Annotated in this window: 57 protein-coding genes, 2 tRNA genes and 2 riboswitches; of the genes, 52 read left to right on the forward strand and 7 right to left on the reverse strand. The window is 37.9% G+C overall.

Annotated features, from left to right (window positions below):
• The first annotated feature begins 243 nt into the window (after positions 1-243).
• The 10 genes from IHV12_RS21815 to tsaD all read left to right on the forward strand — a co-directional run bounded on the left by IHV12_RS21815 (position 244) and on the right by tsaD (position 7,769).
• A complete protein-coding gene (locus IHV12_RS21815) occupies positions 244-420 on the forward strand; it encodes a hypothetical protein (protein ID WP_197192212.1) in 177 nt (58 codons plus the stop codon).
• 305 nt (positions 421-725) lie between these two features.
• Positions 726-1,874 (forward strand): trans-sulfuration enzyme family protein, encoded by a 1,149-nt coding sequence (locus IHV12_RS21820; protein ID WP_197192213.1) that lies wholly within the window; start codon positions 726-728, stop codon positions 1,872-1,874.
• 109 nt (positions 1,875-1,983) lie between these two features.
• On the forward strand, positions 1,984-3,363 hold the full coding sequence (locus IHV12_RS21825) for an amino acid permease (protein WP_197192214.1): 1,380 nt from the start codon (positions 1,984-1,986) through the stop codon (positions 3,361-3,363).
• A 141-nt stretch (positions 3,364-3,504) separates the two neighbouring features.
• Positions 3,505-3,581 (forward strand) — tRNA-Met (locus IHV12_RS21830).
• A gap of 114 nt (positions 3,582-3,695) precedes the next feature.
• Positions 3,696-3,771, forward strand: a tRNA-Asp gene (locus IHV12_RS21835).
• Positions 3,772-4,140: 369 nt separating this feature from the next.
• The gene (gene thiL, locus IHV12_RS21840) at positions 4,141-5,139 is read left to right on the forward strand and encodes a thiamine-phosphate kinase (protein ID WP_197192215.1); all 999 of its coding nucleotides are present in this window, start codon (positions 4,141-4,143) and stop codon (positions 5,137-5,139) included.
• Between the two features lie 9 nt (positions 5,140-5,148).
• Positions 5,149-5,601 carry a tRNA (adenosine(37)-N6)-threonylcarbamoyltransferase complex ATPase subunit type 1 TsaE gene (gene tsaE / locus IHV12_RS21845; RefSeq protein ID WP_197192216.1) on the forward strand — a complete coding sequence of 151 codons (453 nt, stop codon included), beginning with the start codon at positions 5,149-5,151 and terminating at the stop codon, positions 5,599-5,601.
• Positions 5,601-6,296, forward strand: coding sequence for a tRNA (adenosine(37)-N6)-threonylcarbamoyltransferase complex dimerization subunit type 1 TsaB (gene tsaB, locus IHV12_RS21850; protein ID WP_197192217.1), 696 nt, complete (start codon positions 5,601-5,603; stop codon positions 6,294-6,296). The genes tsaE and tsaB overlap by 1 nt, the downstream gene beginning before the upstream one ends.
• Positions 6,297-6,306: 10 nt before the next feature.
• Entirely contained in the window at positions 6,307-6,756 is a 450-nt protein-coding gene (rimI, locus tag IHV12_RS21855) for a ribosomal protein S18-alanine N-acetyltransferase (RefSeq protein WP_066399684.1), read from the forward strand.
• Positions 6,753-7,769, forward strand: coding sequence for a tRNA (adenosine(37)-N6)-threonylcarbamoyltransferase complex transferase subunit TsaD (gene tsaD, locus IHV12_RS21860; RefSeq protein ID WP_197192218.1), 1,017 nt, complete (start codon positions 6,753-6,755; stop codon positions 7,767-7,769). The genes rimI and tsaD overlap by 4 nt, the downstream gene beginning before the upstream one ends.
• A gap of 404 nt (positions 7,770-8,173) precedes the next feature.
• On the opposite strand, the gene IHV12_RS21865 is transcribed toward tsaD, so the two are convergent.
• Positions 8,174-10,114 carry an ABC-F family ATP-binding cassette domain-containing protein gene (locus IHV12_RS21865; RefSeq protein WP_197192219.1) on the reverse strand — a complete coding sequence of 647 codons (1,941 nt, stop codon included), beginning with the start codon at positions 10,112-10,114 and terminating at the stop codon, positions 8,174-8,176.
• A 383-nt stretch (positions 10,115-10,497) separates the two neighbouring features.
• Here IHV12_RS21865 and moaC point away from each other — a divergent pair, with 383 nt between their 5' ends.
• The 4 genes from moaC to tatC are packed head-to-tail and all read left to right on the forward strand — an operon-like array spanning position 10,498 to position 12,678.
• A complete protein-coding gene (gene moaC, locus IHV12_RS21870; protein ID WP_197192220.1) occupies positions 10,498-11,001 on the forward strand; it encodes a cyclic pyranopterin monophosphate synthase MoaC in 504 nt (167 codons plus the stop codon).
• Between the two features lie 45 nt (positions 11,002-11,046).
• On the forward strand, positions 11,047-11,682 hold the full coding sequence (locus IHV12_RS21875) for a redox-sensing transcriptional repressor Rex (protein ID WP_197134605.1): 636 nt from the start codon (positions 11,047-11,049) through the stop codon (positions 11,680-11,682).
• An 18-nt stretch (positions 11,683-11,700) separates the two neighbouring features.
• Positions 11,701-11,883 carry a twin-arginine translocase TatA/TatE family subunit gene (locus tag IHV12_RS21880; RefSeq protein ID WP_191755387.1) on the forward strand — a complete coding sequence of 61 codons (183 nt, stop codon included), beginning with the start codon at positions 11,701-11,703 and terminating at the stop codon, positions 11,881-11,883.
• A 12-nt stretch (positions 11,884-11,895) separates the two neighbouring features.
• The gene (tatC, locus tag IHV12_RS21885; protein ID WP_197192221.1) at positions 11,896-12,678 is read left to right on the forward strand and encodes a twin-arginine translocase subunit TatC; all 783 of its coding nucleotides are present in this window, start codon (positions 11,896-11,898) and stop codon (positions 12,676-12,678) included.
• A gap of 281 nt (positions 12,679-12,959) precedes the next feature.
• Here the strand turns inward: tatC and IHV12_RS22970 are convergent, their stop codons facing one another.
• From IHV12_RS22970 to IHV12_RS21895, 3 genes are read right to left on the reverse strand one after another with little or no spacing between them, the layout of a single operon-like run.
• On the reverse strand, positions 12,960-13,094 hold the full coding sequence (locus tag IHV12_RS22970) for a hypothetical protein (RefSeq protein ID WP_255552672.1): 135 nt from the start codon (positions 13,092-13,094) through the stop codon (positions 12,960-12,962).
• A gap of 33 nt (positions 13,095-13,127) precedes the next feature.
• Complete coding sequence (locus IHV12_RS21890; protein ID WP_197192222.1) at positions 13,128-13,331, reverse strand: YdiK family protein; 204 nt, start codon at positions 13,329-13,331, stop codon at positions 13,128-13,130.
• Positions 13,328-14,041, reverse strand: a complete 714-nt coding sequence (locus IHV12_RS21895; RefSeq protein ID WP_197192223.1) for a CPBP family intramembrane glutamic endopeptidase — start codon at positions 14,039-14,041, stop codon at positions 13,328-13,330. The genes IHV12_RS21890 and IHV12_RS21895 overlap by 4 nt, the downstream gene beginning before the upstream one ends.
• 246 nt (positions 14,042-14,287) lie before the next feature.
• Between IHV12_RS21895 and groES the strand changes: the two genes are divergently transcribed.
• The 6 genes from groES (at position 14,288) to IHV12_RS21925 (ending at position 20,395) form a co-directional block, all read left to right on the forward strand.
• The gene (gene groES, locus IHV12_RS21900) at positions 14,288-14,572 is read left to right on the forward strand and encodes a co-chaperone GroES (RefSeq protein WP_137792218.1); all 285 of its coding nucleotides are present in this window, start codon (positions 14,288-14,290) and stop codon (positions 14,570-14,572) included.
• 101 nt (positions 14,573-14,673) lie between these two features.
• A complete protein-coding gene (groL, locus tag IHV12_RS21905; RefSeq protein ID WP_066242575.1) occupies positions 14,674-16,311 on the forward strand; it encodes a chaperonin GroEL in 1,638 nt (545 codons plus the stop codon).
• A 285-nt stretch (positions 16,312-16,596) separates the two neighbouring features.
• Positions 16,597-18,105, forward strand: a complete 1,509-nt coding sequence (locus tag IHV12_RS21910; RefSeq protein ID WP_197192224.1) for a hypothetical protein — start codon at positions 16,597-16,599, stop codon at positions 18,103-18,105.
• Between the two features lie 242 nt (positions 18,106-18,347).
• Positions 18,348-19,163: a ParA family protein gene (locus tag IHV12_RS21915; RefSeq protein ID WP_197192225.1), complete on the forward strand. Its 816-nt coding sequence runs from the start codon at positions 18,348-18,350 to the stop codon at positions 19,161-19,163.
• Between the two features lie 15 nt (positions 19,164-19,178).
• Positions 19,179-19,604, forward strand: coding sequence for a hypothetical protein (locus tag IHV12_RS21920; protein ID WP_197192226.1), 426 nt, complete (start codon positions 19,179-19,181; stop codon positions 19,602-19,604).
• 5 nt (positions 19,605-19,609) lie between these two features.
• Positions 19,610-20,395, forward strand: coding sequence for a hypothetical protein (locus IHV12_RS21925; RefSeq protein WP_197192227.1), 786 nt, complete (start codon positions 19,610-19,612; stop codon positions 20,393-20,395).
• 109 nt (positions 20,396-20,504) lie between these two features.
• On the opposite strand, the gene IHV12_RS21930 is transcribed toward IHV12_RS21925, so the two are convergent.
• The 3 genes from IHV12_RS21930 to IHV12_RS21940 all read right to left on the reverse strand — a co-directional run bounded on the left by IHV12_RS21930 (position 20,505) and on the right by IHV12_RS21940 (position 22,887).
• Positions 20,505-21,686 carry a DUF4317 domain-containing protein gene (locus IHV12_RS21930; RefSeq protein ID WP_197192228.1) on the reverse strand — a complete coding sequence of 394 codons (1,182 nt, stop codon included), beginning with the start codon at positions 21,684-21,686 and terminating at the stop codon, positions 20,505-20,507.
• A gap of 138 nt (positions 21,687-21,824) precedes the next feature.
• Positions 21,825-22,232 carry a hypothetical protein gene (locus IHV12_RS21935; RefSeq protein WP_197192229.1) on the reverse strand — a complete coding sequence of 136 codons (408 nt, stop codon included), beginning with the start codon at positions 22,230-22,232 and terminating at the stop codon, positions 21,825-21,827.
• Positions 22,233-22,362: 130 nt separating this feature from the next.
• Positions 22,363-22,887, reverse strand: coding sequence for an ECF transporter S component (locus tag IHV12_RS21940; protein WP_197192230.1), 525 nt, complete (start codon positions 22,885-22,887; stop codon positions 22,363-22,365).
• Positions 22,888-23,191: 304 nt separating this feature from the next.
• On the opposite strand from IHV12_RS21940, the gene IHV12_RS21945 reads away from it, so the two are divergent.
• From IHV12_RS21945 to IHV12_RS22100, 32 genes are all read left to right on the forward strand, one after another.
• The gene (locus IHV12_RS21945) at positions 23,192-23,902 is read left to right on the forward strand and encodes a hypothetical protein (RefSeq protein ID WP_197192231.1); all 711 of its coding nucleotides are present in this window, start codon (positions 23,192-23,194) and stop codon (positions 23,900-23,902) included.
• Positions 23,903-24,285: 383 nt separating this feature from the next.
• The gene (locus tag IHV12_RS21950) at positions 24,286-25,260 is read left to right on the forward strand and encodes an AAA family ATPase (RefSeq protein WP_197134580.1); all 975 of its coding nucleotides are present in this window, start codon (positions 24,286-24,288) and stop codon (positions 25,258-25,260) included.
• Entirely contained in the window at positions 25,260-26,531 is a 1,272-nt protein-coding gene (locus IHV12_RS21955; RefSeq protein ID WP_197192232.1) for a DUF58 domain-containing protein, read from the forward strand. The genes IHV12_RS21950 and IHV12_RS21955 overlap by 1 nt, the downstream gene beginning before the upstream one ends.
• A complete protein-coding gene (locus IHV12_RS21960; RefSeq protein WP_197192233.1) occupies positions 26,518-28,716 on the forward strand; it encodes a transglutaminase domain-containing protein in 2,199 nt (732 codons plus the stop codon). Before IHV12_RS21955 ends, IHV12_RS21960 begins: the two co-directional genes overlap by 14 nt.
• A 40-nt stretch (positions 28,717-28,756) precedes the next feature.
• A riboswitch (purine riboswitch) is annotated at positions 28,757-28,858 on the forward strand.
• A gap of 136 nt (positions 28,859-28,994) precedes the next feature.
• Positions 28,995-30,551 carry a glutamine-hydrolyzing GMP synthase gene (guaA, locus tag IHV12_RS21965; RefSeq protein ID WP_305069396.1) on the forward strand — a complete coding sequence of 519 codons (1,557 nt, stop codon included), beginning with the start codon at positions 28,995-28,997 and terminating at the stop codon, positions 30,549-30,551.
• Positions 30,552-30,653: 102 nt separating this feature from the next.
• A riboswitch (purine riboswitch) is annotated at positions 30,654-30,755 on the forward strand.
• A gap of 328 nt (positions 30,756-31,083) precedes the next feature.
• Complete coding sequence (locus tag IHV12_RS21970) at positions 31,084-32,382, forward strand: NCS2 family permease (protein WP_137792202.1); 1,299 nt, start codon at positions 31,084-31,086, stop codon at positions 32,380-32,382.
• A 162-nt stretch (positions 32,383-32,544) separates the two neighbouring features.
• Complete coding sequence (locus IHV12_RS21975) at positions 32,545-33,291, forward strand: prepilin peptidase (protein WP_197192234.1); 747 nt, start codon at positions 32,545-32,547, stop codon at positions 33,289-33,291.
• Between the two features lie 103 nt (positions 33,292-33,394).
• Positions 33,395-33,919 carry a hypothetical protein gene (locus tag IHV12_RS21980; protein ID WP_197192235.1) on the forward strand — a complete coding sequence of 175 codons (525 nt, stop codon included), beginning with the start codon at positions 33,395-33,397 and terminating at the stop codon, positions 33,917-33,919.
• Positions 33,920-34,399: 480 nt separating this feature from the next.
• Complete coding sequence (cpaB, locus tag IHV12_RS21985) at positions 34,400-35,167, forward strand: Flp pilus assembly protein CpaB (RefSeq protein WP_197192236.1); 768 nt, start codon at positions 34,400-34,402, stop codon at positions 35,165-35,167.
• 30 nt (positions 35,168-35,197) lie between these two features.
• Complete coding sequence (locus IHV12_RS21990; protein ID WP_197192237.1) at positions 35,198-36,346, forward strand: AAA family ATPase; 1,149 nt, start codon at positions 35,198-35,200, stop codon at positions 36,344-36,346.
• A gap of 28 nt (positions 36,347-36,374) precedes the next feature.
• Entirely contained in the window at positions 36,375-37,739 is a 1,365-nt protein-coding gene (locus tag IHV12_RS21995) for a CpaF family protein (protein WP_197192238.1), read from the forward strand.
• Positions 37,717-38,640 carry a type II secretion system F family protein gene (locus IHV12_RS22000; RefSeq protein ID WP_197192239.1) on the forward strand — a complete coding sequence of 308 codons (924 nt, stop codon included), beginning with the start codon at positions 37,717-37,719 and terminating at the stop codon, positions 38,638-38,640. The genes IHV12_RS21995 and IHV12_RS22000 overlap by 23 nt, the downstream gene beginning before the upstream one ends.
• A 2-nt stretch (positions 38,641-38,642) precedes the next feature.
• The gene (locus IHV12_RS22005) at positions 38,643-39,581 is read left to right on the forward strand and encodes a type II secretion system F family protein (RefSeq protein ID WP_197192240.1); all 939 of its coding nucleotides are present in this window, start codon (positions 38,643-38,645) and stop codon (positions 39,579-39,581) included.
• Positions 39,582-39,648: 67 nt separating this feature from the next.
• Complete coding sequence (locus IHV12_RS22010; RefSeq protein ID WP_197192241.1) at positions 39,649-39,864, forward strand: hypothetical protein; 216 nt, start codon at positions 39,649-39,651, stop codon at positions 39,862-39,864.
• Between the two features lie 72 nt (positions 39,865-39,936).
• Positions 39,937-41,328 carry a VWA domain-containing protein gene (locus IHV12_RS22015; RefSeq protein ID WP_197192242.1) on the forward strand — a complete coding sequence of 464 codons (1,392 nt, stop codon included), beginning with the start codon at positions 39,937-39,939 and terminating at the stop codon, positions 41,326-41,328.
• Positions 41,329-41,353: 25 nt separating this feature from the next.
• Positions 41,354-41,770 (forward strand): TadE/TadG family type IV pilus assembly protein, encoded by a 417-nt coding sequence (locus IHV12_RS22020; protein ID WP_197192243.1) that lies wholly within the window; start codon positions 41,354-41,356, stop codon positions 41,768-41,770.
• Positions 41,763-42,434, forward strand: coding sequence for a Tad domain-containing protein (locus IHV12_RS22025; protein ID WP_197192244.1), 672 nt, complete (start codon positions 41,763-41,765; stop codon positions 42,432-42,434). The genes IHV12_RS22020 and IHV12_RS22025 overlap by 8 nt, the downstream gene beginning before the upstream one ends.
• Before the next feature lie 19 nt (positions 42,435-42,453).
• The gene (locus IHV12_RS22030; RefSeq protein ID WP_197192245.1) at positions 42,454-43,686 is read left to right on the forward strand and encodes a hypothetical protein; all 1,233 of its coding nucleotides are present in this window, start codon (positions 42,454-42,456) and stop codon (positions 43,684-43,686) included.
• A gap of 8 nt (positions 43,687-43,694) precedes the next feature.
• The gene (locus IHV12_RS22035; RefSeq protein WP_197192246.1) at positions 43,695-44,501 is read left to right on the forward strand and encodes a hypothetical protein; all 807 of its coding nucleotides are present in this window, start codon (positions 43,695-43,697) and stop codon (positions 44,499-44,501) included.
• Positions 44,502-44,509: 8 nt separating this feature from the next.
• On the forward strand, positions 44,510-45,241 hold the full coding sequence (locus IHV12_RS22040) for a hypothetical protein (protein WP_197192247.1): 732 nt from the start codon (positions 44,510-44,512) through the stop codon (positions 45,239-45,241).
• 21 nt (positions 45,242-45,262) lie between these two features.
• Entirely contained in the window at positions 45,263-45,469 is a 207-nt protein-coding gene (locus tag IHV12_RS22045) for a hypothetical protein (protein WP_197192248.1), read from the forward strand.
• Positions 45,470-45,522: 53 nt separating this feature from the next.
• Positions 45,523-46,899, forward strand: a complete 1,377-nt coding sequence (locus IHV12_RS22050; protein ID WP_197192249.1) for a VWA domain-containing protein — start codon at positions 45,523-45,525, stop codon at positions 46,897-46,899.
• 22 nt (positions 46,900-46,921) lie between these two features.
• Positions 46,922-47,134, forward strand: a complete 213-nt coding sequence (locus IHV12_RS22055) for a hypothetical protein (RefSeq protein ID WP_197192250.1) — start codon at positions 46,922-46,924, stop codon at positions 47,132-47,134.
• A 39-nt stretch (positions 47,135-47,173) separates the two neighbouring features.
• The gene (locus tag IHV12_RS22060) at positions 47,174-47,986 is read left to right on the forward strand and encodes a hypothetical protein (RefSeq protein WP_197192251.1); all 813 of its coding nucleotides are present in this window, start codon (positions 47,174-47,176) and stop codon (positions 47,984-47,986) included.
• 394 nt (positions 47,987-48,380) lie between these two features.
• Positions 48,381-50,054, forward strand: coding sequence for a transglutaminase-like domain-containing protein (locus IHV12_RS22065; RefSeq protein ID WP_197192252.1), 1,674 nt, complete (start codon positions 48,381-48,383; stop codon positions 50,052-50,054).
• Positions 50,055-50,060: 6 nt separating this feature from the next.
• On the forward strand, positions 50,061-50,564 hold the full coding sequence (locus IHV12_RS22070) for a hypothetical protein (RefSeq protein ID WP_197192253.1): 504 nt from the start codon (positions 50,061-50,063) through the stop codon (positions 50,562-50,564).
• Positions 50,565-50,867 (forward strand): hypothetical protein, encoded by a 303-nt coding sequence (locus IHV12_RS22075; RefSeq protein ID WP_197192254.1) that lies wholly within the window; start codon positions 50,565-50,567, stop codon positions 50,865-50,867. It begins immediately after the preceding gene.
• 195 nt (positions 50,868-51,062) lie between these two features.
• Positions 51,063-51,884, forward strand: a complete 822-nt coding sequence (locus IHV12_RS22080) for a hypothetical protein (protein ID WP_197192255.1) — start codon at positions 51,063-51,065, stop codon at positions 51,882-51,884.
• Positions 51,885-52,011: 127 nt separating this feature from the next.
• Positions 52,012-52,836 carry a hypothetical protein gene (locus tag IHV12_RS22085; RefSeq protein WP_197192256.1) on the forward strand — a complete coding sequence of 275 codons (825 nt, stop codon included), beginning with the start codon at positions 52,012-52,014 and terminating at the stop codon, positions 52,834-52,836.
• A gap of 141 nt (positions 52,837-52,977) precedes the next feature.
• On the forward strand, positions 52,978-54,321 hold the full coding sequence (locus IHV12_RS22090; RefSeq protein ID WP_197192257.1) for a VWA domain-containing protein: 1,344 nt from the start codon (positions 52,978-52,980) through the stop codon (positions 54,319-54,321).
• A gap of 11 nt (positions 54,322-54,332) precedes the next feature.
• Complete coding sequence (locus tag IHV12_RS22095; protein WP_197192258.1) at positions 54,333-55,319, forward strand: hypothetical protein; 987 nt, start codon at positions 54,333-54,335, stop codon at positions 55,317-55,319.
• Between the two features lie 99 nt (positions 55,320-55,418).
• Positions 55,419-56,852, forward strand: coding sequence for a nicotinate phosphoribosyltransferase (locus tag IHV12_RS22100; protein ID WP_197192259.1), 1,434 nt, complete (start codon positions 55,419-55,421; stop codon positions 56,850-56,852).
• Positions 56,853-57,139 lie beyond the last annotated feature (287 nt).

Below are 57,139 nucleotides of genomic sequence, written 5' to 3' on the forward strand. Positions count from 1 at the left end.
GAAAGATAGAAAAGAAGAAAGGTGGTTTGGCGAGTGCCAAACTTCTGATGATGGGGGCTGGGGATGGAAGGCTCGAGCTCGGGGGTATAGCGCTTGGATCAGGCTGAGAGCGGTTGTCGAGAATTAGCGAACGGCCTTTATTTTTGCTTTTAGACTTAATTGTGGTCTGTTCCGACTAAATTCGCTCTCATTTTGACTTAATTTTTCATATTTAGACTTAATTAGGGCCAGGAGATACCCAGCATGGTATTCGCAGAAGGCAAGCTTACGCTTCAAACCCCCTCAAAAACCTCAAAATACGAAGAAGATGGCCAAAGCCATCTTCCACCTCCCGATATTCTTAAAGCAAAAGCTCCAAAATCTATCCAAAAACCCCTCAAGCAGCTCCCACAACCAACACCCAAGCCAAAAACTCACTAAAACACCTAAGATGCCACACACAAATCCCCTAATCAGCTCTCCCTATCAACTCCACTGCACATAATTTCACGGTAATCGTGATTTTATTCACGGTAATTCTCCATATATTCACGGATAAGCTTCATAATTTCACGGATAAAACTTTTTATCGAATTTTCGACAACTACACCCACTAGCTAATACTTAAAACTACGCCAGCAACTAACTAACACACAACACACACACTAACCAACATTTCTCTACACAATATCCCACCAATTTTATGCTAAACTAAAAGATAAAAAACAATGGGGAGGCCATATATCATGAAGAATGTTCATTTTGATACATCCAGCGTACATGCAAGTGGTCATAATAGTGTGAAGTCTGTAAGTAAGATCAATCCGATCTATCAGACATCAGCTTTTTCTTTTAACGATCTAGACGACCTAGAGGATTATTTTAGAGGAAAGAACGATTACTTATATACACGTATGAACAACCCCAACCAAAACGATTTTGCGAGTGGTGTCGCAAACCTCGAACAAGCTCCTGCCGGTGTTGTGACATCATCCGGTATGTCAGCCATTTTAGTGGGTATCTTAGCGGTCGCACAAGTTGGTGATCATATACTAGCATGTGATGATTTGTATGGCGGCACCTATCAGCTTCTTTCTGATGACCTCAAAAGCTTTGGAATCGAAACGACGTTCGTTTCATTCAAGGACCTAGATGAGGTTAAACGAAACATCCGTAACAACACAAAACTCATTTATTCAGAATCCATAACAAATCCTTTATTGCGTGTAGAGAATCTAGAGGGACTTGTTGCTCTTGCAGAAGAACATAATCTTACTTCGATGATTGATAATACATTCGCCACACCTTATGTACTTCAGCCGTATACGAAAGGTGTCGATCTTGTTGTTCATAGTGCGACGAAATATTTAAATGGACATAGCGACGTGACAGCAGGTGTAGTAGTAGGAAAAGAGGAGTTAATCGAAAAAGCTCAAGCGAAAATGATTCACCTGGGCTGTAATCTAGGACCGTTTGATGCGTGGTTAGCATCCAGAGGATTGAAGACGTTAAGCGTGCGTATGGAGCGTCATATCTCGAACGCCACAGAATTAGCGAACCAGCTTAAACAGACAGAGGGAATTAAAACCGTCTACTATCCAGAATACGTGAGTGAAAACGGAAATTCATCAATTGTTACGATCGAACTCGACGAGAAAAGCAGCGTGCATACGTTCTTTAAGTCATTGGATTGGGTTCATATCGTTCCAACGCTTGCTGGTGTAGAAACTACGGTCTCGTATCCACTCGGAACTTCTCACCGTTCACTACCAGCTGAAACATGTGAAAAATTGGGGATCAATAAGAATGTAATCCGAATATCTGTGGGTATTGAAAATATTGAGGATATCGTAACTGTCTTTAAAGAAGCTGCCAAAAAAGCCCTGTTACAATAGGGCTTTTGGGCTTTTTACTGTAATAAAAACGAATTGTTTCTTTTTGTCGAAATGTGATATGATACCTGAGTGAAAGCGCTTCATCATATACATCAAGGGAGGCATAAAAATGAAGCCAAAACAAGAATTACATCGTGGGCTCGAAGAACGACATATTACACTTATGTCACTCGGGGCCGCTATTGGAGTGGGCTTATTTTTAGGGTCAGCTTCAGCAATTGAAATGGCGGGGCCAGCAATTTTATTAGCATATGCATTAGGCGGATCTGTAATGTTCATCATTATGCGAGCGTTAGGTGAGATGGCGATTCATCAACCTGTTGCCGGATCTTTTAGCCGTTATGCTAAAAACTATATTGGACCACTAGCCGGTTATTTAACAGGCTGGAACTATTGGTTCTTATGGATCGTAACATGTATGGCTGAGATCACAGCCGTAGGTATTTATATGAAGATGTGGTATCCAGATGTACCTGTGTGGATCTGGGCACTATCAGCACTCGTGATTATGGCGAGCATCAACTTGCTTGCGATAAAAGCGTATGGAGAGTTTGAATTCTGGTTTGCACTTATCAAGATCGTTGCCATCGTATTGATGATTATTACTGGTTTAGGCATGATACTATTTGGTTTTGGTAACGGTGGAGTTGCAACAGGAATCAGTAACCTTTGGGAAAATGGTGGTTTTGCACCAAACGGCATACAGGGAATCCTCATGTCTATGCAGATGGTTATGTTTGCATTCTTAGGAATCGAGATGATCGGTGTTACAGCAGGTGAGGTTAAGAATCCTGAAAAATCTTTAGCAAGAGCTGTAAACTCTGTGTTCTGGCGTATCTTGATTTTCTACGTAGGGGCATTATTTGTTATCATGTCCATTTATCCGTGGGATCAGATCGGAACGCAAGGGAGTCCGTTCGTTCTTACTTTTGAAAAAATCGGTATCGGACAAGCTGCTGGTATCATTAACTTTGTCGTACTAACTGCGGCATTATCCAGCTGTAACAGTGGAATATTTAGCACAGGACGCATGCTTTTCAACCTGGCTGAACAAAAACAAGCACCAGCTAAACTTCATAAAGTAAGTAAGACGGGTGTACCATCTGTAGCTGTATTAGTTTCAGCCGGAGCACTTCTGATTGGAGTCGTTTTAAACTATCTTGTTCCTGAAAAAGTATTCGTGTGGGTAACAAGTATTTCAACATTCGGAGCGATCTGGACATGGTCGATTATTCTTGTGTCTCAGCTTAAGTTCCGCAGAAGCTTAAGTGAAGAAGAAAAGAAAACATTGAAATTTAAAGTTCCGTTCTTCCCATATGGATCATATATCGCACTAGCTATCCTAATCTTTGTTGTCGGACTCATGGCATACTTCCCAGATACACGTATCGCCTTGATCGTAGGGCCTTGTTGGTTGATCTTATTAACAGCGATCTACTATTTAAAAGGGTTCAACAAACGTCCTGAGAATAACGATAAAGTGGCTTAAAATAGAGGGCACAGGAAATAAATAAAATTTCTTGTGCCTAATATTTTTAAAACACTTGCATCATACTAAGATACATGATATATTAATAAATGTCCGAAACAAGTTGTTATCTAAACCAGAGAAAACAACATTTTATAACGTCGCGGGGTGGAGCAGTCTGGTAGCTCGTCGGGCTCATAACCCGAAGGTCGCAGGTTCAAATCCTGTCCCCGCAACCAATTTAAATTTCATGAACTACGTCGAGTAAACGTCTAGCCATGAAATATCGGGAGTGCCCATTGGGTGCAACCAATTTAAATTTCAGAACTACATCATTAATTACATACTAAGCTGGACCCGTGGTGTAGTGGTTAACATGCCTGCCTGTCACGCAGGAGATCGCCGGTTCGACCCCGGTCGGGTCCGCCACTTTTAAAAACGAAACAAGGTTTCGTGTTTTTTTATGTCTAAAAGTAAGTTAAACTAATATATAACTGTCACCTTAGGAGTTTTATTATAATCCTAAGGCTTTTTTATAATTTGAATTGTCTTTAAGTTTATTCTTAGCTGTTTTTTAAGCTGTTGTTTCCGCTCCAGGTGCTTCGCTTTCCGCGGGGCAGGCGGTGAGCCACATTCCTAATGTTTCACATTTAAGTGTCTCACCTGCCCACCTGTCCCGCAGGAGTCTCGCACCTTGCACTCCAATCAACTTAATCATTGAAGTCTTTTTGAAAAAAGCTAACAGCAATGATCTATTTAGAAAACAAACTAAAGTAAAGACCAGAGAGGAGCACATCCATGATTAAAGATGAATTTGAATGGATCAACAGCATCACGCCTTCGCACTTTTTTCAAAAAGAGGTGGTTCAAGGTATCGGTGATGATGCTGCTCTTTGGTCGGTGAATGAAGAGATGGATCAAATCGTTTGTGTGGATACAATGGTAGAAGGCGTTCATTTTACAAGGAATACGTTATCTCCTTATCAAGCAGGCTTTAAAGCACTTGCTGTGAACGTGAGTGACATTGCTGCGATGGGTGGTATTCCGCAGTTCTACCTCGTCTCGATCGCGATTCCTTCAGAATGGACAGAGGAAGAGCTGCAAGAGATCTATCGTGGCATGAGCGAACTCGCAATGAAATACAAAATCGATCTTATGGGCGGAGATACCGTTTCTACAAAAGGGCCGTTAGTATTATCAGTGACGGTTATTGGAAAAGTAGAAAAGGGTAGATCTTTATTAAGAAGTAACGCGAGACCAGGAGACTCTGTATTTGTAACAGGAACAACTGGAGAATCAGCGGCAGGACTCAACGTTCTGCTTGGAAAAACAAGGCATGCTGATTTTACGGCAAACGAAGAAAAATGGAGAAGTCAGCATCAGATGCCCCTTCCACATATCGAGCAAGGAAGATTTCTCGCAGGAAGCGGTTTTCGCATTTCCTTAAACGATGTCAGTGACGGAGTGGCGAGCGAATTGAATGAGATCGCTGAAGCGAGTAACGTTTCCATTCATATAGAAAGAAACAGCCTGCCTGTTAGTGAGTCCTTAAGAGATTTACCAGAGGCAGACGTTCTGAACAACCAGTTGTTTGGTGGAGAAGACTATGTGCTGGTTGGGACGGCGTCAGAAGAAGATTTTAAGGTGCTGTCAGATACTTTCAAACAACATGCACTGCCGCTTTATGAAATCGGTAAAGTTGGAGAAGCTGGTAAGGCAGAAGTCTATCTTCACAAACAGGATGCCAAGCCGGAACTTCTTACGAAAAAAGGATTTAATCATTTTAGGGAAAGGTAAGGGGAAGTCATGAGTACTTATCAATACGAAACAAAGTCAGCGGAAGAAACGATGTCTTTTGCCGAAAAGCTGGGCTCTATTCTTCAAAAAGGAGATGTACTCACACTGGCTGGAGATCTTGGAGCGGGAAAGACGACTTTTACAAAAGGGCTCGCAAAAGGGCTCGGAGTGACCCGTACAGTGAACTCTCCTACTTTTACCATCATTAAAGAATACAGCGGAAGACTGCCGCTTTATCATATGGACGTGTACCGGTTAGAAGACTCTGATGAAGATCTAGGATTTGACGAGTACTTTTCGGGAGAAGGCGTTTGTGTGGTCGAGTGGGCCGTATTTATAGAAGACTATTTACCAGAGGAAAGACTTGAACTCGTTATCTCGCATAAAGGCGACGATGAGCGCGAGATTCAATTAAAACCTATCGGAAGCAGATACGAAGAACGCGTTAAGGAGATTATGTAATGAAAGTTCTTGCAATAGATACATCCAATCTTGTGATGGGGATCTCGGTATTGGATGAAGGAAAAGTGCTCGGTGAGTATATTACAAACTTAAAAAAGAATCATTCGATACGAGTGATGCCCGCGATTGAAGAAGTTTTAAAAGAGACCGGGGTAAAACCTGCAGAACTTGATCGCATCGTGGTGGCGAAAGGACCAGGATCTTATACAGGTGTCAGAATCGGTGTAACGATCGCAAAGACACTTGCGTGGACGCTTAAAAAAGAACTCGTTGGGATCTCGAGCCTTGAAGTGCTCGCTCAGAGTGGGAAATACTTTGATGGCTATACGGTTCCATTATTCGATGCGCGCCGCACGCAGCTCTTTACGGGGCTTTACGGAAGAAATGATTTAGGAGAGTTTCAAAATCTTTGGGAAGACGGGATCATCTTATTAAAAGATTGGCTGGACAAGCTTCAAGAGCTAGATAAAAAGATATTATTCGTCGGGAACGATTTACCTCTGCACAAAGAGACGATTCAGAACGTGTTAGGCGATCAAGCTGTTTTTGGACAAGTATCTGATCACAATCCGCGTCCAAGCGAACTCGGACGTATCGGTATGACGAGCGAACCGGTTGATATCCATTCGTTTACTCCAAGCTATCTTCAGTTGGCAGAAGCAGAAGTGAACTGGCTGAAGTCACAGGGGAAGTAAGGTGGATTTGATGGGAGAGCCTTATACATTCAGACTGGCAAAAGTAAGCGACATAGATGATATCCTTGGAATCGAGCAAGCATCATTTGCTGTTCCATGGTCCCGAGAAGCTTTTTACAGAGAAATTGTTGAGAACCAATTCGCTCATTACCTTGTTATCGAAGACTCCTTTCAGCCGGTCGGTTATTGCGGCATCTGGCTCGTTATGGATGAAGCACATGTTACGAACATTGCGATTCTTCCTTCATATAGAGGAAGAAAGCTAGGGGAGATGCTCATGAGAGAAGCAATCAAGCTCGCGAAGATGCATGGCGCTGTATCGATGACGCTAGAGGCACGCGTAAGTAATCATGTTGCACAGAATTTATATAAAAAACTAGGATTTGAAGCAGGCGGTATCCGGAAAAACTATTATAGCGATAATGGTGAAGATGCTTTAGTCATGTGGGTGGAATTATGATAAAAGATGAATTGATATTAGCGATAGAAACAAGCTGTGATGAGACAGCGGTAGCGATTGTGAAGAACGGTACAGAACTGTTGGCAAACGTTGTCGCGTCACAGATTGAGAGTCATAAGCGATTTGGTGGCGTTGTGCCTGAGGTGGCGTCACGCCATCATGTTGAGGAAATTACGGTCGTGATTGAAGAAGCATTGAATCAAGCAGAATTAGAGCCAGGAGATCTCACGGCTGTAGCGGTAACGGAAGGGCCAGGACTTGTTGGAGCACTCTTAATCGGTGTTAACGCAGCGAAAGCGTTCGCCTTTGCACATGGTCTGCCGCTCGTACCTGTCCATCATATCGCAGGACACATATACGCGAACAGACTCGTAAAAGAAATGACGTTTCCACTGTTGTCTCTTATCGTCTCAGGCGGACATACAGAACTTGTCCTGATGGAGGAGCACGGCACGTTCAAAGTGATCGGTGAAACAAGAGACGATGCAGCAGGGGAAGCGTATGATAAAGTGGCGCGAACGCTTAACATGCCATATCCAGGCGGTCCTCATATCGATAAGCTGGCACAAGAGGGAGAAGCAAATATTGACCTGCCTCGCGCGTGGCTAGAGCCAGAATCCCTTGATTTCAGCTTCAGCGGCTTAAAGTCAGCCGTGATCAATACGGTCCATAATGCAACACAGCGCGGAGAAGTGATCAAGCCAGAAGATCTAGCAGCGAGCTTTCAAGCAAGTGTTGTGGATGTACTTGTGGAAAAAACATACCGTGCCGCAGAGCAATATAACGTAAAACAAGTCCTCTTAGCCGGAGGAGTAGCGGCAAACAAAGGACTTCGTCACATGTTAGAGAACCGTTTTAATGAAACGAAGTACGACCTTGTCATTCCTCCTCTTCACTTATGCACAGATAATGCAGCCATGATCGCAGCTGCAGGAAGTGTAGCATACCAAAAAGGAACGCGTGGAGATATGGCATTAAACGGTGTACCGGGGTTAGATTTAGAAGCGCAATAAGAAAAAAGCTCTTTTCCTTTAATGAGGAGAAGAGCTTTTTTAGTTATCGACAGAAATCGACACAAAAGCCTTTCTTTTTTGTGGAAAAGTTATACACAGCTTTGTGGATGATGTGGACAATGGTTTTGAAACATTTGAAACCAAGGGTTTATGTTATACACAATTCACATCATGTATACACATGTTCGTGTGGATAAAGTGGATAAGTCGTCAAAAAATGCAAAATCCACAGGTCGAACTGTGGATAAGATTTTATAGTAGTAACGTTTTTAAGAGGTATTGGGGCTTTTGCTTCGTGAAATTGTTTGTAAAATGTGTAGAAGCAATGTCGAAATGTGCGAAGACCAACTTGAAGATGAATAAAAAAGCTGACATCCCACTATATAAGGATATCAGCTTTCAATTTAAGCATTCTGAAGTTCTTCCCATTCTTCCATCAACGTTTCCATCTCTTCGTTCAAAGCATCAAGCTGAGACTGAAATTCTTGCGTTTTTTCATAATCCTGAAAGACTTCAGGTTTACAAAGCTCAGCTTCGGCCGACGTGATTTTCGTTTCGAGTCCTTCTAGCAGCCCCTCAATCTCCTCGATGCGGCGCTGCCTTTTACGATCAAGCTTCTTCGCTTCTTTATCGATCGAGTTTTTCGCACCGTTTCCTTGGTTGGAAGAAGTAGTGTTAACCGCGTTCTCCATTTTCTGGCGAGCGGCAATTTCTTCACGTGCTTTCATCTCGTATTTCTTTTCGGTGTAATAGTTGTAGTCACCTAGATACTCGGTCACCCCTGTTGGTGCGAGTTCAACGACTTTCGTGGCGATGCGGTTGATGAAATAACGGTCATGCGATACGAAAAGAATCGTACCAGGATAATGGATCAAAGCTTGTTCAAGGATCTCTTTGCTGTCGAGATCCAAATGGTTCGTCGGCTCGTCCAGCAGAAGAAGGTTTCCTTTCTCCATCATGAGCTTCGCCAGAGCAAGACGTGCCTTCTGCCCACCGCTAAGCTCTGTTACAAGCTTCAGTACATCGTCACCGCTAAACAGGAACTGTCCGAGAATCGAACGAATCTCTTTTTCCGTTTTTTCCGGATAGTCATCCCATAGCTCGTTTAACAAGGTCTTGCGTGAATGCAGATCCGCTTGTTCCTGATCATAGTGAGAAATCATGAGTCCGCTACCGTAATGTATATCGCCCGATATGAGCGGTAGCTGTTTACGTATCACTTTTAATAAAGTTGATTTCCCGATTCCGTTTGGTCCAACGATTGCGACGCTGTCCTGACGGTTAACCGCTACCGATACGTTCTTAAATAACGGTTCACCGTCTTCATACCCCGTGCTTACGTTCTCAAGCTTCAGCACATCGTTCCCGCTTTGTCTCTCAATCTCAAAAGAAAAGCTAGCAGACTTTTCTGCGCCAGCGGGACGCTCTTTCAATTCCATCTTCTCTAACTGTTTGCGTCGACTTTGTGCACGTTTCGTAGTTGAAGCACGCACGATATTACGCTGAATAAAATCTTCTAACTTCGCAACTTGATCCTGCTGCTTCTCAAACTCTTTCATCTCTTGAGCGAAGCGCTCCGCTTTTTGCTCTAGATAGCTAGAATAGTTACCTGTGAAACGGTACGATCGTTTTCTCGAAACCTCATAAACGGTCGTTACGATCTTATCGAGGAAATACCGGTCATGGGAGACGATCAAGATGCCGCCGGGATAACTCTGCAAATATTGCTCGAGCCACGTTAATGTTTTGATGTCTAAATGGTTTGTCGGCTCATCGAGAATAAGTAGATCGGGTTTTGTTAAAAGAAGCTTCGCGAGTGCGAGTCTCGTTTTTTGCCCGCCACTTAATGTGTTGATCTTCGTATCGCGATCAAAATCGGCAAACTGAAAGCCATGAAGCACCGTACGAATTTCCGCTTCATATTGATAGCCGCCTTCGTCTTTAAATGTAACTTGCAGCGCATCATAGTCTTTTAAGAGACGCTCATACTCTGCTTCATTCGCAATCACTTCTGAATCGCCCATGCGCGCTTCCATCTCACGCAGCTTTTTCTCTTTTTTACGAAGGTCGTCAAACACAGAGAGCATCTCATTCCAGATCGATTCATCCGAATCTAGCCCCGCATCTTGTGCAAGATAACCAGTCTTCACGTCTTTTGGAATCATGACATGACCAGAATCATAGGAATACTCACCAGTAATCACCCGAAGCAGCGTAGATTTACCCGCACCGTTCCGCCCAACAAGCGCAATCCGCTCGCCCTTTTGAACCTCTAGTTTTATATTCGATAAAATAACGTCCGCGCCAAAAGACTTCGTAACGTCCTGAACTTGTAAAATAATCATTGTAATTTCACCTCTGAAAACGGGTGGTTTTATTATATGGCTTCCTAAAATGATTGGAATTATTGCTTAATTGTAAAGTTGATTGGAGTGCAAGGTGCGAGACTCCTGCGGGACAGGTGGGCAGGTGAGACACTTATACGTGAAACGTACGAATGTGGCTCACCGCCTGCCCCGCGGAAAGCGAAGCACCTGGAGCGGAAATCAACTACTTTCAACAATCATGTATCAGCCTTAATACAAATAACCCTGTCTAACTAGTAGTGTAGCGTAGTTTGGAGATTCGCGCCAACAAAGGGAATGTTCAACATTTTGCAATAATTACAAGTAAAATCTTAACGACAATAAAAGCGGTTTCGTGTATATTCATCATGAGGAGGGGTTTTATGACAGAGTTTACCCATTTTAACGAAGAAGGCCGTGCGCGCATGGTTGATATTTCGGAAAAAGAAACATCTCACCGAACAGCCGTAGCGGTAAGCGGGGTAACGGTTTCTGAAGAAGTCTTCCTTAAGATCAAAGAAAACGGATTTAAAAAAGGGGACGTTCTAGCCGTCGCACAGATCGCTGGAATCATGGCTGCCAAAAAGACCTCTGACTGGATTCCGATGTGTCACCCGTTATCACTGACTGGCGTTGATCTGTCTTTTTCATGGGATGAATTGGCGGACAGCATGTATAAATTAAACATTCAAGTCGAAGTGAAAACGAAAGGCAGCACCGGTGTTGAGATGGAGGCGTTAACAGCGGCTTCTGCAGCAGCGTTAACCGTCTATGATATGTGTAAAGCAGCGGATAAGGGAATGGTGATCGGGCCTACATACCTCCACTCAAAAACAGGAGGCAAGAATGGGGACTTTCTACGTTCTTCAAGCCCTGACAAAATATGATACAATAGGAATAGATAAGCTTTCTACACTTGGAGGGCTCCAAATATGAATCAAGATCAGTTAAAAATACCACACGCAACAGCAAAACGGCTGCCCTTGTATTATCGTTTTTTGAAAAACTTATCATCTTCCGGTAAACAAAGGGTGTCTTCTGCTGAATTAAGCGAAGCCGTTAAAGTAGATTCTGCGACGATCCGCAGAGATTTTTCTTATTTCGGCGCATTAGGCAAAAAGGGTTATGGCTACAATGTTAATTATCTGCTGTCGTTCTTCGCAAAAACGTTGAACCAGGATGAAACGACTACCGTAGCGTTAATCGGAGTAGGTAACTTAGGCACTGCCTTTTTACATTACAATTTCACCAAAAATAACAATACCAAAATAGAAGTCGCATTTGATGTAGACCAGGCTAAAATCGGCAGCGAAATTGCTGGAGTTCCGATTTATCACACAGAAGACATCGAGCAAGAGCTGAAGAACCGAGGTATTGATGTTGCGATCTTGACTGTTCCAGTCGGAGCGGCTCAACCGATCGCAGATCAGTTAGAGCGCGCAGGTGTAACAGGCATCTTGAACTTCACACCCGCACGATTGACCGTCTCACCAGAGATTCGTGTTCATCACATCGATTTAGCTGTTGAATTGCAATCACTTGTTTATTTTATGAAGAACTATTCTTAAACCAAGGAGGTAATCGTTATGTTAGGACCAGGAAGTATCGCGGTAATCGGACTTGCAGCTCTTGTTATGTTTGGACCGAAAAAGCTGCCTGAGCTAGGAAAAGCAGCAGGTAAAACGCTTCGCGAGTTCAAGAATGCAACAAAAGGCATGATGGACGAAGAAGATGACAGCAAAAAGGAACGCGAACAACTGAAGAAGTAAGGATGTTTGTCTATGACCTCTGAAAAAAATATGTCGCTATACGGTCACATTGGCGAATTACGAAAGCGCATCATGTGGGCGATCCTAGCTTTCTTCGTATTCTTGATCGCTGGATTTTTCTTAGCCAAGCCCGTGATTGTATATCTGCAAAGTGATCCAATTGCAAAGAACATTCAGATGAACGCTTTTCATCTAACCGATCCACTGAACGTGTACATGACGTTTGCCTTCTTTATCGGCCTCGTCCTATCCGCACCAGTGGTGTTGTACCAACTCTGGGCATTCATCAGCCCGGGGCTTTATGAGAACGAACGAAAAGTAACGCTCATGTACATCCCGATCGCATTCATGCTCTTCTTAACGGGACTCGCATTTTCGTACTTTATTCTTTTCCCTTTCGTTGTCAGCTTCATGGGAAATGTCGCCGTGGCACTTAGTGTAGAAGGCGAATACGGAATTCAGGAATACTTCTCATTCCTATTCAACATCACACTGCCGTTCGGACTGTTGTTCCAGTTCCCGGTCTTGATCATGTTTCTGACTCGACTCGGAATCGTAACACCTGATCTCCTCAAGAGCATACGAAAAGTAGCCTACTTTGGAATTTTAGTAGTAGCGGGATTGATTACACCGCCAGAGCTGCTGTCTCACTTAATGGTTACGTTCCCGCTGATCTTGTTATACGAAATCAGCATCATCATTTCAAAGGCAGCTTATAAAAAACGCATGAAAGCTGAAGTCGAAGCACTCGTAAAAGAACGAGAAGCACAGACAGAAGCTATTTATCATGATTAAAAAGAGGATGACTCCACGTGGGGAATCCTCTTTTTTGTGTGGTTGTTAATGTGCAGTGATTGAGAGTGGACAGTAAAAATGGGTAAGTGGACAGTAAATTTGTAAAAGTGGACAGTATTTCATCGAAAGTGGACAGTAAAACTCAAGAAGTGGACAGTATTTTCTTAAAAGTCGACAGTAAGCATCGTTTGAAGTGGCTTGCGGGCTATTCAGGTGCCAGCTAAAGTACTGAAACAGCCTTCGTTTTGGTGCTGGGTTCGATAATCTGTCGGATTCGAAGCTTAATCTGTCTTATTGGCCGTATAATCTGTCCAATCTCCAACATAATCTGTCCATTTCACCCAATAATCTGTCCAATCCCACCTCAGACCATTGGCTAACCCTACAATGCCCCACCCAAAGTGCAACACAAACAAAAAACTGCCTCCATCAGAAGCAGTTTCCCCATATTATTCCTTCTTTTTTCTTTTTAAGTGGCTGTTTAATGCGAAATAGCGGATGGCATTCGCGTAGTCGAAGGTAGCTACGATCATCGTGATAATCGTCCAGAAGCTTGTCATGCCGTACTCGCTTGCGTAATGAACGGCTAAGTACGTAAAGACGACTCCGATCCCTAGATATAAAAATGCCATAAACAGTGGTGATGTCTTCATAATAGTCCTCCAATAATCAATTGCGCTGTTTCTAGCTGTTGTTCCATTTCCTTGATTTTATCGGCAAATAATACTTGAATGATCAAAACGAGCGTGTTCATGGCAACGTGTGCCGCGATCGGAACGATAAGACGTTGGGTCCGAACATAAAGAAAAGCGAACGTGAAGCCCATTGCCGTGTAGATTAATAAGTGTGTGAAGTCCGCATGAACAGCAGCAAAGATTAACGAACTGATCAAAGCAGAGATAAAGAAATTAAAGCGTTTATGAAGAGAGCCAAAAATGATCTTTCGGAAGATGATCTCTTCTAGTATTGGCCCAACGATGGCCGTTACAATCATAAAATATTTAACGTTTTTAACGATTTCTACGAGTTGCTTCGTGTTCTCTGATCCAGGCTGAATACCAAACAGGTTCATCTCGATCATGCTCGCGATAATTTGAGCGGCGTACGCCATGAAAATACCGATGATCGACCATAGAACGGCAGATCCTTTTGAGACGCGCTTAGTATTTCGGTGGCGTTCTCTCATTTCAGGGATCAGCATGTAAAGGATAATAACAAGAGCCGCGATAAAGCTGAACGTTCCCCACATTCCAAAAAGTTGATTTCTAGGAACACCAAGTTCATTTAACAGTGGAATCCCAATGTAACCTGAGAATTGCATCACGATATATATGAAGATGATCCACCAATATTTTTTCTTCAAATTACCTTCTCCTTTACGTACATCCCTAAAAATAATTACGTTTTATACCTCTTTATATGCTTACCCATTTTAACATAGAATAGGCAGGGCTCGCGAGGATATCGAATTTGCGGGTAATTCGATTTATATTTATATTTCTCACTTGCAAATTTTTTTAGTTTTATTTATTATTAGAAATGGAGTTAGCACTCACTAACAAAGAGTGCTAATAAGAAATCTTTTAACTATTTAAGGAGGGTGTTTCACTTGTTAAAGCCACTAGGTGACCGTATTATTATTGAGCTTGTAGAAGGTGAAGAAAAAACTGCAAGCGGCATTGTATTGCCAGATTCAGCAAAAGAAAAGCCTCAAGAAGGAAAAGTTGTTGCTGTAGGTACGGGCCGTGTAACGGATAACGGCGAGCGTATCTCTTTAGAAGTTTCTGAAGGCAACACGATTATTTTCTCAAAATACGCAGGTACAGAAGTTAAGTACCAAGGTAAAGAATTCTTGATTCTTCGTGAGTCTGACGTACTAGCGATCGTAGGCTAAACGTTAGGTAACTGGGAAGCTTCAATATTTTGAAGCTACATAAATCAAACATAAAGCATATGTAAGTCACTAACTTTTAAAATTAATGGGAGGGTTTTTACATGGCTAAAGATATTAAATTTAGTGAAGACGCACGCCGCTCAATGCTTCGTGGTGTTGATGCACTAGCAAATGCTGTAAAAGTAACACTTGGACCAAAAGGACGTAACGTTGTGCTTGAGAAGAAATTCGGTTCTCCTCTAATCACAAACGACGGTGTTACAATCGCAAAAGAAATCGAGCTTGAAGATGCATTCGAAAACATGGGTGCGAAGCTTGTAGCTGAAGTTGCTAGCAAAACGAACGACGTAGCAGGAGACGGAACAACAACTGCAACCGTTCTTGCTCAAGCGATGATCCGTGAAGGATTAAAGAACGTAACAAGCGGAGCAAACCCAATGGTACTTCGCAAAGGGATCGAAAAAGCAACGGCTGCTGCTGTTCAAGAACTAAAAGCGATCTCTAAACCAATCGAAGGCAAAGAGTCTATCGCACAAGTTGCGGCGATTTCTGCAGCTGACGAAGAAGTAGGACAATTGATTGCTGAAGCGATGGAGCGCGTTGGAAACGACGGTGTTATCACGATTGAAGAATCTAAAGGATTCACAACAGAGCTAGAAGTGGTTGAAGGAATGCAGTTCGACCGCGGATACGCATCTCCATACATGGTAACAAACTCTGACAAGATGGAAGCAGAGCTTGAGAACCCGTACATCCTTATCACAGATAAGAAGATTACGAACATCCAAGAAATCCTTCCAGTTCTTGAGCAAGTGGTACAACAAGGGAAATCTCTATTGTTGATCGCTGAAGACGTTGAAGGTGAAGCACTTGCTACTTTAGTAGTTAACAAGCTTCGCGGAACATTCAATGCAGTAGCTGTAAAAGCTCCTGGATTCGGTGACCGCCGTAAAGCAATGCTAGAAGACATCGCAGTTTTAACTGGCGGTGAAGTAATTACTGAAGAGCTAGGTCTTGACCTTAAGACTGCAAACATCACGCAGCTTGGAACAGCTTCTAAAGTTGTGGTTACAAAAGAAAACACAACAATCGTAGAAGGTGCTGGAGATTCTTCTAAAATCGCAGCTCGTGTTAACCAAATTAAAGCACAACTCGAAGAAACAACTTCTGAGTTTGATAAAGAAAAATTACAAGAGCGCTTAGCGAAATTAGCTGGTGGAGTAGCAGTAATCAAAGTTGGTGCAGCTACAGAAACTGAGCTAAAAGAGCGTAAACTTCGTATCGAAGACGCACTAAACTCTACGCGTGCAGCGGTTGAAGAGGGTATCGTATCCGGTGGTGGTACAGCTCTAGTTAACGTGCTAAAAGCGATCGCTCAAGTAGAAGCGACTGGCGACGAGTTAACAGGTGTGAAACTCGTACTTCGTGCACTAGAAGAGCCAGTTCGTCAAATCGCACACAACGCAGGTCTTGAAGGATCGGTAGTGGTAGAGCGTTTAAAGAACGAAGAAATCGGAGTTGGATTTAACGCTGCAACTGGTGAGTGGGTAAACATGTTCGAATCCGGAATCGTTGACCCAACAAAAGTTACACGTTCAGCTCTACAAAACGCAGCATCCGTATCTGCAATGTTCCTAACAACAGAAGCAGTAATCGCGGATAAGCCAGAAGAAAACGCTGGCGGCGGCATGCCTGACATGTCCGGCATGGGCATGGGTGGAATGGGCGGCATGATGTAATGAACATCATAGAGCCTAAAGTTATAAGGGTATTTATATAGGTTCTTACTCCTGCTCATAGTAATAAATTTTTAGAGAAGGTCTTTCATTAGTTTACTAAACTGATGGGAGGCCTTTTCTTCCATATTGATACTGTATGTACTAATCTTAGTTGGAGATTCCTTAACACCTCCTCCCCCATTTCTAAAGGAGGATAAAACCTTTAAATGTGGTATTATTTTCCTAATGTTATTTATTAGTGAGAACTTTTTAAAAATCTAATGCACCAAAAAGGAGAATTTTAATATGAATCATGACTATGATGATTGGACTGGTGATGATATAGTATTAAATCAAGAAATGCTTGAAAAATCACAAGTTTTTTTAGAAAGATTTTTTGAAAAAATCGGTATTTCTGAAAAACCCATAGTATCAATAGTTTCTTTTAGAAAAAGAGGAAGTTTTGATTTTTCCGTAACTGACTGGAATACCGAAATTTTTAAAACTAAAGTTATTTGTCAGATTGATAGTGAAGTTTATGAAGATGACAAAATTATTCCATTGGATGAGTACTTACTACCAAGAGATCAAGATATTCTTAGGAAAACAACGGCTAAAAATTATGTATACGATTTAACGTCTATCTCTAAGGAAGAATATTATTTATTTACAATTTTTTATCACTATAAAAATGTAATTGGAGGCTCAAAAGAAACTGTTGAGGTATATGATGATAACGTTGATAAATATATAAAAATTCATCCGAAATATGGATTCCCAGATGGTATAGTCACAACAATTAGTGTAAAAAAAAATATTAAAAAGGAATTTAAAGATAATACTTTTTTAATTGAAATTTTTAAGTTTCTTACAAGACATGTGTTTGTGGAGCAGCCCAAAGTTGAAACAATAGATGAATTACTAGTAGAGGCTGGAAAAAATGTATTAAATAATAAAATCTATAAAGATTTTTTAATTAACGTAGATAAAAATGATGGTACTAATCTTTTTGATCTTATGCATAATGTTTCTCTATTAAAATATGAGAGTAGTGAAAATAACGGAAATATACTCTTCTGTTCACAGGACATAGAATTAGAAAATAAAATAATTTTAACCAACCCGATACCTTTATCGGAATTTAGTTATGCAGCTATAAGGAAATTATTAGAAATATGTAGTGGTGATGTCTGTCTTCTTTGCGATGGGAATTTTATTTTTGGAATTGGAAAAAGAAACGTATTACAAAGGCTTACTAAGAAAGCATTTATTATTGATTTTAAAGGTCAAGGGAAATGGGATGTTGTTTCATATAAAAACAATAAAGTCATGAGTGTTACACATAGAGTACCAAGTATGCCTAAATCATCTGTCCAGGAAACGGATTTCGCAATTCAATTCAAAAAAACTTTTGATTCTTTGGAGTTTCAAAATGTTTGGAGATTTATTAACTTAGCAAAAGAGCAATCCCACGGAACAATGGTAGTTATAAGTAAAGAAGCTGAGAGTGAGTCACAACGACTTTGTAACCAAAGCTTTTTAATAAACAAAACCAATGAAATTCAAGATAGAATTATTAACGGAATTACAGCAATAGACGGAGCAATCCTGTTAGATGATAAGGGTATTTGTTATTCTATTGGAGTAATTTTAGATGGCATTGCCAACGAAAATATAGGAACAATATCTAGAGGGGCTAGATATAACTCTGCTCTTCGGTATTTAAATTACTGCAAGGAAAAGAATATTTCTTGTTTAATTGTAATAGTTTCGGAAGATAAATATATTGATTTAAAAACTGTACATGATTTGTAGTAATAGATAATTTAACAAATTAAAAGTTTAAAAAAAATAAATAGAAATGCCCATCAAATTATTTTAAGATCCTATTAAATTCCTGGGATGGATTTATCAAATTTTTATCAGTTCTAATATTATGAGCCTAATTATTTTTCACTTCTATTTATTAGAAGTTGAATAATTTTAGTAATTTCCCCCAATTTAATAAAAAATAATTTATAATAATTACATATATCTTGTTGAAAGTCGGTGTTTTTATGAATAAAGCTAAAGTAATATCCTTTATAAATATGAAGGGTGGCGTCGGTAAGACAACAACCTGTATGAATATTGCATATACGCTGGTTAAAGAATTTAAAAAGAATGTATTATTAATTGACATGGATCCACAATTCAATGCAACTCAAGCATTATTTACAAAGTTTAGTAATTTCGGCATATATGAGCAACTACAAAAAGAAAATAAAACTATTTCACATATATTGACTCCACCAAGAGGAGGAATTACAAAACAATCTTCCTCTCATGAATTAGAAGAAATAATAATACAACTTTTCAGTCTAGAGGAAGCAGTATTAGATATGATTCCAGGGGATTTGGAATTAATTAGTTTTGAATCTAGTAGACGGGGGTCTGAGAAGATACTTCAAAATTTTATAGATACTGAAATAAGAGAACATTTTAATTATGATTACATATTAATTGATACACCTGCTACATATTCGATATATTCGCAGTCTTCTCTAATTGCTAGTGATTATTATTGTGTTCCAATTGCCCCTGACGTATTTTCGGCCCTTGGATATTCCCTACTCCAAAGAGTTATGGGTGATGATTTAACTTTATCGAGTGAATCCGTAAAAAACTTAGGGATTGTTTTTACTTTATGGAAGAATACAGCTGGCAGAGAATCAATTCAGGAAAAATTTCATGGTGAACCTAAATTTGAGTCAGTGATATCTGAGTTTGAAAGAGTAAGGACAGGAAGATTAGAAACTTTTATTTATGACATGACGACATCAAGAGAAGAAATAATAAATTTAACCAGGGAATTTATCGATAAAGCACAATGATTGGAGTGAATGATTATGAGGAATAAATTCCAGGAATATATAAATATACAAATCACAAAAAACAATATAAATGATATTTCATTTTTACTATACGGTATACTAGCAGAATTAATATTTGAGAGGAATTATTTTTCCAAGAATTCTGATATTCGTTCATTTACAAAAGAAATTTTACAAGAAGATTATAAAGAATATCTCTTTGCTTCAAGGACTTCATTATATGCAAGAATTATTAAGGATATTAAATTAAATGCTTTGAATGATAAATATAAATTTGTTCAACAAGCAAATAATATAAAACTATTTTTACAGAAAAGTAATGTAATTAATGAAAAGTTTAGTCCAGAACAAACAAACGGAAATAAAATCAAAAAGAAGAATTCTGTAAAAAGTGATCCAATAGAGGAATGGAGAAAAATAATAAACTCAAATAAGGGATGAGCTAAATGGTATCAATGTCACCATCATATAAATCTGACTACGAACACTATAAAGACTATGTTCGTAGTCGAGAATTACTCTTTGATACAGAAATTAAAGATCGATTAGAATATTCATATCAACTACTTTATATACTTTCTACAATCTCTTCTTCAGTAAATACTATTGATCCTAGAAGCAAGATAAAGCATTTTTATAATGAGGTTAAAAATAATTTTATTATTACATTCGATTTAATAAATATGAACTATCTAAATTCTGCAAAACAGGTTCTTAGGTCAACGATAGAGGCATTTTTTAGATTTTCATTAACTCTTCATAGATACATTGAGTATAAAGAGAATAGGAAAAGACAAATATTTCACGCAACAGATACTTTAAAAGATTTAAAAGCAATGTCCGATACACACAGTGTTTGGAAGATGACTAGCTATACAGTAAATTATTTTGAAGATACTCCAATTAAGACAATAATTAGTAATCTTAATCATCAATACAGTATTCTATCTGGAAATGTTCATGTTAATTCAAATGATAATTTTACCCTTCAAGAATACCTATCAGAATATGCGGTATATGACTTTACTAAGTCAAGCGATACAATAAATCTTTATAATCAAATTATTACAGAGATGCTAGTAGCTATATATTATTTTACTTTTTTATTGATTGATGAAAATGTCTTTTTTGATAAGAAAGACATTCAAGTATTAGAATTAAACAGTATATCAGGAATAAAATTAACACTTGATAATATTGATGAATACTTTACATCTATATCTGATTCTTGAAATATGTTGAGAGGACTTTCAGTAGGCTAAACACAAATTGGAAGCCTCATTATTTATGTTTTTATCATATAGGTGAAGATGTCTAATATCAGTGCATTATATTAGGATATTACTTCTCCACCTTCTCCCCAAAAGCCTCCGGAATCATCGTAAACCCTTCAATCACCGTATCTTCTTCCACTTCAATCATGAGGTAACGCTTACCGCTAAGCTGCACTTGTTTCACGTACCTTAAATCTTGAGGACTGATCGAAATTTTAGCTACCTTCGTATCGATCTTAATCGACTTCGAGTTGTATTTCGGTACAACACTGCTTGCTTTGATCTCATATTTATCATCATCAATGACTTTTTGGAAAGCAGATTCAACCTTCTCCACACTAATATCTTCAACTCCGCTCGCTTTCAAAACGCGCTCAACGTCCTTGGAGTCTAATCGTGGATGTTCTTCCTCTTCGTTCTCTTCAATCATCCGGTTGATTTCTTCATACACATTGGATAGGGTAGACGTATTCAATTGATCTTGTGTTACGTCTTTAATGATTTCTTCAAACACAATCTTATCGTCTTTTGCTGTCATGATTTCTTCGCCATTTAAAACGTCCACGATGAATTCATAATCAGGCTCATGAACTTTACCTGCTGAATACAGGATGTGGTTCACGTCTGCTGCATTATCACTGAAACAAGGGAAGAGGAATCCTCCAATTGGCGCGTTCAGGTTAATAACAGGATCGACAACGAAATTGTACTTGAACTCTTTTTCCACATAATCGAAGAGCAGTTCTTTCTTCGGTTCTTGTGTATTGTTTATGCTGCACAGTATAAAGGGGAAAGAATAGACAGCATCACGTTCACTAATCTCAGCCTCATCATTTTTGCGCTTCGTCGGCTTGTAGTATTCTCCCTTAATAAAGGTGATCACGATATCCTTTTCGTACTGTCGGTTTAGAAGCATTTTTCCTACCATTTGAAGCATGCGTTCTTTCCAGTCTTCTGTATCGCTAGCAAGTAAGCCCTGATGCAGAATAAGCTGGCTATTGTTATCAGCATTTCTATTAAACTTTAATTCAAATAACTTTTCATCAAGATTTCCACCAAGCAATTTTTTAAAGTTATTATAGAAGAGCTCTTGTTGTTCAGAATCTAGCATCTCAAAAGGCTGACTCACGTGATGATAGATTTCGCTGGATTCTTTCGTAATATACACATTAAAAATGCTAGAGATCTTCAGTAGATCATTCTCTTTTTTGAACTGTTTTCGTATTTGAGCGATATCTTTTTTGTTCATGCTTGTATACACTCCTAAGTTGTTGCGATTTTAAGTCGACACTCTCTATATGTCTAACAGGGAAGTATTCTTTATTTTAACATTCAGAAGGAGTGAAGTGTGAAGGTGATGTTTTTGTTGGTTCATAGATTGGTTGCATTAGTAGTTTAATATCTTTTTTAATTTAACAACGTCAAGTTGCTGCAAGGTATAACCCGTACTTGTATCGTCGACATACATAATCATTCCTCTATCACTGTCTTTTCGTAACCAAAGTAAATAGTTCTCCTTATTACCGTTTGAATCAACTAGAGTCATCTCTAAATTATTTTTTGACACATTTAAAATTCCAGGTATTCTTTCAGCAGACTGTATCGCATCTCTAGCAATTCTAACGGCCTTGTTATTTTTAATAGTCTTATTCACATCGCCTGTAATAATAAGCGCTTCTTTTTTATCCTGTTTAATGAGATTTGGAGCGGTCTCTTTACTTTCAGAATAAACGCTGCACCCCGCAAACAAGATACTTAACGTAATAAGAATCAGTTTAAGTAATGACTTCTTCATTTTACACCCCTTAAAATATCCGTTTTATGGTAAGTCGCATCATATTCTAAAAAGGTTTCAGTGAACTTCTTAAATATAAAAACCCCATATCGCATAGCGGTTAAGCCGATACGATACAGGGTCTCTGTAACTAAAGAATTCTTTTCTTAATACGTGCTACGAGTGGAACCACAACAAGTCCAGCAAATCCAACTTGCAGAACGTTTCCTGGAATGGATCCAAACGGTACGATCCAGTTGCTGTAAAGCACAACTTCTGCAAAATAATAGCCTACCACTTTAATCAGCATAGCTACCACAACTGCCATTGAGTAGACGAGTACTCGTTTACCTGGTACTTTTTCTGCGATAACGCCCGCTACATAGCCCATTGCACCAACGATGATAAACGTGAACGGAGCCCAGATCGTCCAACCAGATAGAAGATCAAATAATCCCATTCCGAAAGCACCTGCAATCGCGCCTGTTCTTCTGCCGAAAACAAAAGCGGCTACGAATAGAGGAATGTTACCTAAGTGGATAAGACCACCGTTCCCTGCGATCGGAAGCTTAATATTGATGAACATCGTTGCAACAAGAGTCAGTGCCACGAATAGTGCACTGATGACTAACATTCTTGTTTTCGTCGATTCTATCGATGAATAAGTAGTATTCATAACATAACCTCTTTCATAAAAAAATGAATGTAAAAAATAATTGCACTTATTCATTATATATGTCCCTATTCTTTTAGAAAACAGCTATTTTCTGGGTGGGGTGAAGAAATAAAAAAATTATCTCGTGAAATGACCAACTTCCTCAAAAGAAAGAAGGGGAGATCGACACATTTGCCGAAATCTAATTTGTAGAGCATAGACGTATCGATACAGTTCATTGCGAATGCCTATAGTAGAGGAATTAAACGATATGTATCGCATGGCGATATAAGGAATAGATGAAGAGAAATGAAGGAGGCCCGATATGCGACGTGATATACAACCGAACGAACGAGCTTTCTCCTCCAAGGAAGTTGCAGAAGAAGTAGGGATCGCGACACCTACTGTTCGAAAGTATGGACAAATTTTAGAACGAAACGGATATGAGTTTTTAAAGGATGGAGATCGACGTATCTTTGTTCAATCTGACATCGAATCGCTCATAGCGCTACGCGATACAGACAAACCATTAGACGATACAGCTAAAGATCTCGTGCTTCAACAAAAAGAAAGATTGAAAGAAACAGTTCAAACGGACGTAGCGTTACCCGATACATATGAGAACCTTCCACAAGACCCGAACCAATTAAGAGAAGTCTTAATGATGCTAGCGAATGAATTAGCAGCGACACGCGAGATGAACGCCCAGCTGACAAACGATATGTCAGAGCTTAAAGTAACCGTATCAAGACTTCAGCAAGATCATCATGCGATCAGTGCGAATGTCGGAAACGCAGCTCAGAAAACGAACGCTAAGATTGAGAAGCTGACCAATCAACAGAAAGAACAATACGAAGCATTGCTAGAACAGGAAAAAGAGAAAAGTGAACTTCTGCAGCAAGAAATTCAAAAGTTAAGAGAAGATAATGTAAAAGAATGGCGCCTACAGAACGATTTTAATAGACGATTAGAAATCGTGGTTCAAAGCCGACCGAAAAGCAAATGGGAAGCGATTCTATCTCTATTTAGAAAGTGAGTTTTGTGTATCGGGGGGCGATACGGTCAAGCGCTATGAAGCTCTTTTTACATAGATATATCGTGACCCGATATGGATTTTACAACGATACAAGATACATTCTTCAACATTCAATCGTCATATTTCTACAATTTCCCGAGAAATATCTACAAAAAAAGCATACTTATTAAGCTTGGGAAATTAGAGTTTAATATCTCAAAACAATATTTAGAAAGAGCGATTACGGTGTACTGTTTAAGGTGCATCTTTTTTATTTGTTCACTGATATCGAATCTGCTCTTTTTTTGTAAAAAAACAAGGAATATCGTCTGTCTGATGAGAATATTTAAAGGAAAGAAAAAATTAAATAATGTAGAGACAGAAATGTTAGAGGGGAGTCTATCATGAGCGCTAGAAATGAAAAGACATTTGAATATCATCCTCATCTTAGAGAGGTCATCGCAAACGTAGAAAAAGTTATGGTAGGTAAGAAAAAGGTTACAGAGTTAACGCTTGTTTCGTTATTAGCAGGGGGACATGTTTTACTTGAAGACGTACCAGGAGTAGGGAAGACGATGATGGTGCGTTCCATCGCTAAATCTCTGGGCCTAACTTTTAACCGCATCCAGTTCACACCTGATTTATTGCCTTCTGATATGACGGGGGTATCGATATATAACCAAAAAGATATGAGTTTTGAATTTAGACCAGGTCCTCTCGTTGGAAACATCATTCTCGCCGATGAGATCAACCGTACGTCACCGAAGACGCAATCGGCACTTCTTGAATCGATGGAAGAAATGAGCATGACGGTTGATGGACAGACGCACATACTGCCCGATCCTTTCTTAGTTATGGCCACACAAAATCCAATCGAATACGAAGGAACTTATCCGCTTCCAGAAGCACAACTTGACCGTTTCTTAATGAAGCTTACGATGGGGTATCCAACTCCAGAGGAAGAATTTAATGTATTGAACGTGATTGGAAACGAACACCCGATCCATCTCCTTAAACCAGCCATCTCGCCTGAAGAGATCTCAGAATTGAAAACAGCTGTGAAGAACATCTATGTATCAGATTCGATCAAGCGATATATCGTTGATCTGATCAATCGTACACGGAATCATAAATCCATTGCGCTCGGTGTCAGTCCGCGTGGATCACTCGCGTTATTAAAAGCAGCACAGGCTTTTGCGCTTCTTATGAATCGTGATTTTGTTATCCCTGATGATGTGAAATACTTAGCACCGTATGTTCTTGTTCATCGTGTGCTATTAAAACCTGAAGCGCGTTTTGAAGGGGTTTCAGCAGAAGAAGTAATCAATGAGCTTTTGGCACGTGTGCCTGCACCTATTCATAAGGAACAGCATGCATAATGAAGGTGTTTCTTCATAAATTTCGGGAGCGGTATAAAACACCGATCGGGTTTTCAGGGATCATCTTTTTACTACTTGTTACTTTCTCTTTTGCCATGTTTCAAGGTGGATTCGTAAGCTGGTTTCTATTTTACAGTGTACTTCCGCTTGTTCTGTATTCCATAACGATGGCTTTCTATCCGATACAGAGATTGAAAGTCGAGCGATATATCTCTAAAAATAAATTGATGGCAGGCGAAGAAATAGAAGTGACAATTGTCATCAAACGACTCAGCAACTTTCCGCTCTTTTACGTAGTGTTAGAGGATGTGCTGCCAGAAGTGTTGCTTCGTGAAACGCGATACGAGGGCAATACGCATCAGATCCAGTCTCGTATCCTGTTGTTTCCGTTGTTCAGAAAACATCTAGAATACTCGTATACCATAAATCCCGTACCGCGCGGATTGTTTAAATTCGATCAGATACAAATCAGTACAGGCGACATCTTTGGCTTTGTTTTGAAAAGCACAAGTGTTTCCGTTCAAGACCAGATCTTTGTGTACCCGCAGTACCAGGATATTGAGCGGTGGGAAGCAGGGAAGATGCTGCAATCTGGAATGAAAAAGGTCGGGAAGCGTTCGTTTACTGACTATACATCGACAGTCAGTGTTCGTGATTATGTCGCTGGCGACCGAATGAACTGGCTGCACTGGAAAGCGAGTGCGAGGTCGAACAAGCTGCTGACGAAAGTGTTCGAACAGCAACGGAACGATGATTTTGTAATTGTGCTCGATCATTGTGAAAAGAGCTACGGCACGCATGATTGGCTGTTTGAACGCGGCGTATCGCTTGCGGCATCCATCGTTCACTATGCGATCTCAAAGGGTGGTTCGATCGGATATCATCCGCTATCTGGAAAAGAAATCCCGATGAATATTGGGGTTGAACAAGAGTGGCGGATTCTTCACGAACTGGCAAAAGTGAAGTCAGACGTGAAGCTGCCGTTTGAAGAGCGGTTGAAGCAGGAATACATGGCAGGTTATATGGAAGGAAAGACGGCACTTGTCATATCGCCAAACCTTTCTGAATACACGATGAAAACGCTCGAGCTTATCGCATCCAGACAGCAAACGAACGTGATTTTCTTTTACTTAGCGCTTGATTCCAAATTGAAGAGTCAAGAACTCACGTATATCTCTCGAATCAGACAGTTCGGTGTGCCTGTAACACCGATTATTGGTTCTGACTTTAACGAAGCGCTGAAGGCAGGTGGCACGTATGCCTCAATCTAATCAGCAACAAGCGTCAACACTACACGTTTTAGTTCTGTACGGCTTAGGCTTCCTTCTTTTATGGGAGTGGTTAAGACCACTTAAAGAACTTACGACGACAAACGATATTCAGATTTTCGTGATGTACACATTGTTTTTGTTTATTGTTACGTATTTTCAGCTTCCGTTCTGGATTTCTTTTCCGGTGAAATTGGGAGCGATGTTATATGCGCTTCATTCGCTTTACTTTTTTGATGTCTTTTTATCGTTTAAGTGGGTTCCGTTTCTGATTGAAGATATCAAATATAATCTAGGGCTTTTTTCAGACCAGAACTGGAACGAGATGACGTCTCTTTCCAGGAGTCTTCTGTTCTTTATTTTACTCTGGCTCGTCAGTTATTTGATGCATTATTGGCTCGTCCAGACACGCCGAATCTTCCTGTTCTTCTTGATCACGGTTATCTATATTTCGATACTCGATACATTTACGGTGTATGATGGGAAGTTCGCGATCATCCGTACCGTTTTCATCGGACTGATCTTGGTCGGTATCTTACGAATGATGAAGATTATTGAAACGCAAGGGTTTTCTCTTTTAAAAGGAAAGTTTCCTGTTCTTTGGGTAGCACCACTTTCTGGCGTCATTGCATTGTCGTCAGCTCTAGGGTATGTGGCACCAAAAGCATCTCCAATCTGGCCAGATCCTGTTCCGTTTCTTCAGAACATGTCAGGAAAAGATGGAGAAGAAGGACTAGGAAAAGGCGCTGGGATCGCAAAGATTGGTTATGGTGAAAACGACAGCCAGCTTGGTGGACCTTTTGAGTTCGACTATACGCCGATCTTCACCGCTTATGATAACGGCAGGCATTATTGGCGGATAGAAACGAAAGAATTCTACACCGGTAAAGGGTGGGAAAATAAGATTCCGACTCAAGCGATCGCTTTAGAAGCAGATAATCCTTCAGCCGATACGAATTACACGAGAGTCTGGGAAGATGGATTAGAAATGAAAGACCATAAAGCACGTATCGAAGCGGAAAAACGAAAAGAATATTCATTTTTAATGATTCCAGGAAAGTTAACCAACATTAAAGCAGGATCGGATATCAACTATCAGTTAGATGGTGTAAACGGAAAAATTTCTACCTTTCAAGGTGGGAGAGAAGAGAAACTTTCTGAATACGAGATGGACTACCAGTTACCTGTAATAAAAGAAGAACAATTAAAAGCTTCCAACAATCAATACCCCGTTTATATAACAGAAAATTACCTGCAGCTGCCTGAAACATTGCCGCAGCGGGTAAAAGATCTTGCGCAAGACGTTACTGCCGACCAACCAACGCTCTACGATAAAGTCAAAACGGTCGAAGGCTATTTTGCTAAAAACGCTTATGGCTATAATACGATCGAAGTTGCGGTTCCAAAGGGCGATGAAGATTACGTCGATCAATTTTTGTTTGAAACGAAAATAGGGTATTGTGATAACTTTTCAACGTCGATGGTCGTGATGCTGCGTTCTGTTGGCATACCTGCTCGTTGGGTGAAAGGCTTCACTCCGGGAACCTTTGAGGCACTTGGTGATGATGGTCTTCGTGAATATACCGTTACAAACGCAAACGCCCACTCGTGGGTAGAAGTGTATTTTTCAGGAATCGGATGGGTTCCTTTCGAGCCGACGCGCGGATTTGATAATCCATTCGAGCCAGAGAGTGAAGAAAAGGATTCCACGCCAGCTGAGCCTGTTCCGACTCAGCCAGACAAGCCTGAAAAAGACGTAACGAAGGATGATAGCTCTGCTTCTGGAGAGAAAACGGGTTCAAGTTCAATCCTGAATTCTGTTGGAACGCTAGCTGTAGTTCTGTTAATCGGTCTTGTTGTGATCGCTGGGCTGGCTTATCTGTTCCGCAGAAAATGGCTTCGTCAGTACACGATTTGGCGCTACAAACACAAAAAAGGCGCTGATAGCTTTGAACAAGCCTTTGAACGCTTGATGTGGCTATTAAAAGTATATGGCATAAAAAGAAGACCTGCTTTTACGTTGAGAGAGTATGCTCTATATGTTGACAGAGAGCTTGATACAAAGGACATGAGAATCCTCGCGAAAGCTTATGAAGGCGTGCAATTCAGTCCAAAAAAGCAGTCAGATCTGTGGAATGATTTTCATAAAGAATTGTGGGAAAATTTAATTAAAAGAATCCGCCCTTGACCGCTATAACAGGCATTGTTAGAATGTCTTTAAGATTATAGTGTCAGATATTATTCTCCTTCGTATATCCTCGATAATAAGGTTCGAGAGTCTCTACCGGGTTGCCGAAAATGACCTGACTATGAAGGCAGGATTCTTTATAGCTACATTTTAAGGAATTCTGCCTTTGTTTTTGTATGTGGAAAACAAGGGTAGAATTCTTTTTGTTTTATAAAGAAAGTGTAAAGATAGACAAGCTGACGGATACTATAGCTGATAATAATAGATGGGGTGAGTACATGAGCGTAACGAATGATTTGCACGTAATGAGTGAAATGATCGTTGTGTTAGATTTCGGTGGACAATATAATCAGTTGATTGCACGTCGTATCCGTGATTTAGGAGTATACAGTGAATTACATCCGCACACGACAACTGCGGAAGATATAAAGAAAATGAACCCAAAAGGAATCATCTTCTCTGGTGGACCTAACTCTGTTTATGCAGAAGGGGCACCAGCTTGTGATCCAGCTATTTTTGATCTGGATATCCCAGTGCTTGGTATCTGTTATGGTATGCAGTTGATGAGCTATCACTTCGGCGGTAAAGTAGAGCGCGCGAGCCACCGTGAATACGGTAAAGCAGAAATCACTGTAACAAACACGAACAAGCTCTATGAAAAACTTCCAGAACAACAAGTGGTATGGATGAGCCATAGTGACTTAGTTGTTGCGCCACCAGAAGGTTTCGTAACAGACGCTACGAGTCTTTCTTGTCCTGTAGCTGCGATGAGTGATGTATCTCGTAAACTTTACGGCGTACAATTCCACCCAGAAGTTCGTCATTCAGAGTACGGTATCGAGTTTCTTGATAATTTCGTAAAATCTGTTTGTGAATGTGAAGGCAACTGGACGATGGAAAACTGGATCGAAGACGAAATTCAAAAGATCCGTGATGTTGTTGGCGACAAAAAAGTTATCTGCGCAATGTCAGGTGGCGTTGACTCATCTGTTGTTGCCGTACTTGTTCATAAAGCGATCGGTGACCAATTAACATGTATCTTCGTTGATCACGGACTTCTTCGTAAAGATGAAGCAGATCAAGTTATGAAAACGTTCAGCGAAGGATTCAACATCAACATCATCAAAGTCGATGCGAAAGAGCGTTTCTTAAGCAAGCTTGAAGGTGTATCTGATCCTGAGAAGAAACGTAAAATCATCGGTAACGAGTTCATCTACGTATTTGATGAAGAAGCGTCAAACCTACAAGGCATCGAATTCCTTGCACAAGGTACACTTTACACAGATATCGTAGAGAGCGGTACAGCAACTGCACAAACGATCAAGTCTCACCATAACGTTGGCGGACTTCCTGAAGACATGCAGTTCAAATTGATCGAGCCTCTTAACACACTCTTTAAAGATGAAGTGCGTAAAGTAGGTACAGAGCTTGGCATTCCTGAGCACATCGTTTGGCGTCAGCCGTTCCCAGGCCCTGGTCTAGGAATCCGTGTACTTGGTGCGATTACAGAAGAGAAGTTAGAAATCGTTCGTGAGTCTGATTTCATCCTTCGTGAAGAGATCGCAAAAGCAGGCTTAGAGCGTGAAGTGTGGCAATATTTCACGGTCTTACCTGACATCCGAAGCGTTGGTGTAATGGGTGACGCTCGTACGTACGATTACACGATCGGTATTCGTGCCGTAACGTCGATCGACGGAATGACTTCTGACTGGGCACGTATCCCTTGGGACGTACTAGAAAAGATCTCTACTCGTATCGTAAACGAAGTGGATCACATCAACCGCGTGGTGTACGATATTACGTCTAAGCCACCAGCAACAATCGAGTGGGAATAGGCATGTAAGCGAAAACACGAACGATTATCGTAAAATAACATAAAATCATTCGTAAAAACGCTTGACGTACGACAAAGTTCGACCTATACTCAAGTAGTAATTAAAAATTAAATGTATTTCCTACGTATAAATTCGGGGATATGGCCCGAAAGTTTCTACCAGACTGCCGTAAATGGTCTGACTACGAAGGATTTTTGAAACATGGCGCACATGCTCTCTTTGCATAGGCCACGTTTCATTAACTCTTACGTATTCAGACCCAAGGGCTTGTCCCTTGGGTCTTTTTGTTTGAACAAAGCTGCTTTTGGAAGTAGTTGATTTGCGCTCCAGGTGCTTCGCTTTCCGTGGGGCAGGCGGTGAGCCACTTGCAGCTTTGCGCCATTAAGTGTCTCACCTGACCGCTTGTCCCACAGGAGTCTCGCACCTTACGCTCCAATCAACTAGTCAATGAAGAACAGGTCAAACACTTCGAGTCATGAGCGACTTTTAAAGAGAAGCTTTATACGTAGACAGGGTATAGGGGGATTTATAGATGGAAAAGTATTTTGGTTTCAAGGAGTTCAACACTTCTTACAAAAAAGAAGCAACAGCGGGATTAACAACGTTCCTTGCGATGGCTTACATTTTATTCGTTAACCCATCCGTACTAGGTGATGCTGGGATGGATAAAGGTGCCGTGTTCACGGCAACTGCACTTGCAGCGGCCCTTGGAACACTTTTCATGGGAATCGTAGCCAAGTATCCGATCGCACTTGCTCCAGGTATGGGACTTAACGCTTTCTTCGCTTACTCAGTAGTCTTGGTCATGGATATCCCGTGGCAAACAGCACTTGCTGGCGTATTGATGTCTGGAATTATCTTTATTTTTATTACATTATTTAAAATCCGTGAAACCATCATAAACGCGATCCCGGAAGATCTAAAGTTTGCTGCAGCGTCCGGTATCGGGCTGTTCATCGCATTTATCGGACTGAAGAACGCAGGAATCGTCGCACCAAGTAAAGCAACACTTGTATCTCTTGGTGACTTAACACAAGGTCCGACACTTCTTGCCATCTTTGGTTTCATCATTACGATTTTAATGATGATCCGAAACGTTCGTGGAGGAATCTTCTACGGCATGGTAATCACCGCTGTAGTTGGTATCTTTGCTGGCTTGATCAATAAGCCTGATCAAATCGTAGGAGCGATTCCGAGCCTTGCGCCAACATTCGGACAAGCGTTCTCTCACTTTGATCAAATTTTCACAGTAGACATGATGATCGTTGTTCTAACGTTCTTTATCGTTGATTTCTTTGATACAGCAGGAACATTGATGGCAGTTGCTTCACAAGCCGGAATCATGAAAGACAACAAGCTGCCTCGTGCAGGTAAAGCGTTGCTTGCTGATTCATCCGCGATCGCAGTTGGTGCGATTCTTGGAACATCTTCAACAACAGCATACATCGAATCAGCTTCAGGTGTAGCAGCAGGTGGACGTACAGGATTCACATCTGTTGTAACGGGTGGATTGTTCTTATTAGCTCTTTTCTTCTCACCATTATTAGTAGTCGTAACACCATCTGTAACGGCACCAGCGCTTATCATTGTCGGTGTACTCATGGTATCGGTGCTAAGCAAGATCAAGTGGGACCGATTAGAAATCGCAGTACCAGCATTCTTAACATTGATCGCCATGCCGCTCACATACAGCATTGCAACAGGGATCGCACTAGGATTTGTTATGTACCCACTAACAATGACAGTAAAAGGACGTTTCAAAGAAGTTCACCCGATCATGTGGGTTCTCTTCATCGTCTTCATCAGCTATTTCGTTTTCTTAGTCGAATAGTAATAAACATTCGTAGGAATGTCCGTTTTCGGGCATTCCTTTTTTGTATGTGCAGGAAAACAAATAAAAAAGATAGCCGATAACTTTAAGGAAGAGAGATGCAAAAAATAAGTTTCTTCATTATAATAGTGTGCAGAAAGAAGATTAAGGGAGAAGTGGGAAATGGAAGCAATGTGGAGCGTTTGGTTTTTTATAGTAGGAGCCGTATTAGCCTCGTTCGGCGGAGTAATCGGCTATCGTCTGCCAAAAGGAATGAAGATCGTAGGGGTAGAGCGTTCACAATGTGACCATTGCGAAAGACAGCTAAAATGGTACGAGCTGTTTCCCATCGTTTCGTATCTCACTGCGGGCGCAAAGTGTAAAACATGTAAGAAGCGGATCCCCCTTTTATATACGATGGTGGAGCTCGCAACTGGTGCTCTTTATAGTTTTTCATACATAAAATTCGGTTTCTCTATCGAATTGTTGTTAGCCTGTTCACTCGTTTTATTATGCGCCATCATTACCGTTTCCGACCTATTGTACTTTATTATCTCGGACAAAGTGCTGATCGTATTTTTCGTGTGGTTCCTAGCCTTACAAGTGATCTTTGAACCAAGAGGTTGGATAGATGCAGGCGTTGGAAGTCTGCTCGGATTCTTATTCTTGTTATTGTTAGCGGTTCTCTCTAAAGGCGGAATCGGCGGTGGAGACATTAAGCTGATGGGCGTATTAGGTCTTGTACTCGGGTTTCAAGGAGCATATCTAACACTGATGGTCGCGTCCATCGTAGGGGTATTAGTCGCAATCGTAGGATTAGTAACGAAGAAATATAACCGAAAGACCGCAATACCGTTCGGACCATATTTAGCGGTAGGCGCGTTAGTGACGTTTTATTATAGTGAAGAGTTGTTGGGGTTGATTTTTTAATGCTATATTAAGTTGAAGAGTTAGAAACTATTTGTTTAGAACTGGCGTAAGAATAATATTATGTTTTTGTTAGAAGATTTTAATACCGAGTAGGAGGTATAATATGCAATTGTGGTTAATTATTTTTTGTAACCTTTTAGCAATTTTCTTAGGGTTAATATTTGGAATTGGATTCTATAAAAAGAAAAGAAATGAAATAGGGGACACAAAAGGAAAAATATTAGGTATAAGTATTTTTGTTTTTGTTATGATTTTTTTTAATGGAATACTTGTATACACTGATTTTAAGGATGAACAGAGAGAGAAAAGTGCACTTAGTGAAATGGAAATGAATTATAAAGAAAACGGGGTTTCCAATCAAGAAAGCTATAAAAACTTAAACTTAGCGGTAAGAACATATAGTATTAATAAAAAGAAATATTATGAAGTGTACGTATCAAATTTTAATAAAAAAGTAACCTTTACTGGAAAAGTTCTTATAACAGTAAAAGATGATAAAGAAAAAGTCGGGGAAATTACAACTGAAAAGATAACACTTAAGCCTGGTGAGAAAATGATGATTGATTCATACACCGGACCTAAATATTATGATGAGTATTCGTGGAAATGGATTGGCGAACTTAAATAGATTTTGTAATGATATGCGAACCCAGTATACTGTTGGAATTGGTGAATACAATTAAAACTTGTTTTAAAAAGCCGCGTAAACATATGTTTACGCGGCTTTTTAAGATTTAAGTCTTTATTCCTAGTAGTTAATGTTTAGTTCAAAAGTATGAAACTCTTGCAATATGGGCTTTTTAGGTTTTAGAATGTAAATTTTGTGGAAATTAAATTTTAGAATTAATGGTTATTTATGTATTATAACTGTGATTATATTCCTAGTATAGTTATTTTGTAGGGTTGTCGAAAAGAGTCGAAGTTTGAAGGAGGATAGTAAGAAGGTTGTGGATAAGTGCTATAAACCTTTATAAGCCAAGGATTTAGAGGGGTTGACGCTCTTGGAAAATATGTGATAGTTTTGGCATAGAAAAAAACAGAAGATATGACAAATTATATTAAAGTTATGATTTAAGTACATTTTTGTAGGAAGTAGGTATATGAAACAATGATTGAGTCAAAACGTCGAGCATTTATCTTTATAACTCTAGCAATTCTTCTAGCACTCATCGCAGGTTTTTTAGTACTTCAAAAAGTACGACAACTTAATGCTGATTTAGGTGGCATGACAAAAATTTATGTGGCAAAAGAAAACGTTCCATCCCGTGAATTATTAACTCCTGATGACGTAACTACTGAGGAAATACCCAATAGGTATATTACAGCTTCTCACATCACAGAACGGAAAGACTTAGTGGATAAGGTTGCCACGGTACCATTGACCAAAGGTGATATTATTACAAAAAACATGTTAAAACAAACTTCCAGTGTTTTGAATGAGGACAACAGATTAGTAATGCTTTATGCGTCAGATAAAGTTCGTTTCGATGAAGAAGTTGAGGCACTTGATCGAGTTGATATTATAGTTTCTCAACAACTAGAAGGTAAGCCGAAAACTGAAATCTTTATGTCAGACGTTAAGGTAAGTAGGGCTTATAGAACAGACAAAAAGCAGTTTTACGGAGTGGCACTAGAAGTATCTATAGAAGACACATCTAAATTAGTTCATATACAAAACTATTCTGATAGTGTTCGTGTAATAAAAGCTAATGTTGGACAAGCAGTTAACAAATCTCCTGAAGCAAATGAACCTAGTAAAGAAGCACCTAAAGCTCCACCAGTTCAACAAGAGCAAAAGGCTCCAAATACTAAAGAGACGAAAGATAAGCCTGCTCAACAACCAACAAAGCCAGCAGAACAGCCAGTAAAAAACTAGAAAAGATCGTTATACAATGGAGGACGAAAAATGCTTCAAGATCGGAAGTTATTAATTGTTAGTGATAATTCGGAGTTAACAGATCAGATTCATTTTCTTTCAGAACATTTTATAAAAGTAGATACCGTAAATTCTCATGAAGTTTTTAAAGAACTTGATAGATCAGCACCTGATATTATTATCGTCATAAAAACAGATGATTCTACTGTTGAATTGGTTCAAAGTATTAATGCAGATAATTCAATACCTATCCTGTTTTTAACAGAAACACAAGACTTTATTTTATTGCGAGATGTAATTCGCGCTGGAGCGGTTGACTATTTTGTTATTCCAGATGAAATTTCTTTATTTGAGAAAAGACTCCAAGCCATTATTAAGAGATTAGAAACGAATGAAACTGGTGTACAAGAGAGTCATAACACTTCATTTAAAAGAGGCAGGGGACAAGTCATCTCTTTTTACAGTGCAAAGGGAGGTAGCGGTAAAACGTTTGTGGCATCTTCTTTCGCTCAGACACTTAAATTAGAATCAACTGCACAGGTGCTCTTGATAGATCTTAATCTTCAATTTGGAGGGATCGAAACTTATCTTAGTATTGAAAGCACACGTTCACTAATTGATTTAACTCCAGTTATAGAAGAGCTAACTGAATCTCATATACAAAATGTTAGTGAAAAGGAAAATCATTCAAAGCTAGAAATTCTTTTAAGCCCTAAAGATGCAGAAACAGCGGAAGGAATAACACAGGACTTTATAGCTAAATTAATTCGAGCATGTAGAAGAAATTATGATTTTGTGATTTTAGATCTTCCTTCATATATTGACGACAAAACGTATATTGCCCTAGAAGAATCTGATGTTATTAATTATATATTAAATTTAGATACACCTTCTTTAAGAGCATTTAAAGATGCAGAACAATTGTTCCAAAGGCTTGGAATAGATGTAAATGAAAGGCTCCAAATTATTGTAAATAAAACCGGTAAAGAAAATGAGATATCCGTAACAGATATTAAGGACCTTGTAACTGCACCGGTCATAACAGATATACGTTATGACAAAAAAACAGTTCAACCTTTAATTAATAAAGGTTTGCCACTTCAAAAAGTTCCTAATGAAAAGAAGCTATCTCAACCTGCTAAAGATATTAAAAAATGGGTTTTATCAAATCTAAATTAATTTTCAAAAATAAGGAAGGAGGTAAAATATGTCGATTTTTAACCGTGAAAAGGATTTACCTTCTCTAAAAAAAACCAATATAAACAACACTTATTCTAACCCATATATTGACAAGCTTGTCGAACATTATAAAGGGCGTTTATTACATGAGACTAATCTAGAACAACTTACAAGTTTAAGTAGAGGAGAAATGAGGCTATCAATTGAAAAGCTTGTAAGTTCATTCATGTCTGAAGAGAAGGTTATTATTCCAAGGCATGATAAAGAAGCTTTGCTTATTAGATTAATAGATGAATCAGTAGGTTTTGGACCTTTGGAACCGTTATTAAATGATCCAGATATTACGGAGATTCTTATTAATGGACATAAGGAAATATTTATCGAGAAGAACGGACAATTAAAAAAAACCAATATTCAATTTAAAGATGAAAATCATGTGAGGCACATTGTAGATAGAGTTGTTGCTCCACTCGGTCGAAGAATTGATGAGAGTTCTCCAATGGTTGATGCTAGACTTCATGATGGAAGTCGTGTAAATGCTGTTATTCCTCCGGTAAGTTTAAATGGTACTTTGGTTTCAATTCGAAAATTTAGAAAAGACCCATTTAAGATGGAAGATTTGATTGATTTTCATTCTATGGATGAGTCGATGTCTACTTTTTTACAAGCAATTATTAAAGCAAAATTAAATGTCTTAATTTCTGGAGGTACTGGAAGTGGAAAAACTACACTTCTTAATGCGCTTGCAAGAGCAATACCCCCTTCAGAACGTGTTATAACAATCGAGGATTCTGCAGAACTCAAACTTGATAGAGCAAGTGTAGTAGGAATGGAAGCAAGACCTCCAAACGTTGAAGGTTCAGGTGAGATTACCATTAGGCAACTAGTTAAAAATGCTCTGCGTATGCGTCCAGATCGAATAATTGTAGGTGAGGTTAGGGGATCCGAGGCTTTTGATATGCTCCAAGCCATGAATACAGGTCATGAAGGATCAATGACGACCGTCCATGCTAATTCACCATTCGATGCTCTAAGTCGTGTTGAAGGTATGGTTATCATGTCCGGAATGGATTTACCTTCTGAAGTCATAAGAGAATATATTGTAGGAGCTCTGGATTTTATCGTTCAAGGTGAGCGTTTGTCTGATGGTAAACGTAAGATTGTATCTATTGCAGAAGTATTTAAAGATGAAAACGAAAAGGTTCAGATGAAAGAAATTTTTAAATTTAATCGAACTGGCATGGGTGAAAACGGTAAGGTACTAGGATATTTCACGCCAACAGGAAATGTACCTAAGTGTTTAGAAAGGCTTAAGGTGTTTGGAATAAATATTGATGAATCTCTGTTTTGGCCAAAGGAGGTTATGTCGAATGATACCGTCTATTCTGTTTAGTTTTTCTGTTATTCTTTTTATCATCGGCTTCTATCAATATTTAGGATTTAGATCACACAAAAAAGATTGGAGACAAAAGGTCTCGAAGTATTTTCCAACTCAAAAAAGAAAAAGCAAGATTGTTGTTTGGGGAAACAAATTTGATCAGACAGAACTGGCTAAACCATTGAATGATAAATTGCAAAAAGCTAGTGTTTCGTTAACTGCATCAGAGTTACTTGGAGCTCTAATTGTTGGTTGTTTAGGAATAACGGTAATATTTACAAACTTATTTGATGTACCTTTGCTTATTAGTTTTCTATTAGGAATATTTACTGCAGGCCTTACCTATTGGCTATTATTTTTAATAAGACAAAATCGTTATTACGAACGGTTGAACAGTCAACTTTCTGAAGTGTGTCGCTTATTAGGAAACTCCGCCAGAGCCGGAATGACTATTAATCAGGGTATAGAAATGATAGCTAGAGAGGCTGCTTCTCCTGCTAGAGAGGAATTTTCAAGAGTTGCAAGTGAACTTAGGCTGGGTGTTGATTTTGACAAAGCTATGCGTGATTTGCAGGATAGAATTCCCTCGAGAGAATTTCAATTATTTATTGCGACATTATTAATTCAGAAAAAATCAGGCGGTAATCTTTTTTCGATACTTGATGAGATGGCTAACACTTTAGAAGAAAGAAAAATACTAAATCAAACGATTAAAACAATGACTGCTGAACAAAGATATATTTCATATTTTGTGCCAGCTTTACCCATATTGTTATTGCTTATTATGAATCAAATAGTTGATGGATTTCTCGAACCACTTTCTAGTATTCCTGGTATTATACTTGGGACAATTTTTATTATAGGGACAGGCATTACTTTTATTCTTGTTAGAAAAGTAACAAATATAAAGGTGTAATTATGGATACTCTCATTTTATTAGCAATTTTATTTTGTTGGCTATTTCTAATTATTGGCCTATATAGTTGGTATCAATTTAGAAATAAAAAAGCTTTAATACAAACACATATTAAAGAATCTATTTTTTATGAAGAACAACATCTAAGAAAGAAAGATACAGTGTTAGTAAAAGTAATAAAGAAATTAACTAAACAAGCTGATGATTTTTCTGCAATTGGTCAAAGAATTGACTTATTTAGTGAATCACATGAAGTAGAAGATTGGTTAAAAAAATCTAGTTATCCGCTTGATTTAACAGTTGAAAGATTTCAAGGGTTAAAAATAGTATTTGCCTTGATTGGATTTGGTATAGGTACAACTTCATTACTACTAGGTCTACCATTATCGAACTTTGGCATAGTTCTATTACCTGTTGGGGGTTACTTCATGCCGATTATCTGGTTAAAACAAAAAGCAAAGCAAAGACAAGATAACCTAAGGTATGACTTGCCTGATTTTTTGGATACTGTAAGTGTTAGCTTACAAGCTGGAATAGGATTAGATCAGGCATTAAGAGAAGTAGTTAAATTTTTTTCAGGTCCTTTGCGAGAAGAATTTGGCCGTTTTAATCAGGAAATTGATTTAGGCGTTGAACGTGAAAAAGCGTATCGAAATTTACTAGCTAGAAATGATAACCCGGAATTTCAAACGTTAATTAAGTCGCTTATTCAAGGGATGACTCTAGGTGTGCCAGTTGCTACGACTTTTAAAATTCAAGCAGAGGACATGCGAACAATAAGGCAAGAACAAGTAAAAGAAAAAGCGGCTAAAGCTTCTCCAAAGATAACACTAATTACAACTTTCATAGTCATGCCAACTGCAATATTCTTAATTGGTGGATTGATGATCATGAACATGTTCATGGGAGATAACAACATATTAGGAGTTTTTCAAAAGTAAACATAGTTTCAACTTTTAAGTTTTTTGCTTAAAAGTAAATATAAAAAACAACTAGGAGGAAATTACTATGCAAAAGTTAAGTATTGCACTTTATTTAAGAGTTCAAGAGGCTTTAAAAAATCAAAAAGGTGCTCAATCTTTGGAGTGGCTTGGAATTGCAGCATTATTAATAATGGTAGTAGGCATAGCATCAACTTTCTTAGGTGGAGCTGGTAAAGGCCGTATTGAGGCTGTATTGGAAGGGATCATAAGCTCTATTGAAGATCAAGTTGGAGGTAAATAAACATAACCAGGCAAGTGAAGATGTTTTTCTTCACTTGCCTGTTAACTAAATGGAGGGAGTCTTTAGACAGCTATGAAACCAAATAATATTTTCATCATCGCGGTAATAATCTTATTATTAACAATATCATTAGTGGCATGTTCAAATGATGAAAGTAAGGGTCAGATTAAGCAAACAAAAGAATCATCTGTTTCAAATGATGATAAAGCTGAAGATGATTCAAGTAAGGGAGATTTTAATAGTATAAGTGATGCTTCCAAACCTTCAGGGAATTTAGAGGAAATATTGACTTATCCAACAGGTCAATTTGCTGGGTTAGATTTTAGAGCAAATGATACTGATAAGAATCGAGTATTAGAAACCTTCAAAGACTTTCCGAAATTAGATGATACTACAAACGAAGAGATGTTAGATCAATACTGGGCAAAAATGGTCTCTTTATATCACGAAGATTATCCAAGTCCAGATCAAGTGCTTGAAGGAATAAAACTACAGTCTTTTGGAAATCCCGAACTTGATGATGAAAGATATCATTTTAAAGAAAATTTAAATGTTGAGATCATTTTAGATGCAAGTGGAAGTATGGCTGCTAAGATAGGAAATAAAACCAAAATGGAGCTTGCAAAAGATTCTATTAAAGAGTTTGCTTCTAAACTACCTAGTAACGCAAATGTAGCATTAAGAGTCTACGGCCATAAAGGTAGCGGCAACGACAGTGATAAAGCATTATCTTGTGGTAGCTCTGAGTTGGTTTATTCCTTGCAAAAATTTGACGATGCGGATTTTAGTAATTCTTTAAATAAATTTAAACCTGCTGGTTGGACTCCTATTGCATTAGCATTAAATGAAGCTAAAAAAGATTTAAGTACTTTTGATAGTGCAACAAATACAAATATTATTTATCTAGTTAGTGATGGCATTGCAACATGTGATGATGATCCAGTTAAAGCTGGTCAATCCATAGCCAATTCTAATATTGAGCCAATCGTTAATATTCTAGGTTTTGATATCGATAGTAAAGGTCAAAAACAATTAATGGATATTGCAAAAGCATCTAAAGGAACTTATGCTTCTGTAAACAATGCTGAACAATTAAACCAGGAGTTAGATAAAGCTAAGCAAATAGCTGAGCTTTGGAATGATTGGAAAGAAAGTGCTGATCGAGATGCAAAAAGCCAATTCATTGATCAGAAGTTTGATATCCTCTATTTTTCAAATGATTTTGCAGAAGCATATATAAGAGAAAATAACAATTACAGGTATACTATCAGACATTTAAGAGATGAAGGGGAAATTAGTAAAAAAAGCTGGAGATATTTAGACAATAAACGTATTGACCGTTTTGAAACAATGAAAAAATATAGACAAGATATTGAAAAACAATTGGATTCAATAAATGAAGGTAACTTAGAAGATGCGCAAAAGGAATTGGAGAAGTTAGCAGAAGAGAACAAACCTAAATAGGATGAAGATCTAGGGGCTGCAATAAATGAAAAAAACTTTCGCTTTAATTCAAAAAAAGAATAATCAAAAAGGAGCAATATCCTTTGAATTTTTAGGAATATTACCTTTTTACTTCTTACTATTAATGCTCTTATGGCAGGCTGTTGCATTTGGGTACGCAGTGTTATCTACTCAGTCGGCAATGAACGAAGCTGCAAAAGTAATTTCAACAGGTGGGACACAAGATGAAGCTGTTAATCAAGCAAGTCAAATTGTTGGTGGTGGAAAATTAGTAAACTTTCAATCTGTCAATTTTTCACCTGTAGATACTAATGGTGATTTCACAGCTACCATAAATGTAGAATTGGGATTAGTTTTCATACCCGATGAATGGAGAAGTAAAGACTTTTTTTGGATCCCTTTCGAATTATCAACAGATAGCAGAGTGATTAGTTATGAATAATGAACGTGGGAATGCAACGTTTTATTTAATTTGGCTTTTAGGTCTAACTGCTCTGCTATTTTTCTTTGTCATTAATATTTCAAAGGTTTTTTTTGCCAGCGAACAAGCAACAAATGCAGCAGAACATGCGAGTTTGGCAGCTACGGATGTAGTCTATGATGCTGTGAATGAAGCTGTTAGTGATTTTGATAGTCATCCTATACATGGCCCTCTATTTTTTGCAAGTCATGGACTAAAATCTTTAAAAGATATTATAGAAAAGAGAAAGCTAGAAATTCGTTCATCAGATGCAAATATAACAGATTCTGAAGCGCAGATTATTGCAATAAATGAAGTTTTAAGTGAAGAAATTCCTCAGAATAAAGAATTACATGATTTAGTGAAAAGTCATTTAGAAAAAACAGACACAATCTTTGCCATACAATCTGTAGCTAGCCAAAATATTATAAGTAATGGTGCAAAAGATAACAATGCCTCCATAAAATATTTTAATTCCGATGAACGTATTGAGGTTGATGCTGAGGCTGATTCAAAACTTACAAGCTTTCAAGGTTTTTTTGAAAAGAGTTTAAAAGAAATAAGTAAAACCGGGCAAGGCCCAGAAGTACCTTTTGTAAAGTATTTAAACGGTTGGAGTGACCGAGAAATACCCTTAGATTTTTAATTAACAGGAGGTGGGAAGAGTGAGAATAAAAAGATTGGTTTCGAAGTTTGCCGCTATAACAGCATTTACGATATTGATTTTACATACATTTCCTCTTATTGCTTTAGCTGGTGAATCTATTACACCTGGAAAGCCTATTACACCCGGAAAGCCTATTACACCTGGTTCAGCAATTACTCCCGGTAGCCCAATTATACCTGGTGAATCTATACAGCCAGGTACACCTATAACCCCCGGGTCTCCAATTCAACCAGGTTCTCCAATCATTCCAGGGAGTCCTCTAAAACCTGGAAGTGGGGATGGGATTGACCCTAATAGTCCATGGGCAAACCCTGACAATGGAAATGTGAATCCAAATACAAAACCAGGAACAAGTCCAGAGAATAGCGATGTTCCTACTGATGAAGAAGGAAATACTTCGGAAAATCCCCAAGAGGTTGAAGGTGGTAATTCAGCATCATCGGACAATAATTCTAAAAACGATTCCTTTACAGATAGTCCCCTATATAAGTCTGGGAAATGGGTTTTGAAAGATTTTATCATGAGTGGTCTTGAGACTGGAGCAGCAGATGGTGCAAATGATTTTAGCCAAATTGATTGGAGAAAGGCAAACTTTTCTGATTTTAGTAATAAAGCGTTAAGAGCAGCTTTAGGTGAAATGGTTGATACAGATACTGAAGCAGGCCAAGCTGCAAAATTTGCTCTAGACTCCATGACTGGTTACGATAATTATAAAGCTGTTTCAAATTTTTTGAAAACACCCACTGAGATTAAGTCAAGTTATGAATTAATGAAAACGGTCAATAATTTGTCGTTTAATCAAGCATCTAATCTAAATAAAGTTAAAAACTTTGGTAGCTTTATAAGTGATGTTTCAAAGCCAATGGAGATTAACAAAACAACTTTTCTTGGTAAAATTGCATTACCATTTGCTGTTGTTAATGTAGGGATATCTGGTACTGAAATGGTGAATAGTTTTTCTAAAGGGAAAATTGCGGAGGGTATTGGTGCTTTAGGAGAAACTTTAATGTCTGGAGCGGTTATTGCTTCCGCTACTGGATTTGGAGCACCTGTCGCTACAGGTTTAGCTGTTGTTGGAGGCGCTTTATGGGCAGGTTCTAAAATTTATGAGCATCGTAAAACGATAGTTAAAGCAATCAAAGATCCTGTTGGAACAGCGGTGAAAGCTGGAAAGGGAATTGTAAAAGGAGTATCTAAAGTTACTGGAGAAATTGCCGGATGGTTTAGTTAGGAGATAATATGTTATCAATAAATACATTACCTTCAAGAATTGATCAATCTTTAAATGAATTTAATAAACAAAAGGAAAAGCCTGATGTTTATCCTTCGGCGTTTCTTGTTGATAACAAAAAATACTACTACTTTACATTCAATCCCTCAGCAGAGAAGTTAATTATTGATGAAGATGGGCAAATTAAATCATTGGAAGAAATTAAATATGTGGCTTTATTGGCAAATAGTTATTATGTTGGTCTTTTAAGTATTTTAAATGGCCGAAAATGGGTTAAAGCGAAAACAAAGAAAAATTATATGAAATTAGAGAAAATTCTTTTAAATATAAAAGATGAACTAACTAATGCTTCAAACGATGAAAGTATTTTGCAATCCATAGATCAATTTATCTATACAGCAAGAACTATAATATCTCTTCAAATAGAAATTGAACAAGCTGTAAAAAACGGTATAGAAAAAGTACAATCAACCAATAAGAGCGGAATAGTTACCAAAGAAGATTTTAATGAGCTACGTTCTTTAACTCTTAAAATGGTGAGAGCAGCACATCAGCAGAATACTATTCAAATTGAAACCGAAGAGGACCGTCAAAAAATATTTGATTTTTTATCCAATCAATCGTTTCTTAAAGATCCTAAGTTAGCCTTTTACAATCTTCAACTCAGTCCATTTAAGAAATTTATGATAAGTAGTGAGTCTAGTATAGGAAAAGAAGTGTTAGATATGGATTATGTTTGGTCTGAAGACGTACCTCTAGAAGAACATCCGAATGTAGGGGAAGTGTTAGCTCAGTATAAAAACCCAAGAACGTAGGTGTAAAGTTGAAAAATATAATTTTAAAATCATTATATATGTACAAGTTAAATATAAAGAAAATTATTTTACTTGGATTTACCATAATAATCCCTTTGCAAGTACTATTTACTTTTTTCACAAACCTTATTGCTTTACCGTTTTCTATTTTTGAAATTCGTTTGTGGGAAACGATGGTTCAGTTGTTTTTTACTGTTATAACTTTTTCTTTAATACAATTACCCTTTATTTCTTTATTTCAGTTAGATATTCAAGATGAAGAGTATAGAGTTGGACACATATATGGATTATCACTTCAAAAAGGTTTTATGATCTACCTACTAAGTATTATCTGTGCAGTTATTATACTAGCAGGAGCAATTTTATTTATTGTTCCAGGCATTATATTAATGGTATTTCTGATTGCTATACCTCAAGCAACAGTTATTGAAAATAAGACATGGTGGAAAGCTGTTAAACAATCTATAAGATTTGCAAAGCAGAATTTCACAAGATTGTTTATGCTGATTTTAATCTTTATGGTTTTGGATTTTTTAATTAGTTATGTTTCGTATTTTTTAGCTCTTTTTACAAGTAATTCATTTATTGTATTAAATTTATTTATTATGTTAGGAAATGCAGTAATTCTTCCTTTCTTTATATTCTCAATTTCTTATTTATATCATGAATGGATACATGGTAGCGACGATGAAATTCATTCCAGAAATATTGGAGATTTCAGAAGAAAGGCCATTTATTAAAGAAGGGGTGGATTAGTGGCTGTGGCTAGTAACTTATTGAAATGGAAAAAGAATTATCTATATCTCTTTATTGTATTTTATATAATAATTTGGCCAATTGCTTACTATTTTTATACACAAGGGAATACTTCCTTTTTTTATGCATTGGTTCCAGTTGCTGTTGCACTTCCTACTATTAGACGAAATCATTTACGAACGATTGAACGAAAAGAAGAAGAAAGTATCTAAAAAGAGATGTTAATACATCTCTTTTTTTATAAAAAAATAAGGTGGAATATTCCATGAGGTCTAGAAATACGCATATGTTGTCTTATTTTCTACTTTTACTCATCCTATTTACGGCATGCGCCAACTCAGAAGAAGTAAATGAACCTGCAGACTCAAAAAAGGAAGTTAAGCAAGAAACGAAAAAAGAAAGTAAACCCGAAAAGGTAGAATCTGATAGTAAATTAAAAAAGGAAATTCCCCCAGCTCCTACTTCTATTAATGAGGTTTTTGCATATCCAAATGGAAAATTTGCTGGAAAAGAAGTATATGATACTACAAGTGGTGTAAAAGAAGAGCTTTTAAAATACATGCCTAAACTGGATGAGAACGCAAGTGACGAGACCTTAGATTTGTATTTCAATAACCTTGTAGCCCTCTATTGGAATGGCTTTACAGATCCGGCTACTCTTGTTGACAAGTGGAAGTTGTATTCGTTCGGTAGCCCGGAAATTGAAGACCCTAAATTTCAATTTAAAGAAAATTATAATGTGGAAATTATATTAGATGCAAGCGGTTCTATGGCTAAGAAGGTGAAAGGTAAAACTCAAATGGAATTAGCCAAAGAAGCTATTGATAACTTCGTACAATCTTTACCTGATAAAGCGAACGTGGGATTGCGAGTATATGGCCATAAAGGGAGTGGATCGGACTCGGATAAAAAACTGTCTTGCGAAAGCTCAGATCTAGTGTATCCTATAGCATCTTATAATGCGGCTGAGTTTGATAAAGCGCTGAATCAATTTCAGCCTAAAGGATGGACGCCAATCACATTAGCGTTAGAAGAGGCACAAAAAGATTTAGCGAAATATCCAGCAGATAAGAATAACAATATTGTATTTCTAGTGAGTGACGGTATTGAAACATGTGAGGGTGATCCTGTTACAGCAGCTAAGAAATTAGTAGATTCTAATATTTCTCCGATCGTTAACGTTATCGGCTTTAATGTTGATGGGAAAGGGCAAAAACAGTTAAAAGACGTAGCTGCCGCAGCTGGTGGAATCTATACAGATATTAACGATCAAACTCAGTTAAAAAAAGAATTTGAGCGAGTTGAAGAAATAGCAAAACGTTGGGAACAGTGGAAGAAAGATTCTCTTAGAGAAGCGGATGCCATAAAAGTAGAGCGTTATTTTGAGGCTCTTGGTTTTACTAATGAATGGGACAGTAAAAAAAGAAAGCTATCTATTAATATTAGCGGCTCAATTACCTATCTTTCGAATGAGGATTATATAACGAGAGATCAAAGAGAAATTCTAGAAGAAAAAGAAGAGAAATTAAATGAGTTTATTGAGAAATCAGGTCTAGAAGTAGAAAATTATTTGAATTCCATGAACGAAAAAACGTTTGAACAAATGAAGAGGGATATAAACGAGAAATATAACCTTAATTAGAAGATTAGCTAGGAGGAATTTGATGTCAAAAAGTGAAAAGAAATGGCGTCGTTTTTATATGATGATGTACATCTTTATTTATGGGATTTATGTTCCTTACAATCTCTTCATGTGGTTAGGTGGAAGTGAAGGGTTTCCGTATGCCATGTTGGGTATCGCTTTAGGTCTGCCTATGATGAAGAAAAATCATATAAACAATATTCGTGAAAAGGAGCAAAATATAATTAGGAAATAGGATTTTTTTAAAGGAGAGGAAATAACGATAGAAAATAACGTGAAAAAACACAAAAAATTTCTCGAGACAATTGATAAGACGAACTATTTAATTGCTTGTGAAGATAAATATTATAGTGTAATAGGTTATTTAAGATTTGGACAAACAAAAGGGTACTTAATTTTAAATAAAGATGGAAGTGTATGTGCAAGAGATCAATCAATACAGCCTTTTAGAATGTTTATGGTATTTAATTCATATATGCTTAGTTTTACAACTGTTGGATTAGAAGAGAAAAATAAACCTACAGGGGCATTTCAAGAAACTATAAAACTTTTGCAGTTTTCTTTAACCAAGAACCATAGAATTAAAGATGAGGTAACACATGCTATTTCTGTGTTAGAGAAATTGGATAAAGGATTTAACAGATTAAGAGGAATTTACGAAGAGGTTAAACGAGTATTTAATAATGAAGTAAAGGCAAAGAGCACATTAGATAAAAAAATTACAAATCGAATTTCTGATTTAATGACGGAATTTACTGAAAGACAATATGAACACCTATATCTGCAGATTGGATTGAAAGAAACATACACATCCATTCTTAATGAGATAAGCAATAAGGATATTAAAGATAACCAGGTAAAAAAACAAATTAAGGAAATGCAAAAATTGTTAAGGTATTTGGTTGAAGATGAATACCAGACCAATTTAAAGAAAAGTATAATTGAATTTGAAACAAATATTCATGGAAAACAAACCTCTTTTTATACCGAAGATCATGAACATTGGAAAGAGAAGCTTAATTCAAATATCAATGAAAAGATGGAAAACAACTTTAAAAATGATATCCTCACCATGCTAAGGAATTAATTTGCAGGTTTGATGCCAAGTTACGTAATTAGAAACTATTTCAACCTAAATTCGTAATATTTATTACACTATAGGATTTGCAAAAGAGATGGAAATCCCATCTCTTTTCTTTTTAACTACAAAATAGAAGAAATTAAATAGGAGTGTGAGAAGTGATAAGCAAAGTAGATAGATGGAGAAAGAACTATCTGTATCTCTTTATTATATTTTACGGAGCAATAGGACCAATTTCCTTTTACCTTTTTAAACAAGGTTATACCTCCCTTTTTTATGGTTTGGTACCCATTGCTGTCGCGCTTCCGAGTGTTAGAAGTAACCATTTGGGACTTCTTGAAAGAAAAGAAGAAAGTATGAAACGTATTAGGTAAAAATATTTAACAAAGGAGTGCAACAAATGAAAAACAAACTAACCAATTCTCTTCTGCTTCTCATGGTTTTGACACTAACCGCCTGTACATCAGACCAAAACCCATCTGCCAAACCTGAACAAGAAGAGAAAAAAGACAAGTACACGACACTTGCTGAAAAAGCGAACAATGAGGATAAATTAGAGAAGTTAGAACTTCTTCCATACGCAGAAGAAGTGGAAGCGACGTTATCGAGCCCTAAGTACAAAGAGTTTACGGCAAACTCGACTGTACTTATTAAAGGTAAGGCGAAAAAGTATAACAGTTTCAAGTCAGACCATGTATGGATCAAAGTAAGAAGTGATGAAGATGGGCCGAACGGTCGCGACTTCAGCTATTACGCTCCTTTGAAGGAAGGCAAGTTTGAACAGAAGATTCAGCTGTTTAATGGGAAGGGAAATTATTCTGTCAAAGTGAGTGTACCGAGCGATTCGGCTGAAGATTACTATTATGATATTGCCTCATTTGATGTAGAGAACGTAAACCCTGAGATTAAGAGAGATATTGCTTATACGAAGAACGCATTTCAAAATGATTTAAAGTTAAAAAATTCCATAAATGGGTATATGGAAAGAGATGGGTCTTTTGAGCTAGAGGGTGAGGTTGCTGATTCTAGTGTTGAACAGCTTATGGTTGAGCTTAAGAAAGAAAGTGAATCTACTAAAATTATGATTCCGGTTGAGAATGGAAAGTTCGCACATAAAATCCCTCTTTATTATGGTGCGGGTGTTCATGAGGTACAGATCATGACGCCTAAAGAAGGATCAACCGACTTTTTTACAGATGCGGCTCACTTATATGTAAAAAATTTATCTAGTGAATCCTTTGAACCTGTGAAGTATTCCTCTGCTTATGAGGAAAAAGGCTTCAAACTTGAGTCCCCAGAAGTAGGCGGTGAAAAAGCGGATCTGACATACAAGATTAAAGGAAGAATTGATCCAAAAGGTGAGGATGCAAACAAGACGAATGTCGTTTTTGTTCAGACAGAGAAAGACGACCTAAAAGCGATGTACGCGATTCCAGTTAAAAACAATAAGTTTGAGGGAGAGTTTTTCCTCCGTTTTGGACCTGGGAAATACGAAGTGTCTTTAATGGCACCAGAATTCCAAAAAACGAACGGATATATGCAGTACTTTGTTGGTGTAGCAAATTTCGCGGTTGAGAATACAAACACGAGTGATCAAAGATTCACCTTGCCATCTAGAGGTATTCAGTCGGATGCTCCTGAGATTAAGAAATTAGCAGCGCAACTAACGAAAAATAAAAAGACTGATAAAGAAAAAGCACTAGCAGTATACGAGTATGTCGCAAAAAACGTGAGCTATGATGTAGGCAAGCTAAACAATCGAACGTTTGAGTTTGATGACAGTGCGTTAAAAACGTTGGACGAAAAAGAAGGCGTTTGTCAGGACTTTGCGTATTTAGCGATTGCTCTTTTACGTGCAAGTGGTATGGCAGCGCAGATGGTAACAGGGTTTGCTGGGCAGAATCATGCGTGGGTAGAGACAAAGGTGGACGGACGCTGGTTAACGATGGATCCAACATGGGGATCAGGTTATCTGCAGAACAACAAGTTCGTTCCAAAGTTCACCATGGAATACTTTGATCCAAAACCAGCAGAGTTTCAGAAAACACATACCAAAAAAGAGGTGGAATTTTAAGAATTAATGATAACAATTAAGAGTTTGCCGGACCATATATTAAATATTGCCAAAGGATTTCAGGAGAATAATAAACAAATTCATGTTTTTCCTTCCTTACTAGATATTGAAGGCGATAGATACTATAATTTTAAATTCTCAACTAAACGAGGACAGTTAATAGTAAGAGAAGATGGAGCGGTTTTACCTATTAATCAAGTAAAAAAAGCTTTTGTATACGGATTGGTTTATAACACTTCATTTGAAAACATTACTGAATTTGGACTTGAATGGGTTGAAAGTGGTACTTTACAACGCTATCAAAAGCTGTGCCGAATTTTAACGAAACTTTCTTCAACTATTCATCAACAAGCACCACAAGAGGTTATTAAGAGCCTTACCAATTTCAAAGAATGTGCAGATGAGATTATTAAAGAACAGAAAAATATAGAGTTTGTAGTAGGAAAAAGTTTTGAGTTGGCTTCAAAAACGAATGATTTAGAACTTGTCACAATGGATGACTGTATATAAATGCGTAAATACAATGAAAGTATGGTTAGGTCTGCTTTTAAACAGAATGAAGTGCAGTTAGAAACAGAAGAAGATAGAGCTCGGGTGTTTAAATATATTTGGACTAAAAAGTTTTCTTATAATTTAAAGTTAATTCCTATTATTATCCAACTTTTTCCATATAAAAACCACATGAGAACAAGTCAAACCATTGGATCGGATGAAATGGAGAGTATCAAAATTATGATATCCAAAGATGTAATTATTGAGCAATCCGAAGATGCTCTAGCAGCTTTAAACACTTTAAGAAATCCATCTAATTAGTTTAGTGTGGTTATTTGCACTTATCCAAAAAATAAAAACGATGGAGACGTGTTTATGTTCTTCTATATCTATTAATATACGGCTAGTCGCACCGTTAAGTTTGGTTTTCTATTTCAAATTTTATAAAGATTTTTAATAATGTGCATGGAGAATAATGCTTCAAGGGAAAGTACTTACTTGTTAAGGAGATGAGTCATGGCTATTGAAGCAAATTTTAAAAAACATAAGCGGTTCTTAGAGACTATTGAAATAGCAAAATACAATGTTGTTATTCATGATAGTTTCTATAAATTTTGCGTATACAATAAATTTGGCAAGGCAAAAGGATATCTAGCATTACAAGCCAATGGGACGGAATGCCGAAGAGATGAAGCCATAGACCCTTATTACTTATTCTTAAAATTTAATTCATATCTCACAGGCATTGTTTATCAAGGTAGAGAGGAAATGAATAAACCTACAGCAGTATTTAAAGACACTATAAATTTATTAGAAAAAATTAAACCTTTTGTACAATCTAACTCAATTCACGTGAATAATGCTGTTTCAAAAATTACAAATCTAGATAATGGATTTTTAAGATTTAAGACATTACATGATGATGCACTAAAATTATATGATGAAGTGATTAAACTAGGAGAGTTAGAGAAATCAAATGTAGATAAAGTAGACTATCTAATGAATGAATTTTCTATTCAACAATATAAGAATCTATACTTACAACTTAGCATGAAAGAAGATTTTACTGCATTAACTCAAGAATTAAAAAACTATAACAGTAGTGGGAAAGATAAAGAGAATATAAAAAAAGCATTAGATATCTTCAGTTTTCTAAGTGGGAAAAAATATATAGATGATATCTATGAAAACTTAAAACAGTTTGAGGTAGATGAACAAGGAAATAAGATGGTTTTTTATGACCAATCCAACGATTGGGAAGCTAAGTTTATTGAGATCACAAACAAGAGGAGCAATAAAGACTTTGAAATTGAAGCTTTGTCTATGTTAAGAAACTAATTGTTTAATGGTTAGGGGGCAAAGGACTTGCCTCGTATAGAAGCAACTCTGATTGCTAGGTGAACAAAAGTAACAAAAATACCTACGAATTCGCCAAAGACCCTTTCAAATCTTTAGGAGATGAATTATGTCAATAGAAGCAAATTTTAAACAGTATAAACGCTTCCTAGAAAAAATAGATATAGCAAAGTATACAGTTATTTGTAATGACTCTCGTTTTCGCGTAGCGGCCTATAACAAATTAGGTAGTACAAAAGGTTATTTAGTTTTACGTGAGGATGGAGATGTCGCCTCCAGAGATGAAGCAATTCCTCCGTATAGAATGTTTATTGCATTTAACTCGTATATGTTTGGTCTTTATGAACAAGGACAAGCAGAAAGTAATAAACCGACAGCGATTTTAAAAGATACGATAAATCTTTTAAATGAAATTAAACCGTTTGTTACAACAAGTAAAGATGACATTGAGACTGCTATTAAAAATATTCAAGAATTAGATAACGGTTATAAAAGAATTAAAGAAATACGGCCAGAAGCTATGAAAATCTTTAATAATATGATGAAAGAAGCCATATTAGATCAAGTTGTATTAGACAATATTACATTGTTAATGAAAGAATTTACGCTTCTTCAGTATAAGCATCTATATATTCAGATAGTGGCAAAAAAACAATTTGTCCGTATTTCTAAAGAACTTAGTACAGTTTTGAAGACTCTAAGTGGTAATGAAAGAAAAACAGCAGCAAAAGCGGAAGATGTATTCAAATTTTTAACGGAAGAAAAATATCAATCTGGATTAAGAAAAAGTTTAATAGAATTTGAAAAAGATCCTCAAGGTAATCAAATTCCTTTTTTCGAGCGTTCTAATTGGCAAGAAGCATTAGACCGAAATACGGATGACAAAAATGATATTTTGTTCGAAAAAACATTATTGTCACAGCTTAGAAATTAAAAAAGGTATCAAAAGTCTGGTCCTATCTTTGGCTAAAAGATTATCTTTATAAGCTGGTTATGCAACTATGCAAGGGTTTAATACCCATGGCCTTGAAAAAAAGGTATAAGAGAAACTACTAAGAAGGGAATTTGTTATTAAATGAACAAATCTAGTAATTTATTTGCTGTCATTTTTATCGTTCTACTTCTTCTATTAACCGCATGCTCAACCGAAAAAACAGCATCGGATACTGATGAAAAGAAAAAAGAACCCAAAAAAGAGACGGTTGAAAAAGCGCCTACTGATCCTGAAGAGATGGTGAAACAGGGTGCAGGTAAGTATAACGAAAAGGTAAAAGATCTTGAAGGTGATGCTCTTGATAAAGAGATTAACAAAATCACAAAGAACTATCCTAAAGGTATGAAGGCTGAGGAAGCCTTTAACCGAATTGTTGCTGGATTCGCTGCCAATCATCAGCCTGGGTTTCAGGAGTTAGAGGACTTTGACATTTCGTTTGAAGAAGTAGAGGCGTATGAGAAGTATCAAGAAGAAAGTGAAGACGGAGAGGAGAAGAAGGAAGGTCCTCTTAATGTTGCCATTCTTTTAGATGCAAGCGGTAGTATGGCAGGAAAGGTTTCAGGAACGGATAAAATGACGGCGGCAAAAGAAGCGTTGAAGAAGTTTGCAGGTGGATTGCCTGATGACGCGAACGTCATGCTGCGCGTCTATGGACATAAAGGAAGTAACGCTGATAAAGACAAGAAGGTCTCATGTGAAAGTACGGAAGTTATGTACCCTTTAGGCGCATATAATGAAGGAACTTTCCGACAATCTCTCTCTAAATTCAAGCCAACCGGTTGGACACCGCTCGCAGCTTCCATTGAAGCGGCTGAAAAGGATCTACAAGGAAAAGAGGGAAATAACGTCATTTACATCGTGAGTGATGGAATTGAGACATGTGACGGAAATCCTGTAGAAGCGGCGAAAAAGTTACACGAGTCGAACATCAAGGCAGAAGTAAACATTATTGGCTTTGATGTAGATAACGAAGGCCAACAACAGCTAAAAGCAGTAGCAGAAGCAGGTGGAGGTGAATTCCAATCTGTTTCTTCTCAAAAAGAATTGTTTGATGAAGTGGATTCCAACTGGTCTGAAGCGATGCATGATGCCAGTATCAACTGGAGTTCATCGATGGATTCATCAAGCGTAAATTGGAGTAGTTCGGGTAAGGGTCATTCTATGAGAAAAGTGTATTCAAAGATTTTGGATAGCCTTATAGATGAATTTGGGTTGCTACGAAGCGTGAAAATGGAATTATATAAAAAAGAAAAGTTGTCTAAAGAGGAATTGGAGAAGTTAGACGATCTCATTTCGGAAAGAAATAAAACTCTTAAAGAATATGCCTCTCAAAAACATGATGCTAGACAAGAAGAATTGAATCAAGAAACAGACAGAGTACTAAAACTCATTGATGAATACGCGGAAGATGCCAGAGTAGAATAGGGGATTGAATCTTGACTAAATTAAAGTTTTTATTCATAACTACAAGCATTGCCCTAATGGTTTCGGGGTGTAGTAGTAACGAATCAACAAGCGGTAATAAAGAAAAGCAAGAACAAGAGAGTAAAAGTGAAAAAGAATCTGTTAAGGTCACAGATAAAAAAGCAAAAGCACCTAAAGACCAAGGTGAATATGAAGTATGGTTTGAAGGAGAGGCAGATCGTAAAGGGAAGCTGATTACGGTTAAAGGTCAAACGAATCTTATTTCAAACTCTAACCTATTAGTTACGATGGATAGTGTAGAAGATACTTTAATTGGTGGTTCAGATCGAATACAGGTTAGTGAAGACGGTACTTTTGAAACAGATTTAAAAATACCAAAAAGCTCTGAAGGTTTAATTGAAGTTAAAATAGAGTTTGATCCTCATTCCGACAATCAACCAATCAAAGATCACTATGGAGAAAACGGTGAAAAATTGAAAGGTCCGTTTGTCAGGTTGCAAGAAGAATCAGATATGCAGCAGAACATCACACTTTTAACCCTTGAAATTCCTCAGGATGAATCGAATGCTTCTGCTAAAATAAAGAAGCCTGAATGGGAAAAGCCTGAAGATTACGGTGCTCCTACAATTCGATTAGATGAACCCGACATTCAAAAAGATGATAAGTATCTTTATATAGAAGGAAAGTCAAATCTGTTAGAGGGTACAAGATTGAAAGGGAGCTTGGATATTCCGAATTATATTGTCTCAGGATTATCGGATGTGACTAATGTTAATCCCGACGGATCATACAAATTAATCATTGAAAAACCTTCAAGCATGAACAAATTGAAGGATGTTAAGGAATACGAAGTGGTTCTGAGTGTTAGTCCAGCGGATAATCAGTGGAAATCAAACTTAGAAGTATACGGCGTAAATGGCGAGAAATTTATGGGTGATTACGTTGTCGATCAAAATGGAGTAAAAGAGATTGAAAAGCGTCTTTCCATCTCAGAATAAGAAGTAGCCCGATGATCTTCTAGGTTATCGGGCTTTTTACTATGTTTAACAACTACCCAAATAGAGAAAAATGAAGAGAGAGAAAGGCGGGACTCATACATGAGCTATGAAGATTTAGCATTACATACAGATAAGTACCAGATTAATATGATGTACGCCCATTGGAAAAACGGAACGCACAACAACATTCGCGTATTTGAAGCGTTCTTTCGAAAGAATCCATTTAAAAGCGGTTATGCCGTATTCGCGGGACTTGAGCGGATCATTCATTATTTGGAGCATCTTCATTTTAAAGAGGAAGATATCGACTATTTAAGAACACAAGAAGAGCAGTATGAGGAATCTTTCTTAGAGGAGTTAAAGAACTTCAACTTTTCGGGAGAATTATTCTCTGTAAAAGAAGGAACGGTCGTGTTTCCGAATGAGCCGTTAATTCGCATAAAGTGCCGTGTGTTTGAAGCGCACTTGTTGGAAACAGCACTGCTTAATTTCATGAACTATCAAACTTTAATCGCGACGAAAGCGGCTCGGATTCGGTATGTCACTCCAGATGATCAATTGATGGAGTTTGGAACACGTCGTGCCCAGGAAGCTGATGCCGCAATATGGGGTGCACGTGCCGCATACATTGCCGGATTTGATGCCACATCGAACATGCGCGCCGGAAAACTTTTCGGTATTCCGACAAAAGGAACGCATGCACACGCGTGGGTCCAAGATCACGAAACAGAAGAAGAGGCTTTTGAACGGTTTGCAGAAGCTCTCCCTAATCAAAGCGTTTTACTGGTTGATACGTACAATACGTTAAAAAGCGGAGTACCGAACGCGATAAAAGTGGGATTAAAGATGAAGGAAGCTGGGAAATCACTCAAAGGTATACGGTTGGACAGTGGTGATTTAGCATACCTATCTATTCAGGCTCGGAAAATGTTAGATAAAGCAGGTCTAACAGATGTGGGGATCGTAGCAAGTAATGACTTGGACGACGATGTGATTTCAGATTTAAAAGCACAAGGTGCAAAAATCACTTCTTGGGGAATTGGTACTCAGCTTATTACAGCATCAGATCAGCCTGCACTCGGAGGCGTTTATAAAGTTGTAGCTAAATATGAAAACGGAGAATTCGTACCTACGATCAAAATTTCTTCTAATGTAGAGAAAATCACAACACCTGGATATAAAAAGGTCTACCGTATCATCAACTCAAACGGAAAAGCAGAAGCGGATTACATTGCGATGGATGATGAAGTGCTTCCTGAAAAAGATATTAAACTATTTGATCCAGTGCACACATACAAAAGTAAGATTGTTTCTTCCTTTATTGCCGAAGAACTGCTACAGCCCGTTTATATAGAAGGAAAGCTTGTGTATGACCTTCCGAACCTAGAAGAAATTCGGCGCTATCATCAGGAACAGCTTGGTTTGTTCTGGCCGCAGCACTTACGAAGATTGAATCCACAAGAGTATTTTGTCGATCTTTCCGTTCAAGTATGGAAGACGAAAAACGATCTTTTAGAGAAGTATTCCTTATAGAAAGCAAACCTCTTTTCGACACGAAAAGAGGTTTTTTAATAAAATCTTTAAAAAAGCGTTGACGGGCGTCCGTATCGTTGATATAGTAATAAACGTTGTTGCTTTTCTTACATAACGTTCGACAAAAACAAACATAAACTTTTAAAAAAGTTGTTGCTTCGAAAGAAGATATGTGGTAAGATAGTTTTTGTCGCTGCTTTAAGAGAGTGACGCGGTAAAAGAAAAAAGTTCTTTGAAAACTGAACAAAAGAAATAGGTAAGGAATTAAGAATTAATTCCGTCAGTAA

The organism is Fictibacillus sp. 7GRE50 (assembly GCF_015903875.1).
GTDB classification, from domain to species: Bacteria; Bacillota; Bacilli; order Bacillales; family Fictibacillaceae; genus Fictibacillus; species Fictibacillus phosphorivorans.

What these genes read in the sequence shown, in the direction of transcription:
- IHV12_RS22090 (WP_197192257.1), top strand. Translation starts at nt 52,978, where the DNA reads ATGAACAAATCTAGTAATTTATTTGCTGTCATTTTTATCGTTCTACTT.
- IHV12_RS22025 (WP_197192244.1), top strand. Translation starts at nt 41,763, where the DNA reads ATGAATAATGAACGTGGGAATGCAACGTTTTATTTAATTTGGCTTTTA.
- IHV12_RS22015 (WP_197192242.1), top strand. Translation starts at nt 39,937, where the DNA reads ATGAAACCAAATAATATTTTCATCATCGCGGTAATAATCTTATTATTA.
- thiL (WP_197192215.1), top strand. Translation starts at nt 4,141, where the DNA reads ATGATTAAAGATGAATTTGAATGGATCAACAGCATCACGCCTTCGCAC.
- IHV12_RS22070 (WP_197192253.1), top strand. Translation starts at nt 50,061, where the DNA reads ATGATAACAATTAAGAGTTTGCCGGACCATATATTAAATATTGCCAAA.
- groL (WP_066242575.1), top strand. Translation starts at nt 14,674, where the DNA reads ATGGCTAAAGATATTAAATTTAGTGAAGACGCACGCCGCTCAATGCTT.
- IHV12_RS21995 (WP_197192238.1), top strand. Translation starts at nt 36,375, where the DNA reads ATGTCGATTTTTAACCGTGAAAAGGATTTACCTTCTCTAAAAAAAACC.
- IHV12_RS21865 (WP_197192219.1), bottom strand. Translation starts at nt 10,114, where the DNA reads ATGATTATTTTACAAGTTCAGGACGTTACGAAGTCTTTTGGCGCGGAC.
- IHV12_RS21915 (WP_197192225.1), top strand. Translation starts at nt 18,348, where the DNA reads ATGAATAAAGCTAAAGTAATATCCTTTATAAATATGAAGGGTGGCGTC.
- IHV12_RS22005 (WP_197192240.1), top strand. Translation starts at nt 38,643, where the DNA reads ATGGATACTCTCATTTTATTAGCAATTTTATTTTGTTGGCTATTTCTA.
- IHV12_RS21920 (WP_197192226.1), top strand. Translation starts at nt 19,179, where the DNA reads ATGAGGAATAAATTCCAGGAATATATAAATATACAAATCACAAAAAAC.
- IHV12_RS21950 (WP_197134580.1), top strand. Translation starts at nt 24,286, where the DNA reads ATGAGCGCTAGAAATGAAAAGACATTTGAATATCATCCTCATCTTAGA.
- IHV12_RS21825 (WP_197192214.1), top strand. Translation starts at nt 1,984, where the DNA reads ATGAAGCCAAAACAAGAATTACATCGTGGGCTCGAAGAACGACATATT.
- IHV12_RS21975 (WP_197192234.1), top strand. Translation starts at nt 32,545, where the DNA reads ATGGAAGCAATGTGGAGCGTTTGGTTTTTTATAGTAGGAGCCGTATTA.
- IHV12_RS21970 (WP_137792202.1), top strand. Translation starts at nt 31,084, where the DNA reads ATGGAAAAGTATTTTGGTTTCAAGGAGTTCAACACTTCTTACAAAAAA.
- cpaB (WP_197192236.1), top strand. Translation starts at nt 34,400, where the DNA reads ATGATTGAGTCAAAACGTCGAGCATTTATCTTTATAACTCTAGCAATT.
- tsaB (WP_197192217.1), top strand. Translation starts at nt 5,601, where the DNA reads ATGAAAGTTCTTGCAATAGATACATCCAATCTTGTGATGGGGATCTCG.
- IHV12_RS22055 (WP_197192250.1), top strand. Translation starts at nt 46,922, where the DNA reads ATGTCAAAAAGTGAAAAGAAATGGCGTCGTTTTTATATGATGATGTAC.
- IHV12_RS21945 (WP_197192231.1), top strand. Translation starts at nt 23,192, where the DNA reads ATGCGACGTGATATACAACCGAACGAACGAGCTTTCTCCTCCAAGGAA.
- tsaD (WP_197192218.1), top strand. Translation starts at nt 6,753, where the DNA reads ATGATAAAAGATGAATTGATATTAGCGATAGAAACAAGCTGTGATGAG.
- IHV12_RS21955 (WP_197192232.1), top strand. Translation starts at nt 25,260, where the DNA reads ATGAAGGTGTTTCTTCATAAATTTCGGGAGCGGTATAAAACACCGATC.
- IHV12_RS21990 (WP_197192237.1), top strand. Translation starts at nt 35,198, where the DNA reads ATGCTTCAAGATCGGAAGTTATTAATTGTTAGTGATAATTCGGAGTTA.
- IHV12_RS22000 (WP_197192239.1), top strand. Translation starts at nt 37,717, where the DNA reads ATGATACCGTCTATTCTGTTTAGTTTTTCTGTTATTCTTTTTATCATC.
- IHV12_RS21930 (WP_197192228.1), bottom strand. Translation starts at nt 21,686, where the DNA reads ATGAACAAAAAAGATATCGCTCAAATACGAAAACAGTTCAAAAAAGAG.
- IHV12_RS22080 (WP_197192255.1), top strand. Translation starts at nt 51,063, where the DNA reads ATGGCTATTGAAGCAAATTTTAAAAAACATAAGCGGTTCTTAGAGACT.
- IHV12_RS21890 (WP_197192222.1), bottom strand. Translation starts at nt 13,331, where the DNA reads ATGAAGACATCACCACTGTTTATGGCATTTTTATATCTAGGGATCGGA.
- tsaE (WP_197192216.1), top strand. Translation starts at nt 5,149, where the DNA reads ATGAGTACTTATCAATACGAAACAAAGTCAGCGGAAGAAACGATGTCT.
- IHV12_RS21875 (WP_197134605.1), top strand. Translation starts at nt 11,047, where the DNA reads ATGAATCAAGATCAGTTAAAAATACCACACGCAACAGCAAAACGGCTG.
- IHV12_RS21935 (WP_197192229.1), bottom strand. Translation starts at nt 22,232, where the DNA reads ATGAAGAAGTCATTACTTAAACTGATTCTTATTACGTTAAGTATCTTG.
- IHV12_RS21980 (WP_197192235.1), top strand. Translation starts at nt 33,395, where the DNA reads ATGCAATTGTGGTTAATTATTTTTTGTAACCTTTTAGCAATTTTCTTA.
- IHV12_RS21910 (WP_197192224.1), top strand. Translation starts at nt 16,597, where the DNA reads ATGAATCATGACTATGATGATTGGACTGGTGATGATATAGTATTAAAT.
- IHV12_RS22020 (WP_197192243.1), top strand. Translation starts at nt 41,354, where the DNA reads ATGAAAAAAACTTTCGCTTTAATTCAAAAAAAGAATAATCAAAAAGGA.
- guaA (WP_305069396.1), top strand. Translation starts at nt 28,995, where the DNA reads ATGAGCGTAACGAATGATTTGCACGTAATGAGTGAAATGATCGTTGTG.
- IHV12_RS21940 (WP_197192230.1), bottom strand. Translation starts at nt 22,887, where the DNA reads ATGAATACTACTTATTCATCGATAGAATCGACGAAAACAAGAATGTTA.
- tatC (WP_197192221.1), top strand. Translation starts at nt 11,896, where the DNA reads ATGACCTCTGAAAAAAATATGTCGCTATACGGTCACATTGGCGAATTA.
- IHV12_RS21880 (WP_191755387.1), top strand. Translation starts at nt 11,701, where the DNA reads ATGTTAGGACCAGGAAGTATCGCGGTAATCGGACTTGCAGCTCTTGTT.
- IHV12_RS21815 (WP_197192212.1), top strand. Translation starts at nt 244, where the DNA reads ATGGTATTCGCAGAAGGCAAGCTTACGCTTCAAACCCCCTCAAAAACC.
- IHV12_RS22075 (WP_197192254.1), top strand. Translation starts at nt 50,565, where the DNA reads ATGCGTAAATACAATGAAAGTATGGTTAGGTCTGCTTTTAAACAGAAT.
- IHV12_RS22050 (WP_197192249.1), top strand. Translation starts at nt 45,523, where the DNA reads ATGAGGTCTAGAAATACGCATATGTTGTCTTATTTTCTACTTTTACTC.
- IHV12_RS22065 (WP_197192252.1), top strand. Translation starts at nt 48,381, where the DNA reads ATGAAAAACAAACTAACCAATTCTCTTCTGCTTCTCATGGTTTTGACA.
- IHV12_RS21960 (WP_197192233.1), top strand. Translation starts at nt 26,518, where the DNA reads ATGCCTCAATCTAATCAGCAACAAGCGTCAACACTACACGTTTTAGTT.
- IHV12_RS22035 (WP_197192246.1), top strand. Translation starts at nt 43,695, where the DNA reads ATGTTATCAATAAATACATTACCTTCAAGAATTGATCAATCTTTAAAT.
- moaC (WP_197192220.1), top strand. Translation starts at nt 10,498, where the DNA reads ATGACAGAGTTTACCCATTTTAACGAAGAAGGCCGTGCGCGCATGGTT.
- IHV12_RS21820 (WP_197192213.1), top strand. Translation starts at nt 726, where the DNA reads ATGAAGAATGTTCATTTTGATACATCCAGCGTACATGCAAGTGGTCAT.
- IHV12_RS22010 (WP_197192241.1), top strand. Translation starts at nt 39,649, where the DNA reads ATGCAAAAGTTAAGTATTGCACTTTATTTAAGAGTTCAAGAGGCTTTA.
- IHV12_RS21925 (WP_197192227.1), top strand. Translation starts at nt 19,610, where the DNA reads ATGGTATCAATGTCACCATCATATAAATCTGACTACGAACACTATAAA.
- IHV12_RS22085 (WP_197192256.1), top strand. Translation starts at nt 52,012, where the DNA reads ATGTCAATAGAAGCAAATTTTAAACAGTATAAACGCTTCCTAGAAAAA.
- IHV12_RS22100 (WP_197192259.1), top strand. Translation starts at nt 55,419, where the DNA reads ATGAGCTATGAAGATTTAGCATTACATACAGATAAGTACCAGATTAAT.
- rimI (WP_066399684.1), top strand. Translation starts at nt 6,307, where the DNA reads ATGGGAGAGCCTTATACATTCAGACTGGCAAAAGTAAGCGACATAGAT.